The following is a 55,610-nucleotide window of genomic DNA, read 5'->3' on the forward strand; positions in this document are numbered from 1 at the left end:
GTTCTGTTTGTTTCGCAAACGAACGCGTTATCAGACCATAAAGAGTAGTTCTTCAATCGGCTTTTATGGTTTTGAAAAATTTTACAACTAAAAGATCCTCTATATTAATTCATTCTTTATACAATTGTCACATTACTGACAAAAACTATTGACAGAACATTCACGGTTATCGTATTCTTAACCCAGTAACAACAGTAACATAAACAAATCAGAGAAAGTAATTGGGGGTCACTAAAATGAACAAAAAGATGATCGCAACACTGGCACTGTCCTCTGTTGTTGCGGCTGCGTTCACGATGAACGCTGGCGCTGCAGTGGACACGAAAGTCCTGAAAGACAACAAGGGCGAAGTTCACAACGTTGTCGGCAAGCTTGGCAAAGTAAGCGGTGCAACCGCAGAAGAGCGCGCGCTGAACGCACTCGACAAAGTGAAAGACAACTTCGGCTTCGCAAAAGCGAAGGGCAACTTCAAAGTGAAGAAGTCGCACAAAGACGAAAACGGCACCACCCACACCAGACTCGACCAAACGATCGACGGTGTGAAAGTGTTCGGCTCCGAAGTGATCGTTCACGAAGCGAATGGTGACGTAGAAGGTGTTACCGGTTCCTTCAAGAACCTCGCAGCAACTGCGAAGAGCGCTAGCCTCTCCTCCGCAGCTGCGATCGACAAAGCGGTAGCACACACCGGCTTCACCGGCGAGCTGTCTCAACCGGCAAACGCTGAGCTGATCTACTATCCGGTCGGCGATCAAGCGGTTCTCTCCTACCAAGTGAAAGTCAGCTACCTCGGCGACACCCCGGGCAACTGGTCTGTGTTTGTCAACGCGACTGACGGCTCGATCGTCCACGCGTCCAACCACACCGAGAATGTTGTCGGCACCGGTACTGGCGTTCTCGGCGGCACCAAGTCGATCAACACCACCCTCCGCTCCGGCAAGTACTACCTGGAAGACACCACCAAAGCGATGACCGGCATGATCCGCACCCGCGACATGAGAAACGGTACGAGCTTCATCTACGACATGACCAACACGACCAACTCTTGGACCACTACCACCTACCGCGCTGGTGTTGATGCGCACTACTATGCTGGCGTTGTGTACGACTGGTACAAAAACAACGTTAACCGCAACTCGATCAACGGCAGCGGCATGAACATCGAGTCGCTCGTTCACTACGGCAAAAAATACAACAACGCGTTCTGGAACGGCACGTACATGGTTTATGGCGATGGTGACGGCGTAAACTTCCGTGAGTTCTCCGCTGCGCTCGACGTAATCGCGCACGAACTGACGCACGGTGTGACCGAACACACCTCCGGCCTGATCTACGAAAACCAACCGGGCGCGCTCAACGAGTCTTGGTCTGATGCGATGGCTGCTGCGATCGAAGGAAGCAACTGGATCTTGGGTGAAGACCTGACGCTGCCAGGCTTTGGCTACACTGGCTTCCGTTCGATGTCCGACCCGACCGCTTTTGGTGACCCGGCTCACATGAACAACTACAAAAACCTGCCGAACACGCAACAAGGCGACTGGGGCGGCGTTCACACCAACTCCGGTATTCCGAACAAAGCGTTCTACAACTTCGCAACTTCGATCGGTTCCCGTACGATCGCTGCGAAGATCTGGTACACCGCTTCTCGCGACTACATGACCAGCACGACCAACTTCTCCGGTGCACGCGCAGCTACCCTGTCGGCGACCGCCGCTCTGTACGGCTCCGGCTCCTCGTACTATTCCGCGCTGCAAAGCGCTTGGAGCGCAGTTGGCGTATACTAATCCTACAAGTTACAACCCCTGTCGATCGACAGGGGTTTTTTATGTCGAGGCACAGCTCGCCTGCGCGCTCACCGCACCTCATGCAGCCCATCTTTTCGATAGATCAGCCTGATCGTCTCACCATCCATCTTGGCGATGAACAGATCGTCCTCGCGCTGAAAGATCACCTCTTTCGCTCGCAACTGCCGGTTGATGTCTGCCACTTCAAACTGTCCGTTCGACAACTCCCTGTACAACCAGGTCTTTCCCCCATCGTGGGTGGCGATGATCTCCTTGCGCCCATCTCCGTCGAGGTCCGCCTCTGCCACGTTGCCATCGACGCGCAGATAGGGCTTGATCGCTTCTCCGGTAAACTGATAGTAGTTCGATTGGATCGCCTGAGGCTGATACACGCCGTCGATGCGCAAAATCTGATGACCGTTCAGCTGATAGAGGTGCACGTATGATTCGTTCGCATAGGGCACCATGCCGATCGATCCGAGGTCGTACAGCTTGCCCTCATGCACCCAAGCGGCGTACAGGTAATCGTCCAGCTCATACGGTCGGGAGAAGAGAATCACCTTGCCGACGGGCAACGCTTTTTCCACGTAGACTTTTTTCACTTCCTGCGGCTTGATCAGGAGCACCTCTTGGCGATTGTTCTCCAGCTTGAACACCACTGGGTGCACCGCCGTTTGGCTCGTCGCATCTGCCGACCCGCCGCTTAGCAGCAGGCAGGCGAACCACAAGGCTAGCAACCACTTTTTCACTGTCATCACCTCGCTCGCTTCTAGTGTGGCTTCTGAGCGATCGACCGATGCAAAAAGAGGCAGACTCGCACGAACGAGTCTGCCCCTTGCTCTTATCTGCTCTTGACGAGCAGTTCCACCGCTTCTTTGATCACTTGGTCTGGCGAGTTGCCCCGCTCTAACTCGTCGCGGACGCACGCTTCCAGGTTGCTTGCTACGATCAGCCCGATGGTGCGGTCGACAGCGGAACGAACTGCCGAGAGCTGCGTGACCACATCACGGCAGTCCCGCTGCTCTTCCATCATGTCGAGCACACCGCGAATCTGACCTTCGATCCGCTTCAAGCGGTTTCTCATCGAGTCGTTGTATTCCATCGTCTGACCCACCTCCGCTTTGTCGTACAGTTTATCATACCCTCGCCGTGGGAAAATGTGCAACCGTCCGATCTCGTCCGATCGCTACACGTCAGATGGTCAGATGAAGAGATTGTGATTGCTCCCATCTGTCGCCGCCAGATAGGTGGCCACCCCCGCATATTCGATGCCATCGATCAGCTCTTCCTCGCGAATGCCGAGCACATCCATCGACATCGCGCAGGCGATGATCTTCACATCCAGCTCTTTGGCCGTCTCCATCAGCTCTTTGAGCGTGGCGATGTTTTTCTGCTTCATCACCTTTTTCATCATCCAGCCGCCCAAGCCCCCATAGTTCATCTTGGAGACGCCCAGCTTTTCCGGCCCGCGCGGCATCATCTTCCCGAAGAGGCGCTCGATCAGGCTTTTCTCCGTCTTCACATACTGCTCTTTCCGCAGGACGTTCAGCCCCCAGAAGGTGAAGAACATCGTGACTTCCTTCCCCATAGCAGCCGCTCCCGTCGCAATGATGAAGCTCGCCATCGCCTTGTCAAGATCGCCGCTGAACATCACCAACGTCGAGCTGTTATTCTCCATGATCTCTCCTCGTCCTCCCTCTATTTCTGCACGAAGAAACGGTACAAGCCCTCCGCTTCCTCCGTCTTGATCAGCTGATAGTTCATCCGGTTGACCCAGCTGGGGAAATCGCTCGCCGACCCTTTGTCTGTCGTCTCGATCAGCATGATCTGCCCCGCGCTCAGGCTTTCCATGCCCTTTTTCGCTTTGACGATCGGCATCGGGCAAGCAAGCCCTGTCGCATCTACTTTCAAATTGATCTCCATCTCAGTTCCTCCTCTGTTGTTCGATCGGTTAAGAATGATGAACCGCACAGCGATTCGGGCCGGTTTCCAGTTCGGTCGCTTGCCCGGCATCCACATGGGTGATGCCGCGGTTGATGCTGACGATCTGCTCATAGTTGGGCGGCGTGGCGCCAGACGCGCCTGCCACCTTGTCGGTAAACTGCTCTCTGTCTTCGGTGCGCATGATCTCGTTGTTTTGACGGATCGCCCCGAGCGTCGCGCCCACATATCCGTCCGCGTTGATCTCCGCGATGTCTGCAAAATGGGTGGGCAACACCAGCACCTCGTCGCTCAGGTTGGCGATCGTTTGAAAGACCGTCTCATAGAGCGATTGCGCCCATTCGCGCGCTTTGCCACCCAAGTCGGGACGGCCGAGCCCGCCGACGAAGATCGTGTCTCCAGAGAGCAGATAGCGTCCGTCCACCAACACCGAAACGGAGCCAGGCGTATGACCAGGGGTCGGCAAGGCGAGGATCTGCACCTGCACGGAGCCCACCTGCAGGTTGCGGTTCTCCTCCAGCGCCTGATAGGAGAGCGTGGAGCCGTCCATCTCGCTTCTGGAAATGAAATAGTCAGCTTCTGCCGCCTGCGCCAACTGCGCGCCACCGGAGATGTGATCCGCATGAAGGTGCGTATCGAGCACATGCGTGATCTTCACACCCTCCCGCTCCGCCGCCAGCAGATACTCCCGCACATGGCGGCCTGGATCGACCACCAGCGCCTGACCTTCGGAGATCACCAGGTAGGAGAGGCACCCTTTGCCCAAGCGGTTGAACTGGATCAGCTTCAAGCCCGCCGACTCGACGACTTCGACCGCGTGGTAGAACTGCGACCACGCTTCCATCCCGCCATCGAGCACCTGCACCGAAAACCCTTTGTTCGTCAGCGCTTCGGCGACCATTTTTGCCGAGTTGCCGCGGTTGCAGACGATGATGATCTCCGTGTTCTGCGGCAGGTCGGCGGAGACGACCTCCCCCTCTTCCAGAAACTCAAAGTAAGGGATGTTCACCGAGCGCAAGGCGTTGCCTTGAATGCGCCAATCTTTGTATGCTTGCTCGCTGCGCACATCGAGCACCAAAAGGTCTTGCCCGCGATCGATCATTTCGTGAAGCGCTTTTGCTGTGATCAGACGATGTTCCATTTATCTCACCTCTTCTATAGGATTTCCAACCATATTTTCATTGCCGTGCCGAGAATCAACACGGCGAGCAATGCTTGCAACAGTTTCGTATTCATCCGCGTGCTGAGCTTTGCTCCAAGCGGAGCTGCGATGACGCTCGCGATGACCATCACGATCGAGGGCCACAGCAGCACATCCCCTGCTAACAGTTTACCCGTCGCCGAGCCGATCGACGACAAAAAGGTGATGGCCAGCGAGGAGGCGATCGTCACCCGCGTCGGAACCTTCAGCACAGACAGCATGATCGGCACCAGAATGAACGCGCCTGCCGCCCCGACGATTCCCGATGCGATCCCGACGAGGAAGGCGGACAGGGTGGCGAGCCAGCGGTTGAATGTCACCTCTTCGAGCTTGCGGTCATCGAGCCCCTTCTTCGGGAGAAACATCATCACCGCAGCCACCGTGGCGAGCAGTCCGTAGACCAGATTGACCACATCGCCCGAGAGATACCTCCCCCCGTATGCGCCAAGAAAGCTCCCGACCACCACCGCTGAGCCCATATAGAGCACCAGACGAACGTGTACGAGGTTGTCTTTGCGCAGGGCGATCACCCCGGCCAGCGTGGCAAAAAACACTTGCACAGCTGAGATGCCAGACACTTCGTGCGCCGTGAATGCGGCCATCCCGAGCAGCGGCGGCACGTACAGCAACAGCGGATACTTGATGATCGAGCCGCCGATGCCGACCAGACCTGACAGGAATGAGCCCAGAAAACCGATTACAAACAATACGAGAATGCTTTCCACCGTCATCTTCCTTCACCTCCCTCGAATACCCCTCGGGGTATACTTTATACCCTGTGGGGTATTCGTGTCAAGCACAAAAAAACGGCCGCCCGATTTCTCGGCAGCCGTTTTTCAACGTCAGCATGATTCCGTATCGCTCGATCTACCTCGCTCGCAATGCGCCAGCCAGCGCCCCTTCTCGATCAAGTCCGGTCTGTCGCGAGCGGCACGACGGAGATGCGAAGCTCCATCCTGCTCTTTTCCCCGGAAAGCCGCAAGTTGTACAGCGCTTCGATCTGGCCGCCCGTCTCCTTGAGATTCCAATAGAGGCGCGAGGTGCGGGTGATCAGCTCAAACGTGCCAAATGGCGTCTTGTAGGAACCGCGCTGCTCAATGCCTTTGGTCAGCACTTGGCGCATCACCGTCTCCCCTTGGCGAATCAGCGTCATCTCTTCACCCTCTAGGCGAATCGTCGTCAGCGTCGAGCCGAGCCCTGATGCTTCCGACTCTCGATAGTTGATATAGAATGCATCGCCCTTCTGATACAGCTTACCATCTGCAGTCACTTCAAACGTATGTCGGTCTCCATCCTTCTGCCGCTGCTGGGACCAGACGGTGACACGAACGGCCACTTCCATCTTCCCATCACTCCTCAGGTGGACAAAAGCAACCCCTGCTGTCAGGAGTTGCTTCTGTCAAGATGCGTTATTTTGTAGGAGAAACCAAGCCGAGCAACACTTCGCGCACGATCTTAGATGCTAGGATCTGCGTCTTCTCGGACGGGTCATAAACCGGCGCGATCTCCACCAGGTCGAACGCCACGATGTTCAGCCCTGCGTCGCGCATCAGGTACAGCGCTTTGAACAGCTCGCGAGCGGTGATGCCGCCCGCATCGAGCGTGCCCGTGCCGGGCGCTTCTGCCGGATCGACAACGTCGATATCGATCGTCAGGTAGATCGGACGGCCTTTCAGCTCGTCGATCACGCCTTGCAGCGGTTCCAACACATCGAACGGGTAGAAGTTGGTGTTCTCGCGTCCGTATTTGAACTCTTCGCGCGTGCCGGAGCGAATGCCGAACTGATAGACATTGTTCGGGCCGACCACGTCACACACTTTGCGGAGCACCGTCGCGTGCGAGTACGGCTCTCCCTCATAGTCTTCGCGCAGGTCTGCATGTGCGTCAAACTGCACGACGACCAGGTCGGGATACTTTTCCTGGACAGCGCGAACCGGTCCCCAAGAGACCAGATGCTCGCCACCGATGCCGAGCGGGAACTTGCCGTCTGCGAGCAGTTGCTTCACATAATCGTACAGCTGCTCGACGGAGCGCGCCGGATTACCGAAGGAAAGCGGCACATCTCCCGCGTCGAAGTAGGCGACTTCTTCAAGGTGCTTGTCCAGATAGGGCGAGTATTCTTCCAGCAGGATCGACACTTCGCGCACGCGCTGCGGCCCGAGGCGAGTGCCCGCGCGGAAGGAGACCGTCCAGTCCATCGGCATGCCGTAGATGACGGCGGTCGCTTCCTCGTAGTTCTGCGTGGCGCCGATAAACTCGCGGCCCGAGTAGGCCGGATCGTGCTTCATCGGGTGGTTCGCCATTATTTCAACAGCTCCCCGACGAATTTCGGCACGTTGAAGACCGACTTGTGCAAGCCTTTGTGGTAGTATTTCGTGCCTTCTGGCTCGATCAGCTTGCTCTCATCCACTTGGAGCGGATCGTGTTTTTTCGAGCCCATCGTGAACGACCAGAGGCCGGACGGATAGGTCGGGATCGCCGCTGTGTAGTAGCGGGTGATCGGGTAGATCGCCGCGATGTCCTTGTACACGCGGGTGATCAGGTCGGCGTTGAGGAACGGAGACTCGGTCTGTGCGACCATGATGCCGTCCTCTTTCAGCGCTTCGTAGATGCCTTGGTAGAAATCTTTCGCGAACAGGCCGACAGCCGGACCTACCGGCTCGGTCGAGTCGACGAGGATGACGTCAAACGAGTCTTTGTTGTCGTGGATGTACTGAATGCCATCGACCACTTGCACGTCGACGCGCGGATCGTCAAGCTTGCCGGCGATCTCCGGCAGATACTGTTTCGACACCTCGATGACGCGACCGTCGATCTCCGCCAACACCGCCTTTTCGATCGACGGGTATTTGAGGATCTCGCGGATGGCGCCGCCATCCCCGCCGCCGACCACCAGCGCGGTCTTCGGGTTGGGATGCGTGTTCATCGCTAGGTGGGTGATCATCTCATGGTAGACAAATTCATCCTTGTCGGTGGTCATGACCATGCCGTCGAGGACGAGCATCTTGCCCCATTGCAAAGTCTCGATCATTGCCAATTCCTGAAACGGGGTCGTTTCGGTGTGCAGCGTGTTGGTGATCTTCGCGGTGATGCCGTAATTTTCCGTTTGTTTCTCGGTGTACCAGAGTTCCATGTCTCCAGAACCTCCTCCATAATCTATCGCAATTGCCCGATTGCTTTTCAATGCATAACGGTAGGTATTATACCAAACATATTGGAAAAATAAACTGTTTTTCTGACAGATTCTACGACTTTTTCTGTATGATTCTGCTTCGCTAGGTTCATACTGGTTGGATAGACTGACGCAAAGTGGGGGAACGCCCATGAAATCATCTCATCTCGATCACGGAACGGAGCCGGACGCGGAGCTGCTGCCCGCCCGAAGCGCCGCCAAAAAAAGCAGACCTAAACGGATGTGGCTGTGGAGAGCGATCTCCGTCTTTTTGATGTCCACCGTCGCCTTCAGCGCCTTTTTTGCCCTCTACCTGCGCTATGCGGAGCTGCCGCCGAGCGACATCGCCAACCTGTCCAAGCTGTTGGCACAGGATGAGACGGTGCTGACCGATCTGGTCGGCGGTGGAGAAAATCGCCTGCAGGTGGCGCTGAAAGACATCCCGCAGACGGTGATTGACGCCACCATCTCCGTCGAAGATCAGCAGTTCTGGAACCACGGCGGCTTCAATCCGATCGGCATCGCCCGCGCCCTCTGGGTCGACCTCAAGTCGGGAGAGGCGCTGGAGGGCGGTTCGACGATCACCCAACAGCTCGCCAAAAACCTCTACCTGACCCAAGACAAGACATTGAAGCGAAAACTGCAAGAGGCGATGCACACCTTGCAGTTGGAGATGAACTTTTCCAAAGAGGAGATCTTAGAGCAATATTTGAACGTCATCTATTACGGGCAAGGCGCGTACGGCATCGAGATGGCGTCGCAAACCTATTTTGGCAAGCCGAGCAAAGATCTGACGCTCGCCGAGGCGTCGATGCTCGCCGGCATTCCCAAAGGCCCCAACCTCTACAACCCGCTGATCGATCTCTCGGCGGCAAAAAACCGCCAGCGCACCGTGCTCAACCTGATGGTACAAGAGGGAAAAGTCGAGCAGAAAGAGGCGGATCTCGCCTTCGCAGAAGAGCTCACCTTCGCTCCGCAAAAGGCACCGAAAGGGCGCGCGCCCTACTTTACCGACTATGTGACCTATCAGCTCAAGCAGGTCTACGACGTGTCAGAAGCAGACTTTTACCGCGGGGGGCTGAAGATCAGAAGCACGCTCGACCCGCAGATGCAAAAGGCGGCCGAAGCTGCGATCGACGCCCATCTGAAAGAGCATCCTGACCTGCAGGTCTCGCTGATCAGCATCGACCCGACCAGCGGGGAGATCAAAGCGATGGTCGGGGGCAGAAACTATGCGGAGAGCTCTTTCAACCGCACGCTCGCCAAGCGCCAGCCAGGCTCTGCCTTCAAGCCGTTCGTCTACCTGACCGCGCTGAACAACCACTACACGGCTGCCACGCGCATCAAGTCGGAGCAGACGACGTTCAACTACGAAGATGACAACGGCGATGCGAAAGAATATCTCGTCCACAACTTTAACGACCAATATTTTCACGACTATCTGCCGTTCCGCGATGCGATCGCCCGCTCCGACAACGTGTTTGCGGTGACGACCAACATGGACGTCGGGCCGGAGAAAGTGATCACGACAGCCAAAGCGCTCGGCATCACCTCGCCGCTCAAGCCGTACCCGTCGCTTGCGCTCGGCGTCTTCCCCACATCGCCGCTGGAGCTGGTGCGCGCCTTCGCCCCATTTGCCAACGGCGGCCAGAAGATCGAGCCGTACGCGATCTCCTCGATCGAGGACACGTTTCGCGGCGAGATCAAAACGTTTGAGCCGCAAAAGGAGCAGGTGATCGACCCGGGCGCCGCCTTCATCCTGACCGACATGATGCGGTCGGTGTTCACCGATCCACAGGGGACCGGCTATCGCGTCCACCAGTCGTTCGATCGCCCGGCGGCAGGCAAGTCGGGGACGACCGACACAGACGCTTGGATGGTCGGGTACACGCCCCAGCTGCTCACCGCCGTCTGGGTCGGCTATGACAAAGACCGCCTGCTCTCGGCGACCGAGTCCCATCTGGCGGCGCCGATCTGGGCCGATTTTATGCGCGTGGCGCACGAGAGCATGCCGGAGGAGGATTTCCAAGTGCCGGAAAACGTGGTCGAATCCTACATCGATCCATCGACCGGAGAGATGGCCACACCTGACTGCCCGGTGCAGCGCCGTGAATACTTTCTGGTCGGCACCGAACCGACCGAGTGGTGCTCCACTCATCCATCGGCGAAGACCGAGCTGGAAAGCAAAGCGCAAGGCGAGGAAAAGTCGAGCGTGCGCACGTTCTGGGATTGGCTGACACGGAGAGGAAATGGAGAGTAGTTTTTGAGAAAGCGAGTCTGCGAGAGCGGGCTCGCTTTTTGGAGTTGTTAGAGAAAAGAGATTTGGGAAAGGCGGGCCTGCTGCAAGCGGCTCCCAATTGATTTTTTGTTCATGAGAATGGGAATTGAGCAAAATGCTGGGGTTTTTTATGGGGCGAGTGCTTGATGTAAAAAAAACAATACGACCTCAGCCTTCGAGAAGCGCACACCGAGGTCGCTGACGAAACAGACAAGCGGTTTCTTCTGTCTTTATGACGATGCACTTTCAATTCTACAACCGCCAATCTTCACCGCTCATTCGATGGCGCGAAGCGCTTCTGCCGCAAAGTGAAGGCACTCCTTTACCCCCGCAGTCCGCGCACCCTCCCACATCGTGCCTGTCGCCCTGATGATGATCTCCGTCGCCTTTTGGGTCGGGGTGCCAAGATCAGTTGTGATCGGCAGCCCCACTTCCCGCCGCAGTGCATTGGCCGCGTAGTTGCAGGCGACGGTGATCTCGTCACTCGATGTTTGGGTGATCGAGCCGTAGAGGGCGATGACTAGCTTTGCAGAAAGCGGGTCGAGAGCTGTCTTTTCGGCGGGGATCGGTTGGGGCTCTGAGGAAGTGGCCTTTTCCGGTACATAGGCGACTCCTACCGCTTCGCAGATCCCGCGCGCGGACGCCTCGCACATCTCCGTCATGAACGAGCGGTTGGCGAGCAGCAGCGCGTCTGCAGGATGGTTGATGAACAGCACCTCAAACAGCGCCGCATCCATCGCCGTCTCCCGCGTCACCGCCAGATCGCCCGACTTGCACCCGCGATCGTGGAGCCCATACCTTGCGGCGACCTCCGCCATCTGGCGGTGTACGATCTTCCGCTTGCGGTCAGTCTCCCCGCCTGTGCATCCGAGCTGGACGTAGGACTCAAAGCCCGTCCCCGGCGCACCCGCGTTCGAGTTGAGGTGGAATGACGTGAAGTAGTCTGCCCGCAGACGGTTGGCAAACGCCGCCCGCTCGCTCAGCCCGACGAACGCGTCTGTGGTGCGCGTATATTCCACTCGCAATCCGGAGCGCGTGAGATGAGCGCCGACCATCCGGGAGAAGGCGAGCGTCGCGTCCTTCTCCTTTTGCCCATTGCCTACAGCGCCGGGGTCGGTGCCGCCATGTCCGGGGTCGATGACGATCAGTTTTGTCATTGCTCTTTCTCCTTTCTGTCGGCTTGCTCCGGCATTCTCTCAGCCTCCCCAGGCAGATCCGGCTGTTGGCGCTGCGCGGCGCGCGCCATCTTGGCCTTCAGCTCGCTTTCGACCAAGCCGAGCGCCCATGTCGGAATCCAACGCTCCCAGCCTGCCCGAATCGAGTTGGCGGTGAAGCTCTGCCACGTGTGGTAGGAGAGGGCGATGATCAATCCATAAAAGACCACGCCCGGCGAGCCAAAGGCGTGGTCGATCAGATTCCCCAGTGCGGGCAGCGCCATCACGACGAGCGTGCGAAACGCCCCGTCGATGCCATATGCGCTCGCATAGGTCTTGTCTTTTTTCGCCGCCCGAATCCCCGCGATCCAATCGAAGGCGATCATCGCCCAGAAGAGGATCACGAGATAGAAGCGTTCCGGCCCATACAACACATCCACGACTGCGCCAACCGCCCCTCCTGCTGCTGCGATGATCCCTTTATCTGTGGTTAGTAAGTTCCCAAAGCTCAATGTTTTTAGCAAACGCATCATCCTTTCAAGAGCAAAATAAATAGCCCACTCGCTTGGAGTTGGGCCTAGAGCAGTGCTCGAAGTACTTGATCTTTTACCTGTGCGTCCACTGCTTGCTCCACCATGCTATCTACCTGCTTCTCAGCATGTGCGAGCGCCTGTTCACGGGTCATTGGCGCGAAACCGAGTTGCTCGGGGTCGTGCTTTTGCAGGATGACCGTCCGCCCGTCGACAGAGACCGTGTAAATCTCCCCGTCCTGCGGGGCATCTGCCAAGATCAAGTGCGGAGCAATGGCGTTGATGGGCGACACCTTATCCCAGACCATCCATTCATACCGCACCTTCTCACTCGCACGGAGCGAGTCATAATTGTGTTTAGCGATCTCCTGATCAACCTGTGCCAATGTTGCTGTGCTACCAAGATCACGAGCTTGCTTGAGAATTTCCAAAGCGTTCAACATCTTGCATTCCCCCTTTTTTAGTTCGCCGCAAGCCAAGCCAGCAGCTCATCCAAACCTGATAAATATGATGCCTCAAACCTTGCTGCAGAATTGTATGGAGTTACGTTGACACCACCACCACAAACATAAAATGAGTGGCCAATCACAAAAGATGACGCGTCAGAACGAGAAGAAAAAACACCTTGTCCTCGTACTGGATCCCATGTGTTGCTCATGGGATCGTAAATGTCTGTGGACCCTAAAAAATTTCCATCATTGTCTCTTCCATAAGTGGTGTATAATTTGCCCCCAACAGCTTCCATCACATGACCTTGTCTAGTCCATAGACCATACGCCTTCAGTGAAAACGTCTCCGTAGTAGGATCAAAACACAGCAATGATGCTACCAAACCAGATCCGTTAATGGTTCCTCCAAATACATACGCTTTCCCATCCAAGACTGCACTGGCTGCGCTATAACGTGGATAAGAGGCATTGGGTAGTTTTGTCCACGTATTCGTCGCGTCATCGTACCATTCGATTTGCTGGGATCCATCACTTGCAGGTGTCACACCACCATAGACATACCCCTTCTCGTTTACCGCCCACGCCATGTGCTCTCTCCGGGCAAGTGTCAGATTGGCTTTTTGAGCGTAGGTATTTGTCGCCGGATCGTAACAGTAGACCCTCGTAGAATAAGTCTCACTCAATAGGTCATATAATCCACCACAAATATACGCTTTCCCATTTAGGACAAATGCAGCGGCACGTCTGACGTAAAACGGGAAATTAGCTTTTTCTGACCAAGAATTTGATTCCTGATTGTACTGCTCCGTCTTAACTGATGTCGATGAGTTGCTTCCATTGTACCCTCCAACAACGAACCCTTTTCCACTAATCGTAAATCCTACACCTTGATCGTGATAGTAAATCGTGTTTGGAATCGACCCAGTGCCTGACTGGGGATACCAACCGCCTCGCCCCTTTACTTTGAGCTGGGATGCCAATGCATAAGCTACAGCGTCCATCACGACACCGCCTTTGTGACGCCAGCGAGTGTGCCGTCAGCATTGTAGTTAAGTGTCTCGGTGATTGTCTTCCCCCCCGCAGTCTCTTTGACAGAGGACAGTTTGCCATTTGTGTACGTGAGCTCTGTGGTCTTGACGATCGCGTTGCCGTCCTTTTCATCCACTTTGGTCAGCAGACCGTTGGTATAGATCAGGTTGATTGAACGAGTATCGATCGGTTGCAAGACAGCTGTGTACATGCTCACCGAAGAATTGTTTGCACCTTTCGCAATAGCTCCAATCTGGTCTGCCGTCACTGCGTGTGGATTGTCTTTGCGGTTGGCATGTGCATCAACCTTTGCCTGTGCCCCAGTAGTAGTTTCTGCGCCAATCTGAGTGGGTGTGACGCCGTGTGGATTGTCTTTCCGATTCACGTGCGCATCAACCTTCGTCTGTGTCTCAACGATTCCGCCCTCAATGCGATTCAAATCCTGTTCGGATACTACGTCCTCATATTTCCAGTCTGTTTTGCTTTCGTACGTCATGCAACCTTCACCTCCTTAATGGTTTTCGTTTCTCACATTTGATCGGTCGTAACCGAGCGTCGCTCCCCTTTCTTCATCGACTTGGAAGTTTAGAAGAAAGCATCAAGCTCATCACATCGATGGAAACCTCGATCAAAATTCCCATTTGATTGTGCTTCAGCCATCCCCGAGAGGATCGCTTACATGGACTTCCTTGTTATCATATTACCTTGTCAAGGAAGCCCGAAACTCCGTGAGAACTCCTGTTTTTCTCCAAAGAAACTCTAACCTAGACAAGAGATTGTAGTGATATCCCACTAGCCTGTACAAACAAAAAAAGAACGCCACTTGCGCTCTCGTTCGGTTGCACAGGCATGGAATACAGCCTCGTGCTCGTATGAAGTTAGCCACCATACCCCGTCGATTGAATAAGGTTGCACTCGATGTTCCGGTGCACATCTCCGCAGAGTGAACGAGGGCCCGATCAGCCTATCAATCGACCAGATGATCACCAGCTCACCTCTTTGCGAGACCCGCGCTACTCGTCAATTCGCTTGGCAATATGAGGATGCAAGTGTTAAGCCCAGGTGATCGCGACTACCCGCTGCCACGTGGTAGCAGCTTTGACCTGCTCTTTCAACTTCCAGCAACGAGTGATGGTGTCATACTTATGTCTCTTTCCTTCCGCGACAACAGCAAAGAACTCGTCTCGCGTATGTGCAACGTGACCAGCATCTTCCGTCTTCCAGATGATCTCAGATATTGTTGGATCGCTCGTCAAGTCATCCTTTTGCTCAAGAAAGTTGATCTGATCATCATGAGCCATGCTGTATCGATGACCGGTTGTCGGCGAAATGAACCCAGACAGGATAACCCTTTCGCACTGTTCGTTAAGTTGCGCAATCTTCGCAATTTGGAGCTGATCGAGCGGTATGTTCGCCGGATCAAGTTCCTCGTACCTTTGGTCGGCAGTTTTCAACTGCTCCTCCAGCTGCAATAGTCGTTCTAACTCCACTTGTAAAGCGTGCAGCCGATCCTCGAAAGTGAGTGGCTGAGGTAGGGGATTATGCAGCTGTTGCAGCAGATCTGCCTCGATCTGCTCCGCATTCGCTTGCGCAGTGATCGGACCGCCACCATTTAGGTAGTCGATCGTTTGGTGCATAACAGGTTGATCATTGTCGTCATAGATGGTGACGATGTAGGTCCCGTTTTCGGCAACTTGCTCGATGGTAGAAGTAAACATTGATTCTCCCTCCTAAAGTTTGGCGTACTTGTCAAAGTTGTTTTCATACAGGTGAAGTTCACCGTACCATTTATCCCGATAGTAAGGATACATGTGGACAAATGTTTTCCCGTCCTCTGTAAGACCAATGCAGTTCCCAGCAGAGGCTGTGGAGTAAAACCCGCCTATCGCTCGCCGAGCACCATTTTTGAGCATTTTATGCAAAGTTCCGTTTTGATCGGTTTGAACAGCGCTGTGAACCGGGTTGCCGTCAACAAAACGACCGATCCAACGATCACAGTTACCTCCTCGCAGATGCTCACCTGTTGCCGGGTTGTATATGTAGGCGGTTCGATTGTAGAAGGTGCCTTTGGATGTAGGCGCGGTGTCGTAATAGGTGGTGCTCGTGCTATAGTCTACAAACCATCCCATACAGTTGTCCCAGCAGGGCATCAGCCCATAGACTCGCCCTGAAGTATTGATTCCTAGAGCTTTTGTCAGAGTTTGTGTTTCCAGATGATACATCCAATGCCCATCCACCCCGTCAGCGTTGTCCCGGATGATAAGGTAGATATACTTTCCATCGTTTGTGACGGCTGCGCCTCGCATCGTCGGGTTTGTAAGCCCGATTCCGTTAAAGCTCCGAATGTGGTAATCGGCGGTCACGGTACGGTTTTTCAGATGGTAGCTTCGAATTTTCAAGGAACCGTCGCCGGGGAATGTGTAGAAAAATGCATCGTATCCATGAATGCTCCCGCGACCGTCCCCATTTTTTGTTTCGAAGAAAGAGTATGTCTCAGAATTCGGAAGGAAGGTCTTCACGTTTTCTGGCGCTTTCGCCAAGTCGTTCAAATCCTGCCACCAGATGTGTCCTCCTGTGATCTGCATGACGAGAGCATCATCACTCGCCTGCATAGATTGCACATAAGCGTCAAGATTTGAAGGTATTGTAGTCATGCTTCTGATCCGAATTGAAGGTTTTATCCCAACCTTAGCCTTCACTCTCAGGGCTCCCACATCCCAAAAATGTACAGAACCGCTGTACGGTGCTGCCTCCCCCACTTCGCTGATCATGAGCATATTTTTTCGAACTCGGCCGATAGAACCTGTGACAGAAAAAGTGGAGGAATCTACCCACTGGCTCCAGTAGTAATCGTAGCCCTCATCTCTCGTTTGGGACTTCGAAATAAAAGCTTCATTGATCGGCGTGTCTTTAAAATGGGTCCGATAGTACATATTCCAAACTGGCCGATCCCCCCAAGCTTCGCTTGTTACGAGCACATCGCTCTCAAAGGAATATGTCTTGGGAGCAATTGTTGGGCGTACTCCCCAATTGTAATACATGCTTGAAAATGCTAGATCCGAGGAGTTTACGCCAGTTTGAATTGTGACCACACCTGACTTTGTGGCCAAGTATGCCCCGTCCCATGAAAATTCGAACGCGGTTGCATGTTGATTGCCTAGAGAAGTACGAGTGCTATTTATCGGATCTTCGATATACAAATTTGTATCCGAATTAGCCGAAAAAAGCAGTTTTTGATTATCCCCATTAGACGCGATTGGAATTCCCATGTAGGATGTTTCGCCCAACTTGTTCCCAGTTGTAGCATCGATCGCGTATGCAAAGTTATAGTAAGAAGAGTCAGACTTGTACTCACATCGAACTACCGTGGCCAGTTGGTTGCCTACCACCATCATGTTTTTAAAACTACCGCTCGCAATACTCGAATAACTGTTGTGTAATGTGATCGTTGCCAGCTTTTCAACTGCGCCACCAGCTTTGTAATTGTAGCGGTAAATCCCCGTTCCGTTCAGCCAGTACAAATACGTGTTGTCCACAGTTTGTGGATAGGCACCACTGTATCCCGCTACTGGCGCAGCGAAAGGAATAAACGTTCCTGTTAGCAAATCCACCACATATAGCGTTGCTGGTGACTGTTGGAAAACGAGCAACTTCTGCACTTCTTTTGCGTACTTGAAGTAGCTGTTCGAGTAAAAGTCAAATGACGCTATGAGCGTTTCGATCCCCGTCGTCACATCAAGTTTATAGATTTTGGTGTACGCAGGAATGTTGTTAGTCACAAGATAGTACATCGTTTTTCCATCCATCAGAAAACCAGCATCTGCGATCACAGTTCCACCGACATACTCCCGCTGCCCTTCCACTCCTACGTTCACAACGCGTTTCTCATATGCCGTCTTGTTGCGATAGGCGCGGGCCACCCGGCCTGGAACCTGACCGATCCCATGCGTTGCAAGCATGTCCAGTCCCATTCGACAAACTCCCCTTTCTACAGGTATTTGAACGGTTCTCCATCTGCATCATAGCTGATCGTATGCTGTTCAATCCGGTCAACTGTCACACCGTCCGCCTTGTAGTAGGTCAGCGTGTGCGTTTGGTAGTTTCCATTCGCATCCGGATTGGAAAGGGCCATGCGCATGTAGAGAGAGTTGTCCTCTGCACGACTGTATTCGACCGTCGTGTAGTACCCATTCCGATCTTTGTTGAACTTCTCAAGATTCTTCGTACTGAGCCGATCATTGAAAGCGGTGAAAAGTTCAGCCAGCGCATCTTCCACGTTTTCAGCGATGAAGTTGTACGAGATATCGTCAAGAGCGATCGCGCTCGCTTTATGTGCGCTTAAAGCGGCGTTCCTGTGCTCGTCCACCTTGAGCTGCGCTCCAGATGGCGTTTCCGCGCCGATTTGTTCCGGTGTGACCGCGTGCGGATTGTCTTTTCGGCTCTCGTGCGCGTCTACCCTCGCCTGTGTCTCCACAATGCCGCTTTCGATACGATTCATGTCCTGCTCAGTCACCGTGTCACCATACTGCCAATTCAATTTCCCTTGGTATCCCAAATCTTTGTGCACCTCCTTAGACTTCATTCCGCTCACGATCATGTGATTGATGTGAGTCAGCGATCTTGAAGTCGATCTTCTCTCGCTCGCTGTTTGTCAGATACGTTTGTTACTCGACCTTGTTTACTAGCTTTTCGATTGGAAAAACTCGGGACTATTTCGTTCCCCACAGCTTTGCAATAAAGCGTGAGATCTTCCCGACCTCTGTTTCACCATCAACCTGCTCCCCAACTTGACCCTGTACGAAGTTGGGAACGCTCGTCCTCCAAACAGTCGCGTCCACTTGCTGCCAAGTGCTAGCTGCTTCAACCTCTTCCTTGAGCAGCCAATACCACCCGATTTGCGCGCGCTTGTGCTGCTCCGCTTCTCTGCAAACTGCTAGGAATTGCTCTCGTGTATGCCCGATCACGCCAGCATCTTCCGTCTTCCATGTCACTTCTGTGAGAGACGGATCGGCGATGAGCAACAGCATCTGTTGAGTGAAGTTCGACTGATCGTTCGACCCGAAGGCATAAAAATGACCAGTTGTCGCCGAGGTGAAGCCTTGCAAGATGGCAGCTTCGCACGCCTCGTTCAACTGGTCGATTTTTGCTTTTTTGAGTTGGTCGAGAGATGTAGCAGTCGGGTTCAACTCTCGGTATCGCTGATCTGGGGTTTTGTTCTTCTCCAGTTCCTCTTCCAGCCGTCTATAAAGTTTTTCCGTTTCAGTTAATGATCGATCCACCGACTTCCACTCTAATGCCTTCGTCTCCAAGTTGATAAACAGCACGTTGCTTTTGTATTTCTCTTCAGTTGGCTCTTCTGGAATATTGTCAACCTCAAATCCCTCTGCACTCCCACTATCAAGTGCGAGACATTTAGCACCCGCAAACCTGCTGCTTTCGCTTACTCTCTCGTGTTGATAATCGTTGTACCACCCACCCACTTTCGCTTCCGTTTCTGTACCCGTATCAAAATCTACCACCAGAAATACCATAAACATTACTCCCCCTTAGCTAGTAATAGTTAACGATTGAACAAGGCGCGTCATTTCGACGGAGTTGTTGTATCCGTATGGGTTAAAAAGGTACACAGTATCACCTACCACAGTGTTTCTTGAACTGGAATAGATGGTACGAATAGAAGTTTCCACCCATAATACTACGCCCTCGGGACTTAGTTTTGCGAAGCCTGAGTTACTTGATTGTGATACATAGACATTCCCTTCATGGTCTGTGCCCAAAATAAAGCAACTACCCGAGCCCGCAAATGGCGTTCTAGACCAAATTGCCTCGCCTGTGTCCGGATTCACTCGTAGAATGGTAGTACCCGTCTTAACGTATAGTCGGTGGTTCGTCCTGTCTACATGTACGTAGGGGGATGAAATTTGCGCTGCATAAGTCCACGCAATCGCACCATCTGATTTCCGTTTCCGAAGGTTTCCAGCTTCAGTGGAAAGATAAGTGTAGTAGACAGATCCCTCTCCATCAACGCCTATTGAATACACTGAATTGCCTATGACTGAGTCGAAGGAGTAAGACCACGCAGTAGTGATTGTATTCGAAGTCACGACCTGCTTAGTTATGGTCCTTCCTGTGGTTCCAATATACAGATGGCCGTTGTAATACTCCATTACATTCGGCGAGCCAATCCCTTGTCCAGATAATTGCGTACTAACTCCACTGCTAGAGATAAAATATACAGCCCCCTCCCCGCTACTACCTGCTGCTATTATTGCGTATGTGCCCTCTCCTTCGGTTACAACGAAATCGGCAATCGTACTATTCCCAGATACTTGTTTAGCCCATTTTTGTGTCCCAGTTGCATCGTAGGCAAAAACGTTAATTGATGATCTTGTCCGAAAGCTGTTTGGATTTATCAAGCGCATACCGTTTACACCTTGGATATATTCGATCTGGAGGTCGATCAACACATTCTTGCCGAGTGCAGTGACTGGGATTGTGTCTCCTACACTGTAATCCCCATCTTTAATGCTCGAAACGCCATCTGCGAGTTCTTGAAAACTATACGGCGCACTCCCCGGAACCGCTCCCCCTTTGGCGTTGATCGCCGAAGCTACCTGAGCTTTGCCATCAACGCCATGCGTAAAAACCTCAGCCAGCGCTCCCTCCACATCGGTCGACGTAAAATGCCCGCCCGCATCCTCAAGTCGAATCGCACTGGCCTTGTGCGCACCAGACGCTTGACCAGCGTGCGCGTCCACCTTCGCCTGAGCAGCCGAGGGCGTTTCCGCCCCGATCTGCTCAGGAGTCAGCGCATCCAACCGCTGATGCGCTTCCCCGATTCCACTCTCGATGCGATTCATGTCCAGCTCGGTCACCACGTCTTCATGTTTCCAATCGGTTTTGCCTTGGTACGACATGAAGCGCTACACCTCCTTGATCTCGATCGTCTGCAGCATCAGGTGATCGGTCGTGATCGGCACGTATACAGCGTTGGTGCTGATCACGTTGTCCTCCGCATCGCGCAGATCGACCTTCGTAATCGCCGCCACAGAGCCAAACGGGACGAGATAGCGAATCGCCAGCTCGTCGTCCGCGACCGTCTTGCTGTCAAACTGCGTGATCTCGTACGAATCGTTCAATACGACTTTCGCCACGCGATCGCTCGTATATTGCGCCACATCGCGCAGATAGCTTGTCGGGATCATTTCAGTACCACCTCCGGTCCGGCAGTCCCAAGCGGTGTGACACCAAGGCGCCAAGTTGTGGACAACCTCGCGTTGCGGGTCAGCGCTTGCGTGCGGATATGCTCCTCGATGCCGAAGCGGTCACCGAGTGCTGTGTCTTGCTGGTAGATCAGATTGGCAGGAATCGTGCTCTTCACCGTATGCTCGACCTCGCGAAATAGCAAGGCGTCGTCGATGCTGGTGGTGATCACCAGCCGATGCTGCTCAGGGTCGACGTTCACCACCGTGCGACCTGTACCGACCAGATAATCGAGCCGACTTTGCAAGAATCGGGTGGTAAAAGGCGGCTTGGTCGAATAGCGGTTGATCAGCCGACGGCGGCGGAAGTCTAGCGTCTCCGTCGCCGGGTCTGATTGGATGCCGATCATCGCTTCCCTGCGCTTGATCGCCCGCTCGCTGGCCGTCATGACGAACTGGTCTTTCAGCAGTCGGTCGATCGCCGCCTGTTCTGCGTCCAGTTCGACCTGCTCCGTGCGCATGATCTCTTCAAACTCGCGAACCCCTTGATAGAGATCTGGCAAATAGGCCATCAGCTTAGACATGGATGGTCACCGTCCCTGACACCGGGATTTGCTCCGCCTCGAGTTCCAAGTTGGACGCGGTTCCGTTCAGCGTCGTTCCGTTGATGTCCACCACGCCGCTCACGTTGAGCAGGCGCGCCTCGATCTGGCTGATGCGCACCGTAAGCGCAATCTGATCCTTCCACGTCGTGCGCAGGGAGAGCAGATACGCTTCGACAGCCGCCTCCACCTCGCTTTGCACCATGCCTGGCGTGATGCCCTGCGCCAGCGTCAACGTTGTGGTCACATTCACCTCAACATTTGTTACGCCATTGATCGTAACCACATGACCGATCGGAGCGAGCCCAAGCCCCTGCCCCTGATTGACCTGCGGGTCGATCACAGCCTGCACCTCGTCGATCAGCGTCGCCGATGGGGCGCTGTAGTCGCTGGCGATGATCGTGCACTTGACCGTTCCGCCGCCTGCCCAAGCGGGAACCACCTTCGTACCGCCGATGCCCGGAATCGCGCTGATCTTCGCCTTGTAGTCGGCGAGATTGCCGCCGAACGGCTGCTCGTTGATCGTCGTCAGGTAGCGCTTGCGCAGCTCATCGTCGCTCTCCTCATCTTCGCCCGGCACCAGCACTTCCATCAGCTCTACGCTGACCAGACCGTCGATGTAATCGATGGGAAGCATCTCACCATAATGTTGGTTGCCGACCACGCCCACCGTCTCGCTTTCCAGCACGAACGAACCTGTCGCCACTTTGCTTACCGTGACATAGGTCAGTTCCCCGATCGAAAATCGGCTTCCGATCGGAACGTTCACCGGCACATCTTCCTTGCCGCGGAAAAGTCCTTTGCGCCGCGCTTTGGTCGCGGGGCGACGGTGTACGCCGAACTCAGAAGTTCTCCTTTCCAGATACTCATCGCTCGACGTGTCCGCGTACGACAGATCGTTATTGATCTCGATCTCCGCATACATCTGCGCCAGCTCTGCCGCAGCTGGAGCCAGCGCATCGAAGATGATGCTCCCCTCCCGCTTGTCTACATCATCTGGCACGCGGGCGAGCATGCGGCCTAGAATCGCTTCATAGGTTTGATGTTCATACACGTTCTCCCACCTCCTTCTTGATTAGCAGATCGCCATAGTTCGATTCCACCGTGAACTCGACCAGCGCCGATCCCCGACCGAATGTAAAGCGCATCGCTTCAACCGCTGTGATTCGGTCGTCTTGCAAGAGCGCCTCCTCGATGCGGCGGCGAAGCTCCGATTGCAATAAACCTTGCTCCGCACCTGCCAACCCACCGTATTCGGTGCCGTAGTCGGCGCTGTAGATCAAGTGATCGAAGCGATCGGTCTGCAGGATTTTGTAGACCGCTTGCTCGATCGCTTCAATCCCGTTCACCGTGCCGATCACCCGCTTCTGGCGCAGATCGAGCCGATAAGTACGGCTGGCCGGCTCGACAGACTCGCTTATCTCTTCCTTTTTCAAAACACCGCCCTGCGGAATCATGTGATCGCCACCTTCTCCAATACGACATACTCCTGCCCGCCTTGTACGCGCAACAGGATCACTTTGTCACCCGCGACCAGATACTTTGTGCGCTCCGTTCGCACCAAAAAGTCCTCCGACAGGTCAAATCGCTGATCGACGTTGACTGTGAGAGGACTTGTTTTGGTGACGGTCGCATACAGGACAGCCACAGGGTCGCCCGCCACGTGTGCGCTGGTCGCAATCGTTTTTAATTGATCGATCAGTGCCATCTAAATCACCCTCAAATCAAGAGTCATTGTGTGATCCTCACCGTCGAGATCGTGCGTGCATTCCTCGACTAAAAAGTAGTGCTGGAGGCCCAGCTCTTCAATGATGACCGGTACGTAGCAACCTGCGCGAATGCGGAGATCGCCGATCGCATTCAGCTTGATCGTTCTCCGCTCCCGATTGTTGATCGTCAACAGGTTGGTCAGCATCTCGGTGATCTGCGCAGCGTTCTGCTTCTCATCCGCTTTCTGGAGAAGTTGAAGCCGTCCCCACTTGGCAATGTTTGCACTGTCCTGTGCGATGTAGACATCGCGTCGCCCCGTCTCTTTGTTCTCCTTGACGATTTTGATGCGATTGTAGGTTTCGTTGTCGATCGACCGCTTGTACTCGTAGTCATAGAGCAGGCTCCCCCCACCGATCGCAACATCCACTTTCATCTCCTCGATGTTGCGGAGGGTGAGCTTGCCGAAATCGTCGTAGAACATGTAATTTCGCCCGGTGGAGAACAGCGTCAGGTCGAGCGCCTTGCAGATGATGTCGAGCAATTTTTTGTTGTCCTCCACCAGGGTTGGGATCTTGTATCCGGTGTCGGCCATTCCGCCGAGCTTCAGGCCAAAATCACCCGCGATCTTCTGCACGACTTGCGTGGCGGTTGCAGCTTTAAACACGTAGGTATCGTTCGACATCAGATAGCGGATCTGATCATAGGCGGTCAGCTTGACCTGCTCATCCCTTCCGCTGTCAATGGAGAAGATGTAGCCATAAAACACGTTGGCTCCATCTTTTCGCACGCGCACGATGTCCCCGTTGTTGTATTTGAACGTCTTGTTTTCGTAGATGCCGCCTTTCACAAAACTGATCTCCGCGCTCGACGCTTTCCCGATCCGTCCTGTCTTCCAGGTCACGCTCTGGGTCAGCTCCGAGATGTCCCACACATTGCCGTCTTTGTTGTCAATCAAGACTTCCAGCATCTCGATCACCTCCTACGGCAGTTTGAGCACTTTGCCCACCGGCAGGCGCTTGAGGTCCGCATCCGACAGGTTGTTGAGCTTCTGAATCTCTTTGTAGCGCGCCCCATCGCCAAAATGCTTTTGCGCGACCGACCAGAGGGTATCACCTGAGCGCAACGTGTACGTCTTTGCCGTTGGTCGCTCATCGGGACGCGGTGGGCTCTGTTTGGCCAGCGCAGGTGTTGAGTTTTGTGCCGTGACCGGAACCGCCTTCTTGGCCGCATAAAAAACGTACTTTTTCAGGTGGATCTTGTATTCGATGTCGCCTGGCGATCCGCCAACCTCTTTCCACTCGAACGACTCGATGCTCGCCGGCGTGTTGATGCCAAAATTGCTCCCGGCAAAGACGAAGCGGATCGGTCGCTTTGTTCCCATCCACTCCGTGATCAACTTGACATAGTAGTTCACCGGTTCCAGCAAACCGCCGCTGACGTTTGGGATCACGAGCGGATGATCTTGGGCGGGAAAGATGCCTTCGAACCGGTACTCGGTCAGCTTGGGCGCCTTGATCACGTTGATCTCCCCCAAGCCGGACACATCATACATCTTTCCGCTCCCCCCTTCCGCCATCTCGATCGAAGAAGGGTTGATCGGGATCTGAAACCCTTGCTCTTGGTTGTTAAAACTTAGCCAAATCCCATACTTGCTCATGCGTACACCCCCGCTGCAGACGTTGCGATCTGCTCTTCCAGCGACTTTTCAATGCGCCGCACGATCGTATCGATGTCGTAGCCGTTGGTGATGTCTCCCGTCTGTACACTGACGGTCGGCTGCAAGGAGACGAAGTTCTGGATGTTTTTCATCTCAGCCAACTCGCGCATGATCTTGAGATCTTCGCTCGCGATGTCTACCGTGCCACCGATCTGGCCGACTTTGCCCACTTCGTCGATTTTGCTCGGTATTGTGAACGCCGTACCTGCCCCGCTGCCAATGCCGCCAATTCCACCAGCGCCAAAATCCCATTTTAATAACTCATCTTTGTAATCCTTTGGCTCGCTTTCGTCCTTGAAGGTCAGCTTGTTCTTCAGATCTTCCAAAGAAAAATTCTCGATAAATTCTTGGCCCGCTTCTTTCGCTTTTGAAAAATCGGCCTTGAACTCAATATTGCTGATCATCTTGGCATCTACACCGAGTAAATCCCCGAAGAATTTGGCCACCTTATTTATCCCGTTGATCGCACCATTGATCAGGCTGACGATCGCGTTGACCGCCCACTCTGCTGAATCGACGATAAAGCCAAACGCAGCGCTAAACACCTTGCGAACACCGTTTGTCACCACTTCGAATGACAGCAAGGCGGTGATGATACCGATGATCAGAGAGATGATAAACATGATTGGATTGGCCTTCATCGCCATAAACAGTGCCTTCACGCCACTTGTTAAAGCCATCACAGCCGCTTTCGCAGCGCTCATCACCGTTGTCATCACATAATGTGCGGTCGTGTACAGCCATACTCCGATGGTCAGCGAGTTCATCATCAGATAATAGGCGCCCCAGGCTGCCGCGACGCCGAGAATGTATGGCGCCAGCGCCCAGAGAAACATGAGGAGGTTCTGAATGACGATCAACACTCCTCCAATCGCTGACTGGATCACTTCCCAAACGGGCGGGACAATCGAAATCAGCCAGAGAAAGGCTGATGCTACCCCTTGTAAAACGGTGGCCCAGACAGACATAAAGACTTGGAACGCTTCACCATCGAGAGCATTCGTCAGGAAATCGACCAAGGGAAGCAGCGCCGTCATAGCTCCAGTGCCTGCCTCGGCAAAGAGCGTCTGGAACTTATTTATCAGCGTGTCCAGTTTTTGTTGAGGAGCGTCCGACATCTTCTGCATCGCCTCTTCGCTTTTGCCCGCCATTTCCAAAAGCTTATCAAACGCTTTGATAAATCCGTCCACGTCACCTTGTTTCCCGAGGTCAGCGATCTTCAAATCTTTCACGTGCGCCGAGTTGAACTGTTTCGAGAGAGAGAGCACCTCTCCGTTCATCGCTTCCCTAAGAGTCGTAAATGCACCTGCGAGACCAGTTCCTGTCGTATCGAATGTGGCGATCTGCCGTGCAAGTCGGTTCATCTCATTCAGTTGGTCGATGTTTTTGCTAAAGGAGAGGTTTCCGAGAGCACCATTCATGTATGTCGACAAATCAACGCCATTTTGAATCGCATCTTTTTTTACCTGCTCAAAAACCTTTGAACCGAGATCATCATTTTCGAGTCGCGCCTTAAACAGATACTCCATCTGCATGAAATTCTTTGCCGTGCCAAATGACACTTCTGCCAGCATATTAAGAGTTTTCACAGCCCCGCTGACCGCGTTTGTGAAACCATTAATATTGTCTAGAAAGTCTTTTATCGTCGCCATTTCCTTCACCTCCTTCAATAAACTTCTCAGCCAAAAAGCTCCGCAGGTTGACAGCCCTCTCGCTGTTTCTGTCAAAAGATTGCCTTCGCTTCTTGCCTTGCCACTCTGCCTGCTACGCGCTGTTGGGGACGCGGGGACACAGCTGCTGTATCCCCGGGGTTGCCCCAACCGACAGGAGCTGCCTTGACAGAATCGCTGGCGGCAGCTACTTCTTCGCCTTTTTCGCCGCCCGCTTCTCCGCCTCGATCCGCACATCGATCAGTGCGAAGATCGCCGCTTTTTTTCGCAGCGACATCTCCGCCAGATCATGAGGAAGTATGTTTAGTTCATGGAGGGCGTAGTAAGCGTAGTTCCACTCGCCATCGCCCTCTTTGATCAGTTTTTTACTTCGTCAATCAGCGTGCCGAGGTCTTTGTCAAAGCCGTTGATCTCCTGTACTTTTTCGATCAGCCGTGCGTATTCGCCAGGCAGCAGCATCTTGCGGAGCAGGTTGTCGGCGCCTACAGCGCCGTAAGAGTTTTGCAGAGCCGCATTTTTCAGATCGGGGAAGACGACGCTTGAGACGACCAGCTTGGCCATATAGTCTTCTGGCGAAGTTTCCTGCACGTACTGCCCTTTGACCTTCACCCGCTTGGTGGCCGACTTGCGGATCTCTTCGTTCTCCGCCTCGGTCATCCAGCGCAACTTCCAGGGAATCGGCTTTCCATCGCTATCCTTGAATCGTTCCGACACCACCAGCTCTTCAATGCCGTCGGCCAATACGTTCTCTGCAAAAAACATGCTCAATTCGCTCATCTGCTTACCTCCAAGTTTGTTTTAATTATCCTTGTGCCGGGGCGACGAAGTTTTCGAGAAGCTCCACACCATCGAACGTGAACTCGATTTCTTCATCCAAGACTTCGCTCTCCGTGTCCACCTTCGCGATGATCACGCTGTCGAGGTTGACGTTTTTCAGGACAACCGTTTGGCGCCCGATCGAAGAGGTCGGGTCTTCGTTGACGATCTGGATGTCAAAGTACACGTCCTTGCCCGTCTTGATGTAATCCAACATCATTTGACGGAACATCGTCGTCGCGTAGTAAATCGTCATGCTGCCCGTTCCCGACCAACCGATCGCCTTGTGCTGCACACCACGACGACCGAGTGTCTTGATCTCCGCCTTCTGCTTTTCTACCGTCGCTTCGAGTGTTTTGACGTAAAACATCTCCTCCACTCGACCGTTGATCGTCGCATATGCGCGACCTTCTTGCCCTGAAATTGCGTCTTGTGCTCTGAAGAATGCCATCTATCGCACCTGCACTTTCATGTAGATTTTTTCGATCGCATCCACCGGTTGGATGCTGACTTCCACGTACACGCTATCGGTTTCCGCACCCGCCTGCACGACCACATCGGACTGTGCGTCAAAGTTTTGGACCGCGCCCAAGCCTTGCAGCGATTCGAGATACTTGTTGCATTCGTTGCGAAGCAGGTTGCGCCCATCCTGGTTGTTGCCCACCTTGCCGACAAACGCCAGCTCGAAAACGCGTTTCAGATCGTTGTTGATGCTGTCGAGCACGCGGAGTGCACGGTTCTTCGAGAATTCGCGACCTTTGGTCGGGGTGTAGGTGGTCAAGGTGTTGATGTCCTGCTCGACGACGATCCGACCGTTGTTGCGGGTGAAGACGATCTCGCCATTGCGCAGAGCGGTCTCGATCTGCGAGTTGGTGTAGCGCGGCGAAGCGTCGACCGCCCCGTCATACGGAAGATAGGTCAGCGATTCGTTGACCTGCGCAGCAGCTGTCGCAGCTGCCACCCATGCGGTCGCCTGCGCAGCCGTCAGCGTTTTGCCATCGGTCAGCACCACGCCGTTCTTGACGCTGATCACGCCCTCGTAGTCGGCAGCCGGATAATTTTCCATGACCGCCTGCACTTTCTTGCCCTCTGTCTCCCGCATGCGGCGGACGTAAGCGGCATAGAGCCCCTTCAGAGACGCATCGGTGGAGGCGAGCGCGATCGTCTGGTATTCCACCACTTCAAGCGCGGTCAGATAATCGACGTGATCCTGATTGGTCACCGCTCCATCTGCACCGCCTGTGAGCGGCAGTGCAGCGGTCGCTTCCAAAGCACCGGTGCCGGAGAATTTTACCCAGCCGTTTTGCTTCAGCTCACCGATCGCCTTCACAGACTGCACGTCCACAGCAATGCCGGAGATCAGCGTGCGCACGATATACAGCGACTCGTCGTCGATGTCCTGCTGAATCACCACCGAAAGATCGTTGCCGCGCACACCGCCATGAATCGCCGTGACGCTCAGACCGGACAGCGCAGCTGTTGCTTTGGTACCGGTGTTCAGACGGTAGATGAGCGCAGTCTTCGCGCGCTTCAGCGCTTCGCGAACGAGCAGCATCTGCGGAGCTGTGATGTCATACCCAAGCAGTGTGCTGGTGTCATCCCCCGCGTTGATCGCGATCACCGCGTGCGACTCCCCCCAAGAAAGCGGCAGGGCCATCGTCACGATCCCGCGATCGCCAAGCCCCCCCATCGATTTCGGAATGCTTTCAAAATTGACGTACACCCCCGGGCGCACTTTGTTTTGGACGGTCCAAGTTCCTCCAGCCATCTAACATACCTCCTTTTGCAAAAATTCTGTTGCCAGCGATTTCACTTGCTCCGTCGTATAGGTCTCCTCATCGGAGAGCAAAGCGTTCAACACATCTTTTTGAGCAAGTGTGAATTGTTTCGATGCAAGGAACTGCTCTTTTGTGTAGCGCATCGAGTCCTCTTTGTTACTCATCCTTGATGTCCCCTCTCTGTTCCAATCTGCTCATCAGCGGCACCTCTTCCGCCTGACGAACCATGTGGATGTCGTAGTTAATAAAGAAGTGAAGCACTCCGTCGATGATCTCGTACCGCAGCTTGCTGCCTCGGATCAGCCCATCGTCGAGCGCGACATAGTCCAAGCAGTCGTAGAGCTGTTCTGCCACAGCATGCATCTCCGCGACCCGTGTGTCCGCTTCACCCTCTTTAGGCTCATTCGGAAAGTACTGCACATCGAACGGGTAGGTTCGCTTGTAGCGGCGACCGCCCATCCGATCATAGGTGGGAGCGACTAGGCGAACAAAAAAACAGGGTGCTGTCTGCCCCTGTCCCATCGATTCCCCATAGATCGCCAGTTCGGGGAATTTCCCCTCCAGCGCCGCAAGAACGGCGTTTACTACATCGTTATTCGTCATCGCGATACGCCTCCATCACCGCCTGCGTCACTTTCACCTGCAAGTGTGCGATCAGCTCTTGGCGAGTGTACGGGTCTGCGTTGTGGTGCCCGGTCAACACGGTGCCATCTTTCGATTTTGCCGCGAAGACGACCTGTCGGATCTCTCCATCTTTCGCGAGCACCAGGAGGTGCTCAAGCCCCGCGATGGCATCTTGTTGCGGATGTTTAAAGCGTACAACTTTTGCCAGCAGAACCCCTCCTCAACTTGACGGTCGGCCGTTGAGTACCTGCTCGATCAGCTCGAACTTCTTGTTCATCAGATCGCTCGCCAATCTTCATTCGATCTCCTGCCTAGAGATCGTCATCACCAATCGTCCGCCGACCCATTCGGTGTTGTTCAGTTCCCCTCTGTAGCGAAATTCGATCTCGCGCACATAGGGAGTGTTGTTAAAATCTCAATTGCATATTTGTTGCCTCGTCGTTGCCCATTTCCGATCGGTTAGGTTCATCCAGCTGTCCTGAGCGAACCTGTGTCCGACCTTTGATCCTCTCCAGCGTTTCGAGCGAGTCCCGAATGGTATCGAGTGGGAAGTGCTCCTCCATCCGATGCTCGTTGGTACGCTGAAGCCGATCTGCCATCTCATCACGTCTTTCGATCATCCATGGATGGCAACGCGATTCGTCACACCTGCAAAATGCAGATCGATCCGAGCGCTACTGCTGATGCAAGCGCTCCTCGGGTGCAACGCTCTGAGAGCCCCCTCGACCCGCTACATGATCCTCACCCCTTTCACCGCTTGCTAGGAAGAGCGATCGCAAACAAAAAAGCTCATCACCTGTGTGAAGAGCTTCAAGTTGTTGCAGATGCGCTTTCGCTTCAGCCATCCTCTTGAGGATCACTGCCTGAACTTCCTTGATACCATATTATCTTGTCAAGGGAGGTCAAAACTCCGCACAAACTCCTGTTTTTCTCCAAAAAAACTCCAACTCGTTTGGGCATAAGCCCACTGCCACAAAATCACCCAGTGGAAAATGAAAAAGACACGACCCCATCGGCCGTGTCTCCTCTGTTCCTCTGTTCCTCTGTTCCTCTGTTCCTCTGTTCCTCTGTTCCTCTGTTCCTCTGTTCCTCTGTTCCTCTGTTCCTCTGTTCCTCTGTTCCTCTGTTCCTCTGTTCCTCTGTTCCTCTGTTCCTCAATTCCTCTGCCCTGCTTCCACTCAGCAGAGTCCAACCAATCTGCCAAACTCGCGCAGTGCGCCTTTGCGCCAGTAGTGATAGGTCGATTCTGCCAAGCCCTCTTCCGCATCTCCATCATCGGTCAACTTCATCATCACGGCGACGACCGACTTTCCTTCTACGTATTGCAGCCGCAAGATCGAGGCGCCTTTCTCATCGTAGCTGGCCAGATCATCGAGCGCTTCGTCGATCAGGTTCATCTCCTCGCGCAAGCTCTGCGCCTCTTTGGCAGCGAGCTCTGCCGCTTTTTCAAAGGTGTGGACGACCCCATCGACCGCCACGCCTTCCGCTCCCCACGCTTCTGACCCGATCATCATCCCGGTGATCTCGTCGAGCGCGATCTGATCTTGCTCATTTGCTCCCCGCATGTGACCGAACAGGTTTTCCGCCTTTTGCACATGCATCGAATCTGCCACATGCTGTGTGTAGGTGCGGCCGACGACGGCCAGTTCTACCTCTCGCTGCGAGAGCCTCGTCCGGCGCGAGAGCATCGACGTCCTCAGTCCTCTGCCCTCCGCTTGCCGCTCTTTTGCTTTGATTCTGTTTGGAAGCTTCTTGCGATCTTTTAACATCTGTTTGGCAATCTGTTCTACCTCTTTATTCGTCAGCATGATAACGCCTCCCCTGATCGAACTGGAATGCGGCTGATATCTTCGAGGCTCAAAATATGTTTTGTCTGCATGCTCTCACATCCTCCGATATCGCAACGTCATATTCCGTATATTACAATATCAGGAATGTAATTACATCAATTATTAATAAATGCGAAACTTACAAATTTCTTATTTCACTTGAAAAGGAAAAAGAAAAACAGAGGCGCAAGCGCCCCTGTACCAGCAGTGCTATCGTTGCGACACCCCGTACGGGATCGGCGGTGGTTCACCTGCTGTGCGGTTTCCATTCGACGGCTCCATAAAAGTCAATGCGGTAAATGTCAGAGCGATCGCTGCCAGGACGGCAATCGTTTTTTTCTTCATCATTCGTTCTCACCTCCTTTCAAGTCAGACTCGATCAAGCTTCCAATAAGGAGATCGCCTCTTCGAGACAGCTGCTTGCTTCCTCCAGCAGCTGCAACCGTTTGGCAACTTGTCCTAAAAGTTTAAACATCTCGCTGTGATACGAACTTGAGAGTCCGTTTTCCCGCAAGTGCTGCAAGATCTCCTTCATCCGCACGTAATCAACTTCGCTCGGCTGACTGCAGCTGCGTCGATAAAATTCCAGTCTCAGCGCATCCGCCTCCCGCTGCAAGTCGGCAGCTCGACGGCCGGCGATCTCAAACCAGCTTTGCGCCGACTCGCAGTCGCCACATTCGAGCAAAACTTCGCCCATCGACTCATGGGCAAACAGCGAAGAAACATGGTCACCCGCCCGCTCGGACAGTTCGATCGCCCGCCTTAGATTGTCGATCGCCAAGTCGCTCTTCTTCCACTTCCGATACATCGACCCCAGCAGCGAGTAGATTCTCGCTTGCAGGTGATCGTCCCGATATGACTTGCCAAAATGGTCGAGCGCTCGAAAAGCGCAAGTTTCCGCCTCTTGCCAATTGCGCAGCCGAACATAGCAGCTGGCCAAGATGTAAAAATTCTTCACGCTCTTGTCGGGAGATGAGACTTCCTTGTCGTTTAAGTCGTCGATGATCATCTCGATCACCTTCAGATAGGCGCCCGATTCGAGGTGCGCGATCGCCAAATCGTGCTTCACCTGATGGATCATCAGCGTGTCTTTCGAGCGAATGGCGAGCTCCAGCGCGTAGTCCAGCCAGCAGACTGACGGCTTGTAAATGCCGCGGTGCATATAGGAGGCAGACTTCCGAAGCAAGGTGAGGATGCACTCGCGAGGCGCGCGCAGCTTTCGCTCAATCTTCCCCGCCGCGTCAAATGCGAACGTGATCCTCATCAGTTCCTCGATCCGCAACAGCGTATCTTCACTCACATCGAATCTTCTATATCTTTCGTCAATTTCTCCGAGCAGAGAATTGTACCGTTCGTCCGTCTCACTGATCGCAACAGGTGCGATGTTAAAAAAGCTGGCCAGAGCGTCGAGCTTATCCTGCTCCACATCACCGATGTACCCCTCGCTCTCGATCCGATACAAAGTCGAGCGGCTGAGACCATACCCTTTGCACAACTCTGCAAATCGATTGATCCCCGCGATGCCTCTGTCAAAGCGCAACGCCTTCACATTTCGCGCGACCACTTCGTTATACGTTTCCACAGCAACTGTATCCAAAGCAACACCTCCGAACATATGTTCTGTTTTCATTGTACACAATTTCCCCTTTACAATCAAGTCATGTTTTAACCTCCGCTGTACTTGACCGATTTTTCAACGTCATAAGCCTTGGTGAACGCGCCCGAAACGTCCTCCCAGCAAGCGATCCGATCGTTTCAAATTCAGGGAAGGAACTGCCGCTTACAGTCGCGGCCTCTTTTTTCCCGCATCGTTAAGATCTGCTTTGTTCGGACAAACTTCCTGCTGTATGCTCAATGCGCACGCTCGCTCGCGAAGCGGAGAGCGGACGCTTTTGCACTCGGCTGACTCGCGGGGATCGACCTGCTGCACCCGCCCTGACGAGATTCGGAAATTCTGTGGAAAAAGATCAAAGCTGGAGCTGAAAAGTTTGGTACAATGAGCATGTCGGTCGCTGGTGAGACATTTTTCAACAAAATGTTTCCCCAAGCGTGCCCCTGCAGAGACAACTTGCATCATCAAGTGTTGATCTGCGAGTATTACAGTATAGGTAAAGCTATCATGGTTCTTATGGAGGGACTGTAACATGGCAATCGGACTTTCTGACCGAGTCAAAAGCATTGCACCTTCGCCGACTCTTTCGATCGACGCCAAGACGAAACAGATGATCGCAGAGGGAATCGACGTGATCAACTTGAGCGTGGGCGAACCAGACTTCGGCACGCCGGAGGTGGCCTGCGCTGCTGGCAAGGCTGCGATCGATGAGCAATTTACCAAATACACGGCTGTGCCCGGCATCGTGGAGCTGCGCAAGAAGATCGCCGCTCAGTTGAAAGAGCGCCTCAACCTCGACTACACGGCGGACGACATCCTCGTCTCCTCCGGTGCGAAACACTCGCTCTACAACGCGTTCATGGCGCTGTGCAACAAGGGTGATGAGGTGATTCTGCCCGCTCCGTACTGGGTGTCCTATCCGGAGATGATCCGCCTGGCAGAGGCGACGCCTGTGGTGATCGAGACGGACGAATCGACCGGGTTTAAGATCACCCCCGAGCAGTTGGAGCAGGCGATCACGCCGAAGACCAAAGTGCTGTTGCTCAACTCGCCGAGCAACCCGACCGGAGCGGTCTACACGAAAGAAGAGCTGGCAGCGCTCGCCGATGTGATCAGCAAGCACGAGTTCTACGTGATCTCCGACGAGATCTACGACCAGCTCGTCTATGGGGTCGAACAGGTCAGCATCGCCACCTTTGGCGAGGAGATCAAAAAGCGCACCCTGCTGATCAACGGGTTTTCCAAAGCGTACTCGATGACCGGCTGGCGCGTCGGCTACATGGCAGGTGAGCGAGCGCTGATCAAGGCGATGACATCCTTTCAGAGCCATACGACCGCCAACCCGTCCTCCATCTCGCAAAAGGCGGCGGTGGGCGCGCTCGATCACAAAGACGAGCTGATGGTGCCCGAGTTCCGCTGGCGTCGCGACTATGTGCTCGATCGAATCGCCAAGATGCCCATGCTGAGCTGCGATACGCCGAGCGGTGCTTTTTACGTCTTCCCGAACTGCTCCGCCTGTTACGGCAAGTCGTTCCAGGGCCATCCGATCAACTCCTGCGACGATTTTGCCAGCCTGTTGCTGGAGCATGCGAAGATCGCTTTGGTCCCTGGCTCTGGCTTCGGTGCGCCGAACAACTTCCGCATCTCCTATGCCACTTCGCGCGACAATCTGAAGAAGGCGATGGATCGCTTGGAAGCGTTTATGCTAAGCGTTCAATAGGTGCTGATCAGGCCCGCTAGGTCCCGCTTTTCCCATAAGTTCCATCTCGATACAAACGAACCCCCCAAGGCCGCGAAACGTGCGAGCTTGAGGGGTTCGTTTTTCCTATCGGCTGAATCCGAATCGGGGGCTGACAGCAAACGCTCTCTGCGCCGCCCCCGCTCGACATCATTCACTTCTCGTCTTCGTAACAGCCGGTCGTTCCGTGCAGGTTGCCGTGCGGGTCGGAAAACTGGCCGTCGTTCTTGATCTGGATCAGGCCCGCTTGGTTCAGCTCGTCCAGCACTTCAAACAGGCTGTCGCGCTTCTGCTCGGGCAGTCGTCTCACAAACTGGTTGATCTGCTCGGTGCTCGCCTGCTGGGTAAAATGCACCCCGCCCAGGCGAGCGTGCCAATCTTGCTCCTTCTCTGCTGCCATCGGTCATTCCCTCCCCAAAGTCTCATGTCACGCATAGTATTTTCCACGCCCAATCTCCATATCCGCCCACACGCCACCTTCTGCTTTTCCATATGTTGATATTGAAACTGGAGGTGTGAATCGTGGCTGGAAAATCGAAAACATCTGGCGCACTTCGCAAGCGCGTGCGCAAACTTGAGGCAAAGCTGACAGATTTACAGCCGGGCCATCCTTCGTATACTCATAAAAAACGACTGCTGCAGCAGGAGATTCAGCTTGCCAAAGCACAGATAAATCAGAGGCGCAGCAAGAGGGGCGGACGAAGCGCCGCAAGCTCCTCTGCGGCAACAACTGCCGCCCAGAAAAAGCCGCCGTTGCCGGGGGGCGCATCGTTCCCCAGCTTCCAACTGCCGAGCCCGAAGAGCCCGACCTTCTATGAGGATTCGATCAAATCGCTCGGGCAGTTGCGCTCGCTCTGCAAGCAGTGCGTCACCTACATGCAGCGGGCCGATCAGATGATGGACTCCCTGCACGGAGTCGGTTCGAACCTCCATTCGGCTGGCGTCCTGCCCAAGCTGATGAAAGGAAACGTCAAAGAGCTGACGACAGGAGATTGGGCCTCGCTGTTGATGGCCTTCCTCAACTCCCCGATCTCCGGAGCGATCTTTGGCGGTGGCGGTGGTGGTGCAAGCGGCGAAAGTGAAAGTGCTGCAGAAAAGCCGGCGCAAGACGGGGAAGCGAGCTGATCGCACCCCGTCATTTTTTGTGCGGAGGAGCATGTTGTGACCTGCTCGATTCGGGTGAGGGAGCGTGAGGATCTAAGGGCTATCATTGAAACTCCGCCTGACAAGCAACAAGGAACTGCTCTCGTCCCTGCGAGCAGTTCCTTGTTGGAGTGGCGATCAGTCTTTCGGCTTGATGAACTTTTTCATCTCTTTGAGCGTGGCGTCGTCCACTTTGCCGTTGCCGTATTTTTTTACGAGATCTTCGACGTTGGCAGTAGGCTTCCCGCCTTTCGTCGCATCCTTGTACGCTTTCATAAACATGTTCAGTCTTTCCTCGTTTACCGGAATCTTCAGCTGGTCGGCAAAGCGTTTCGCCATATTCTTGACATTTTCCGCATCTTGCCACTGATCGGGCGTTGTCTTGTGCACCTCGTTGAGCATGCCGAGCAGACCGCCTTTGTTCACCGTCTTCAGCCGATCTTTCAGTTGGTCCCCGAGACTTGGAGGCTTCGCTTGCGGCTGCGCAGCGCCAGACTTCTGTCCTTCGCTCCGAGTTTTCTTCCCCTTTTTCGCCAAGTTCTACACCCTCCCGTTCTCTTGTGAAATCACTACTATAGTATGGTAGAGCCCTGCTGAACGAAACGGATGCCTCCGCCCATTTTTGCTCAGATACTGCCTGTAGGGCGCAGGCGGGCATGGAACCTCACCGCTTGGAAAGGCTATGGGGTGGGAGGTGTGGCAAGCGATGAACAGATTTTGGACATTTGTCGAGCGCATGAACCTGATGCTGTGGATCGCGGTGATCTTCTTCTTTCACCTGATCCTCTATCTGACGCTGGGGACGGCTGGCTGGCTTTTCGCTACCCTGCTGGCGACGGCAACCTACACGGCCGCTCTGTTGCTGTTAAAAGCGTATGTGCGCAGATCGAGCAAGCGGGGGTGATGAACCCCCGGTTTGTTTGAAATGATTAAACTTCCTCAATCCCCACAGAGTAGACGCTCCTTCTTACCTTCAGCCACCAACGATGCACCTCCTCGGTCAATTCGTTACTTCAATACTCCCAATTCCGCATGCTGATCCCTAAAGATGAAGATGAGTTCCTCACCAGTTCCGCTTTCTGAAAATCTATTGAAAATACTAACTTATTCAGGGACAATAGAAGAAAACAATTGATCGGACGAGGAGCACAATCGATGTACGATATCATTGATGTTACGCAATGGAAACGTTCAGAAGAAAGTGCGTCAGGTTCCAAAGATAAAGAATGGCGAATTTGCCCTTCGACGGGCAGATATGGGCTGGTCAAAAAACCCGGTCTCCTGTTTGGAGGAAAACAGAGATCCGCAAAAGCCTCATACTGGGGAAGCTTGGTCGGAAAAAATAGCCTCGAATGAGGTGAGAAAGTGAGATCATCGACCGATCGCTTGATTTTGATGTGGAGCAACCCGGTAACAAAGGCGAACTGTAAAATCGGTTTATTGAGCAAATCGGATGCTGGCTATCAATTCAAATATCTAAAAGAGGATGTTCGAGCCGCCTATGATTTTGGATTTACCAATCTAGCTGGCTTCCCTGATCTGGATGAGGTTTATCGTTCCCCAAAATTATTTTCGGTGTTCGAACGCCGAATCCCAAGTGCTAGCCGTAAAGAGTTTAAAAACGTAGTTAAGAGCTTTCATCTGACCGAGTATCATGATCTTCAGTGGGAGTACCTGCGGGTTACCAAAGGGAGGCTAGCCACAGATCGGCTGTTCTTCTTGGAGCCGATAAAAATCGAGAAAAACGTTATCAATCTGGTGTTTGAAATCGCAGGATGGAAACCATTGAATCAAGAGCAAGATCTAATCCCGAAGGTTTTTCCGGACCAGACATTAGACTTGCGATTTGAGCCTGACAACCCGAGTGACCAGAAGGCAATTCGGTTGATGACACAAGAGGAAGTACCTGTTCGCATTGGGTATGTGCCAAAGCCTTACAACGATGCAATTCATTTTTGGATTCAAAAAAATATCAAATTCAACGCCAAAATTCAAACCTTCTTGACGAGAAGCAAGGCTTTAGACCTGTTGTGGCCTTAACAGGAAAACTTCCGATGGATCGCAATTTGAAAAGCTTTCTTCCCAAGATGGATGAGTTTATTCAAAAAGCTGATCTCCCAGCAGAATCAGGCTTTTAAAAAGTGGAGTGGTATCTACCAACTCCCTTTTTTGTTCATCGTTTCATAAAAGGCCGAACAGAAAAAGCGAAAGACGGTTCACATTCTTCATCATCTGCGAGCCGTCTTTTCTTCTACTCTCCTCCTTCATCAACCGATCAAGTCATAATATCGCCATCATCACTCCTCGAGCCTTTGTTCGTAAAGATCCTTCAGGAATTTTGTTTCTTCTTCCCTGGCAATCGAAACAAGATGAAAACTAGCATCCAAAAGATCGCACCGTTGATCGTTTGCGACATATCGCCTGTCAGCAATAGACTTGAAAACAACCCGAGCAAGATACTGATCACAACTTCAAACAATCTTGCCATCTGATCTCCTCCTTTTCGTCCGAAACGGGCGGCATGTTTTGAATTAGATGCACCTTTATGACGATACCGCTCTTACTCACACATATCCACCATTAGATGTATAAATAACAAAATAACCATTACAATATATTAAAAATAAACCAACAGCATTTATTATGCTTCCATCAAACTTAACGTGATGATGGGTTTTTATTTTGATATATTTTCTTTGTGTGATATTATTATCATAAATATACAAAATAGAAAGGCTGTGCATTATGTCAAATCAGTATAAGTCTATTCTGAGCATTCTTATGGTAGGAGTGTTCACTTTATCTTTTACACTAGAAGCATCGGCATACGAGTTAATCGGCCACAAGTTAACACAAGCTCCATATAATAGGTACTACTGGAACGACACTGTTACCACAAATCTTGGTGGATTCAATGCAAAGAATAACTGCGACCTTGCTGTATCAGCGTGGAGCAGCTCACCAAATACGAAGATCTATCTTCACAAAACTACATCTCAGGTAGAGTCAATCATGGATTTCCATTCAATTTTCAAAGCTGATGCAAATGAGCTGGGTTGGATTGTGTTCTTTAATGGGAGCACTCAGATACAACCCTCCGTTTCAGATTACAGTTGGGTCAAAATGCACATTAACACGAATGGAAACATCAATTGGATGCAGGATCCTACTAGCTATAAGTACGTTGAGGCGAATGGAAAACAACAACATGTTTGGGCTCATGAAGCAGGTCATGGTTTTGGATTAGATCACGTGTGGGCTGCAAGTTGGAACGCGAATGTCCTTATGACCCCTACTCCTAGCTCCTATTATAATTATGGAACTAAAGGACCTAAAGATGATGAGGTAGCCGGCGTCCAAGCAATTTATGGGAAACTATATTGAATAGAAAGGATGTGTTTTATTTGAAAAAAAAGATATGGTTTCCTATTGCATTTGCTCTCATTGTAACAACTCTAGCACTCGTCATAACTTCAAACGATCAGTTCATTGATCAGCCAGAGTTTGTCACTGAAGCGACCCATCCCACCCTGAGTTCCCACGGTAACTACGAACGGCTTTTTAAAAATGTTGAAGAAATCTACCAATTCTCCGATCTAGTGGCCGAGATCACAGTAACAGACCAGGAATCACTTGAAGGAGATGTGCCGACAGCTGTTCAAACCCGCTCGGCCGTTCAAGTTAATAAGGTATACAAAGGTTCGCCTGACCTGAAATCGATCGTGATCACAGAGTCGGGAGGCATCACCGACCTGAGCAAAATCAAGAAAAGTTTTGACACGAGCAACCAGAATCAAGGTTTGGTTGAAATCACTCCGGAAGGCTCCCCAGTGATCAAACCACAGAACACTTACCTTGTCTTTTTAAAAGATACAAAAGATGCATACTGGGGCTACACAATTTCTGGCTCAATACAAGGCAAGATCCGTTTGAATGAATCCAACATGAAAGGCGTCATCACCGTTCAAAAGGACGAGTATGAGAAATCGAAAGACCTGTTCTTTCTACAACGCGATTACGCGGGAAAGGACAAAACAGAATTGGAATCGAAACTCAGCAAGTTAAAACAATAACCCCACAATTCCCCACTCAAAAAGACCGTTCACAGCGCTTCTCCACTGCGAACGGTCTTTTCCACTCACTTTCTTAGTCAGCCCTTATGCAGCCGATCGCCTACTATCGGACGACCTCGCTCGCTTACTTCTTCGCCTTCAGCCCCGCATAGGCGAGCAGCGCCCAGCCGATCAGGAAGCAGACACCGCCGAGCGGCGTGATCGCGCCCAACCAGCCGATGCCGGTGACCGCGAGCAGGTACAGGCTAGCGGAGAACAGCACGATCCCCGCTTGGAACAGATAGCCCGCCGCTTTTACCGCCTTTTGGCTTCCTAAAAACTGCGAGAGCACGGCGACGATCAAAATGGCCGTACCGTGCAGCATGTGATACTGAACGCCCGTCTTCCAAACATCAAGATAATGGTCGGTGATCTTGCCCTCCAAACCGTGTGCGCCAAACGCGCCGAGCGCGACCGAGAGGAGCACGTTGATCGCGCCGATCATCACAAACAGTCGTAACATGGGTGAGTCCCTCGTTTCTTCGTTCTGTCCTGCCGCTCACAGCAACAGATCCTCTTTGATTTCAAAATGAGCTTTCGCCAACACCTCGATCAGATATTCGGTCGGGGTGGTCGCCACCTCTCTGTACATCTTGCGGGTGTACAGATGGCGAGCGTTGGGAAGCTCCCGTTTCAGTTGGGAACGCATCTTGTTGCCAGCATCATCCGCGTCGACCAGAATAAAGACTTCTTCTTCGGCTTGCAGAGGCAAGATCAATTCCTCGATCTTCTCTTCAGAGAGCGTTCCGTAGGTGCAGATCACTTCTACAGGTTCTGCGAGCAGTTCCAAAATCCGTCGTTTGTCAGTCTTTCCTTCGACGATGATCACTTTTCGGACAACATGCATAGTCTACCCTTCTTCCTCTGAAGTGGCAATCGGGCTCTCTTCGCAGGAACACCAATCGCTCCAGCTTCTTATCCCCCGCGAACAGTGAGGCTCGGAGGGGTTACCATACAAAAAGGTGACGATTCGAAACAGCGCGTCAGAAGCTTCCCAGAGGAGGCCCTCCCTCATGCAACAGACTCCCCTTGCTACACCCAGCAGCAAGCCCGGATCAGAACACCGTAAGCGATGAAGCCCTAACGTCGTTGCTTGCTGTTTGTTGGCAGTCGTATGGAAATATCAAGTTATTCATGAGAAGCTCGTCTTGGTTATGATCTGCCTTTCACAAATTGACCAGCCTGTTGCCGATCTCGAACTACAGCTCCCGAATTGTTTGCCCCTATCAGCATGAAAATATCATATTTATAGCTTCTCATCCACAACTGGTGCCGGCTTCTTGTGAACACTTTCCCAACATCTCGCTCACATCCTGTTGCACCGTATCCCTAAATGACCGCGACAACCTCCCCACCGGCAATCTGTCACAGCTCTCACTCTCAGGCACCGCAGAGCCGCTTGCTCCTGCTTTCCGCTCGTCGGGATCGGGCTCTTTCCGCAAGAACGCCGATCCCTGCACCTACCGCTCCTCCACGCGCCGACAAACCTGCATGTTCAACCGATTCCAAAACAAAAAAAGGGGATTTCGACCAACGCAAGCGGAATGCCTCAAAGGACATGCCGCTTGGTGTGAACCCCCCCCCCCCCCAAATGTTATGTGCTTACCCTCTGAGTTGCTTCGCCAACTCCGAAAGTTTTTTGCTTGCGAGGAACTGCTCCATCTGCCGTTCAGCATCGATCACCACCTGTTGGATCAGACACTCGTTGCCATGATTGAAACTGCATTCAAACAGCGAGGCTGTGCCTTCGATCGCATGGATGACATCCAGAAAGGAGATCTCCTCCTGATTGCGTTTCAGCCGATATCCACCATTTGCGCCCGATACGGAGTGGATCAATCCCGCCTTGACCAATTTGGTCAGCATCTTGGACAGATAGGTTTGAGAAACGCGAAGCTTTTCCGCTAAAAACTGGACGCTTACAGGTTTATCCGATGCCTCTGTGACCAAGTACAGCATGACATGAAGCGCATAGTCGGTTGCCTGTGAAAACTTCATCGTACACCTCTATTACGGATTTTGATTACCCATAATAAAGCTGATTGACGCAAAAAGCAAGTGCGTGCGCTATTTTCTGTGATCGGCGATGAATCGCTTCAACTCCTCGATCCGAACCACTCCGTTAATCGTAGCGATCGGTTCCCCATCTTTGAACAGAATGGTCGTCGGAATGCTCATGATTCCAAAGCGGGCGGCAGTATCTGCATTCTCATCAACATTTACTTTGAGCGTCCGCACCTCAGCACTGTATTCCTGATCAAACGCTTCGAGGATCGGTCCAAACATGCGGCATGGCCCACACCAAGTTGCCCAAAAGTTGACCAGAGTAAGCCCTTCGCTCACCAGATCCTGTGCAAAGGTAGTATCTTTAGTGTGACAAATCGTCATCTGCATCTTCCTCCTATTCATAATCTCTTTCTCGTCAGTCCCACGCCACGCAATGTCGCTTCACAGTTTCCTGAAGCTACAGCTCGCACCGTATGGAAAGCTAACTTTTTCCGGATGAAGCTTCCCAAACGGCATTCCTTCGCGATCGCACTTCCTGTAACGGCCTACTGCGAGGAAAAATCCTCTTCGAACAAATCGGCGCAGACGGCCATCGCCGCTTTGCTGCCAGAGGCGGCAGCATAGATCACCTGGGAAGGCCCCACATACGCGGCGTCTCCTGCTGCATAGAGACCAGGAACGCTGCTCCTGCCCATCTCATCGGCAACGATCCCGCCATGATTTGTGGTCTCATACCCCAATCGGTTGGCGAAGGCAGCTTTGGCAACCCATTTCGGCCCGATAAATCCTCCGCTTCGCAAAATCGAAGTACCATCAGCAAACCGCACCTGTTCCAACAGACCATCCTGACCCTCGAACGCTTCGACAGGTGTTTCGATCAATTGAATCCCCTTCGACTCCAGCAGATTTTTTTGTTCTTCGGTAAAGGGTGCGTGACCGTTCGTACACACGATCAAATCTTTGCTCCAGTTGTAGAGCATTTTTGTCAGATGGAAAACCCGTGCGTCCTCCGAAACGATCACCAGCGGCTGATCCCGCAGTTCCCACCCATCGCAGAACGGACAATTGAACAGGCTTTTTCCGTAAAAATCATGCAGCCCCTCGATGTCGGGGAAAATTTCCTTCAATCCGGCAGCCACGATCAATTTTCGCGCCTGAGCAGATTCTCCGGCCAGCGTCTTGATCTCAAAACCATTTTCCAGTTTGCGAATGTCTGTCACTTCGTCCTCGCGCTGGGTGACGGACGGATATCTCATCACCTCCTCATAAGCGATTCGCCTGAACTCGGCCGGTTGAATACCGTCTCTGGTGATAAATCCGTGCGAAGCGTGCGTCACTCCATTTCTCGGCTGGTTATTATCGAACAACGCTACCGTTCGTCCCGCCCTGCCAAGTACCAGCGCAGCATTTAGCCCCGCCGGACCACCACCGACAATTGCGCAATCGTACATCATCATCTCCACCTTTCATAAGAAGATTTTATAGACTCTTTATATCCATAATTAAAACAAAGAACGACTTGAGAGCCTACGATTTGTTGTGGCACTTCGAGAGAAGCATAGTGGTCGCTTGCTTCAAGCGTTCGATGTCATTTCGATCTTATTATGGATCTATAATGTCTATAATATCCACGAACTAAATACATGTCAAGTATTGCTCCTCAGCCCGATTTTCCAACTGCCATTCAACTATTGATCGACGTGGCTGACACAGCTTGAGAGTTACGAAGCTGGTGGAAAGCCATATCCAACATCCTCTGAAGAATGGTAGGTGCTAAAGTGAAAGGGAATTGAGAAAGATAATTGTAGGAAAATCATTCCATTTTGTAGAATTATGTTAGCGTAAATTTATTTTTATTCATCAATCAGATAGATAGCTTCGACGTTAGATAATTCGTACCCACCTGCGGAAGAAGAGACATAAAGAAAATCAAACAAGAAGGCGGTTTTAGATATGAAGTTAATGCGAGGACAAAAGGTATTTGTAAGCAAAAATCGATCTCTGAGCAACGTAAACTTGTATTTGGGATGGTCAGCCGGATCCCAGATGGACATTGATGGTGCCGCATTCCTGCTCACAGATCAAGGAGTGTGCAAGCGGGATGAAGACTTTATTTTCTACGGCAACCCAGCGAGTGTCGATCGAGCGGTCGTGCATGTAAAGCAAGAGGGTACTGATAAGGAGCGAATCGATCTATCGCTTCGTGAGTTACCTAGTGAGATCGTAAGGATCGCCTTCACCTTGACGATTCATGAGGGAGAAAAACTTGGACATTCCTTCAAAGACGTTTCCAATATATATATCCGACTGGTCGATCCAACAACCAACGAACAGCTGCTCTGTTACGAGTTCGGCGAAGATCTGCTGCAAGAAGCTGCAATCGTCGTTGGGGAGCTCTATCTGTATAACGGCGAATGGAAGTTTAGCACTATTGGTAGCGGCTTCAATGGTGGACTGGCAGCGCTGTGCACCCATTTCGGACTCGAAGTGGAGGAAGAGCAGGAAGCCAACACAAAAATTGTGAACCCCGCACTGTCTGAACAACCGTCTACAACAATTCCGATCACATTGGACAAACTAACTCTAACAAAAAAGGAGATAGTGTCCATTGCAAAACCATCTAAAGTGACGGCCAAGTTGCGTTGGGACAACGACAAAAAAGATCTTGATTTATATTGCTTGTATGTGACGAAAAATGGAACGAACGATAAAGTTTACTATCGGAAGTTAGGAGATGCAGCTACCCCTCCTTACATCACCTTGGATGGAGATTCTCGCCGCGCAGGGACGGAGACGATCACGATTCATTCGACCGCCGACCTTAAATATGTACTCTTTTGCGCATACAGTGCGTTATCCAATGGGTTTGGCAGTTTTAAAGCGATGAAAGCCCGCGCAGAAGTGGACAACCATGCTGGTCAAACAATTGTGGCGCCGCTTCTTGAGAAAAATAAGTTTTCCTATTGGGTAGCGATCGCTCATATCGATTTCACCGACAGTCAGCAAATGAAGATCAGCCACGTCGAAAGCTATTCGAAGTCATTCACAGAAAGATCTCCAAAATTGAACGATGACGGTACGTTTCAGATGGATGCAGGGCCCATCGAGTTCAAAAAGGTCAAGAAGTTTAAAAGTTAACATTGCATAACCCTTTCGATAACTCGCTCTTTTTACGTAGTTTCATGACAAAATGTTAAACGAGATTCGCAAAGAGGGCTGTGACAACCTGCCCACTGGCAGCAAGTCACAGCCCTCAAACTTCTCGCCCGTTCGAATTCTTGTACTTCCCCCATCGTTTTAAACCGCAGCGAGATATCCACCTGTGGTGGGCTACACAATTGGACGATCAACCTTCCTCCCTTTACCTTCTATACTCAAGGTGAAGCAGAGGAAAGGGTCGCCCTGAGCCGTCTACTTCTGACCGCCCCGTTTGTACAAAGCCAAACCGTTTATAAAACTCGCATGCCCCATCGTTCTGCTCATTGACATCGACTTGGAGATTGCTTCCCTTTAGGTCTTGGGCATGTTTGATCAATCGACTGCCAATACCTTTTCCGTGGTATTGGGGGGCTACGAAAAGCATCTCGATTTTCGTTCCATCAAGCCCAATAAACCCTGTCGGTTCTTGATCTCCGTTCAATTCCACCCAGATCTCAACTTCTCGTAATGCCCCATTTTGAACCAAGTTTCGGTAGAACTGAATATCCTCATCCGTCAAAAATGTATGGGTTTGGCACACAGCTTGATACCAAATCTCCACCAACCTATCGTGATCCTTTTCTTGAAAAGGGACGATTTCGCCCAACATACCTCATCCTCCAATCGTTTAAGTGTACGTTAGATAAATGCACTCCCAAACGGGTGACACCCGTTGCACCGTGAATGCCACGTAGGATAGACCAGCGCCCATACGCAACCACCTCACTTGGCTATGCTTGGGAGCATTTTGGGAGCGAGAAGCCCGCAGACGACGGTGCTCGCCCAACCATACTCGAGCCAAGGTGAATCCTCCACCTGTAGCTGAGCCAAGCCGAACACCATTTTGTACGATCATTTGCCTGCCAGCCAGCTCTTACAACCCACCGCCAATTCCTGAAGCTCATTAAATAACACGCCGGCATGGTAACCGTCACAAACTGCATGATGGAATTGTACCGATAGAGGCAGCAGTATCTTTTTGCCCTGCCCATGGTATTTTCCTAACGTAAATATGGGCAGTAAATAGGTTCCCTCAGTGTAGACATTCAGGTTAAATCCAGTAAAGCTAACCCAAGGGATGCTGGAAATCGGGAACGTGTTCGGCGGTTCGTTCGTGTCCGGGAATAACTGCTTCGCATTCTTGTACGTTTCTGTCTTCTGAAGGTAATGATCGTAAAACGTTTGAAATTCCTCGCTGAACGGAGTCCAAATACTTGAGAAATTCTTTTCATCCTCATGAAAGATGGTGAAGCTGGGAGACATACGATCCCAAACGCCCAATCGCCCCTCCGAATCAAAGCAAGTTCGGAATTCGCAGTGGCGATTCACCACCTTCGTAATCATATGGATCAAGGCTGGATATAACTTAATCCCCATGCACTTTAGTTCTGCTCGCAACAGGGTGATGTCAAGATCGGCCGTCATGCTGTAGGTACATCTGACATCGTGTAAATAATGTTCGTAATACGGTTTTCTGCTCCAACTATCAAGATCGATCGGATTGAAATTCATTTTTCGCCCTCCTAAAATTTTTTTATTTTTCAGGAGGGATCATCCACTGTTTTAACCATATCCGCATTCACATTCCTCGTCTATATTTGTACTGGCCGTTGATAGCTTCCGAAATTCCCCATCAAAGGCGAATTGAACTGTTGCACAAGTCACCTCGTATTGCTCTTGCCATAATAACATATTCCTTCTCACTGCATGTTATTGTCTGGAATATCTTGTATCCTCTGTTGTTTGCAACTGTTGAACGGAAAGCCCAAAAAGGGCCGCAACAGGTCGCTTGCCCATAGCCTACCGCAGCCCCTAAACCCGCGTCCGGCGCGGCTTCTGAGACTTTATTCTTCTCCCGTCGCAATGCACCCCCATGAGTCTTGGCGCCCTGCTAGTGTGCTTATCTGGCGGAGCTGTCTTCCACAATGGCAAAATTGTTGCTCTAATCCGATAAGGGTGCGTAACGTTTATAAATTCGCCATTTTTACCCCGTCCACCCCATTGCCACACTTACCCATTTTTATTATCCTCAAATTAAACCGACCATTCGGTTTAATTCATCCAAGGGGCCAAAGCGCATGAACAAGAGACTCTACGACGCGACACAGACCCGCAAGAAGCTGATCGACAGCGCGATGGCGCTATTCGCCCAGAAGGGTTACGCGGCTACTTCCATCGGCGACATCTGTGCGCATTCGGACTGCAGCAAGGGAAGCCTGTATTACCATTTCCACAGCAAGGAGCAGCTCTTTCTCGAATTGGCCGAGCATGCCTTCAAAGAGTCCTGGAACGTTTGGAACGAACTGTCCGCCCAGATCCCCTCCGTTCGAGAGAAGCTGTACGTTTATGCCGACTACTTCGTCGACCATCACAACAAGCCGCTCAACAAAGCTGGTGAGGAGTTCATCGCCAAGGTCGGGCCTCAGTCTGAGATCGGGATGAAGTTCTTCGCGATCGTCATGGGTGTTGTTGACGATTTTGAGAAGCTGGTCGCTGAAGGGATCGCCTCAGGAGAGTTCAAGAACGAGAACCCTAAGGAGCTGGCGTTTATAATCCTCAGCTATTATTCGGGTCTAAGCGACAGCCGCTCGTTCCTGGACCGGGAAGGCATGAAGAATCTGTTCCGCAAAGCCACCTCCCTGCTGTTGGAAGGCATTAGCCATACGTCACCCACCTAATCCGAAGGAGTGTATCCAAATGACCTTGTCGCCAACACAAACCGCATCCGCATCTCCGTCTCTCGGGCTTTTTGTCACCGCCGATTGTGAGGGTCCTGTCAAATTCTCCGTCCTCATTCCCGCTCACAACGAGGAGCAGTATCTCCGTGCCTGCTTGGATTCAATCGCCGCCGCGGCAGCCGCCTACCCGCAACAGGTCGAAGTCATCGTCATCCTCAATCGCTGTACGGACGCCACCGAGGCAATCGCCAACGAGTTCGGCTGTGTGACTCTGAAGAACGACAGTAAGAACTTGTCGCAAATACGCAACGCTGGCGCACGTATCGCCAGAGGGGAATATCTGGTCACCATCGATGCGGACAGCCGGATGACGGACGCGATGCTGACAGAGATCGATAAGAACCTCGCTTCCGGAATCTATATTGGCGGAGGCGTCGCCGGTAAATTCGAGCGCATGTCGCTGGGTATTATCGTCTCTGCCGCAATGCTCATCATCCCCCTGTTGTTCAAATACGGAGCCGTGTCTGTCGGCATTTTCTGGTGCCGCAAGAGCGATTTCGACGCGATCGGGGGCTTTGACGAGAATCGGCTGATGGCGGAGGATGCGGAGTTCGCCTACCGGCTGAAACAATGGGGCAAGCACCAAGGCAAGCGTTACGGCACCATCCGCAAAGCGCAGATGATTACGTCCTGCCGCAAGTTTGATAAGCTCGGCGACTGGGCGCTCGTACGCCACCCTTCCGTTATTCGCGCATATCTTCGCGGAACGGATCGAGCTTATGCCGACCAGACGTACTACGAGAATCAAGGGCGTTAGGCGAGCGTTACTTACAGGTATTCCAAATGCAATGCAAACTTTAATCTTGCTCAAGGGCCAGAGTCGGTCGCCTAGTAGCGGGCGGGTCGTCCCCGCCCTCTGCAACGGCGCTCCCAAGTGTCGCCAAGGAGATCGTTGCACATGGGGCTGGCATATCCTCGGAGGCGTTCCCGCCGTGTTGATCGGAACCCCTCCCCTGAGCCGCTCGCTGTTGAACAGAAAACCCAAAGAGGGCCGCAACAGGTCACTTGCCCATAACCTGTCACAGCCCCCTAGCCCGCGTCCGACGCGACCTCTCGTTTCTTACACTTCCCCCTTCGCGATCGGATTAGCCGGGGCAAGTCATCCACCTGTGGCTGGCTCAAGCCGAACGGAACGCCAACAAAAGGCCAAGTGAAGCAAGGTAGCACCCAGAAAGGTGGATGGGCTGGGTTGTGGACGGATAGAGCGCTGCAACGCTGTTGTTTGCAGCCTGTTGGCGGTTGTTTGCGTCTACCCTAATGTCGATTCAAAACGAGTTAAGTTATGAAACCAATTATAAGGTTAAATTGTCAATACAAACTCCATGGCTAATCGTTCTTTCTCCGCAATGTCGACGAGAAGCTCGGATGCAAGTCTTAGCTCCTGTTGATTTCCGGTTCTTCCCGCATGATCAATCGATGCCGAAACACCGTTCCACATCGGCGCGATTTCCGTAAACAGAAAGTATGCCTGCTCTAATTTAGAATCACCGAACAAATCCACGCATTCTTTTAGAAAATCTCTATACAGGTTTCGAAATAAGGCGCCGCCGGTCCCCGCTCTTTCCATCAATAAAGCGGTCAAACACAGATCTTTCTCTAAATCCTTGCTTCTAGAAGGCCAATTCAGGATTTCACCGCTCATTTTTTTGATTCCTTTATTGCCCATATTGCGGATAGGCGGATTCAAATAGTCATAAGCATTGTTGATAAGGGATGATCGTATGGCGGGTGCAAGCGGCGGAAGGGTATCCGTTTGCTCGATCGTAAAGGAGCGATTCCTGGAGCTCATGGGCCCCTTTGCGCTTCTTGCCATAGTTAAATTCGACAATCGCGTTGTCACGAGTCCGCCTTGTTGGCTTGTGTCTGCCATATAGGCATATTCGTCATCCATGCCATATATCACCGCATAGTGGGCTGCAAAGTGTATTTTGTTCGTAAAGTAATCTAAATAATACGAATCTAATTTAAGTCCCACAGGAATTCCACGGTCTATGCAGCTTTGCACGTTCTGCCATGCTTTTGTAACAGACGAGGTTTCTTGCACCCTGATATTCAAATTGAGCTGGGATGCTATGCAAGCAGACAGTTCATCAGGCTTTACTCTACCCCCAATAAAAGGAAAGTCCATTCTCTTCGAATCCCAATAAATGAATCCCAAACCTTGCCCTATACCGAATAACATCGGCTCCGATAATCGAACACCTTTATGTTGAAGGAGATTGCCCATCGCTGTCGTCTCGCAGTGTTCTCCCTGAAAAGGAGCAAAACCTTCAATCAACATGGGCATGTCCCTCCAGTTCCCCTGTTAGTTCACTGATCAGATTTGCGACAAATGTCTTTTCAGTCTCGATGAGACTCATCGGGTGAAAGAAAAGAGCCCTAACGTGCAATGGCAATCGATAGCCGCCTTGCGATTCATATTTCTGACCTAAGTTCCTCAATGTCTCCTCTAGAAAGTTCTGCCGTTTCCGCAAAGCTTCCACGGCTTCATTTTTCCCTATAAAAGGGAGAGCCGCAAGTCCGAGATCGAAACGGTTATCCCGTTCCCGTGCAGAAGCTAGGCTTACGATGATTTCATTCCTTAATGTTTCTATCCCCGCTTCCATCATGACATACGTAGACGGCACAGGTCCTTTGCCAGACTTATGGACGGACTCTTCGGATCGGATCAGTCGTTTGTCTTTCAGTTTCTGCAATCCGACGTAAATAGAAGTAGTACCTATATTCGCCCATTCCCTGTAGCCTCTAAGCTCTATTAACTTATTGATTTGGTACCCCGACGCTTGTTTGGATTCCGCAATAATTTGCAGCAACATAAATTCCACGTTGGAAAGAGAATTCATTGTTTATCTCCTTTTTATATTCCATACGCGTAATATAACACTAGTGAAATATAAAATCAAGAAGAGCTACCCTAGTAGGACGGTCGGACTCTTGCTCCCAAGCCAAAGACACCGCGCACGTTTGTGGATGGATAGACTGGACGAGCTTTTCAACAGTAACCTGTCCCAATTGTTGAACCGTGGCTAGCTCTGGGCCTGCTGCAACTGCTTTCTCCTGCTTCTTGTTTGCAAGCTGTTTGCAAACAAGCCCAAAGAGGGCCGCAACAGTCCGCCTCATGGCAACCTGTCGCAGCCCTCCAACCCGCGTCGGACACGGCCTCTCAGTTCTTACTCTTCCCCTGTCGCGATCGGATTCTCCTTGTACGACACCCAATCGCTCCACGAGCCGGCGTACAGCTTCACCTTGCGATGACCCGCTTCATGCAGAGCGAGGACGTTCGGGCAGGCGGTGACACCCGAGCCGCAGTAGACGATCACGTCCCGCTCCGGATCGAGCGCTTGGAAGCGCAGCTTCTGCTCGGCGGCAGACTTCCACGTTCCATCCTCGTTCAGCGACTCTTTCCAGAAGTGATTGACCGCCCCTGGGATATGTCCGGCCACCGGGTCGATCGGCTCTTGCAGCCCGAGGTAGCGCACGCCCTCCCGCGAATCGATCAGCAAGGTCTCCCCGTTGCCGAGCTTCGTTCGCACTTCCTCCATCTGCACCAGCATGTCAGACTGGCTCTGCACGGTAAACGAGGTCGCCGAAACGGGCGCGATCTCTGATGTCGTCGGCAAGCCCGCTGCTTTCCACGCGGTGAAGGAGCCCTCTAACACGGCGACTTTGTCATGCCCCATGTATTTGAGCAACCACCAGAAACGCGAGGCCATCGCGCCGCCTTGGTCATCATAGGCGACGATCTGGTCGTCGTTACCGATGCCGTGCTGACCGAGCTTGCGCGCAAGCTCCTCAAGGTCTGGCAAGGGATGGCGCCCCCCGTGTTCGCCGATCGGAGCGGATAGATCGCGCTCAAGGTCGAAGTAGACCGCAGCCGGCAGATGCTCCGCTTGATAGGCGCTTGCGCCCACATCCGGCTGTCCGAGCACAAAGCGGCAATCGACGAGGCGCACCGCTTTGTCATCCAATCGTTTCGAAAGCCACTCAAAGGATACCAAGTTGGAAGTCACAGCTCATCACATCCTCATTCTTCATCTTATTCCCATTGTCGCACACGGGAAAACCACCCGCAAGACGGGTGGTCTCCTGTTCGAAATGTATTAACGCTTCGGACGGATGACGACCTGGTCGCGCAGCAGGTCTGCCACATGCGGTTTCAGGCCGATCGCCTCCACAAACTCCTCGACCGATCCGAACCCGCCTTTCGTCTCGCGGATTGAAACCGCCTTCATCGCAAGCACGGCGCCAACCTTGGGCAACCTGGCGATCCGCTCTCGCGGATCGTGGTTGATGTCGACCGGGCCTTCTGCCGATCGCTCCGCAGCTGTTAGCGCAGGTGTTTGCGCCGGCCGGGTCACCTCCGCCAGCTCTTCCTCTAGCGTCGGCGTCATCAGCGCATCGCCCTTCGCCGCCTTTGTCGCAGCCCGTGCCTGCTCCCCAGCTGCGACCGCCTTGCGCGAAGCTTCCTCCGCGTCGACGTCGCTTGGCTCGGCAGAGACGGGAGGCTGTCCCGAAGCTGTTGACCGGCCTTCACCCTGCTGCGCCGATCTGCTCTCCTCCTGCAAACTGCCCTCCGCTGTCTGTAAAGGCTTCTGCTCAACACCTTTCTGTGGTGGCTGAACGCCCGCCTGCGACCGCTCGATCGCTGCGAGGCGCAGCAGATAGTCTTTGCGCGCGATCCACGCGTGCAGCATGCCGCCCACCCAGGTGCCCAGAATCACATACAGCCAGATCTCCCCTAAAAATGTATGACGCTCCTTCGGATCGAAATAGCTCATCCCGTAGAGGAAGATCGCAAAGTACAGCAACCCCCACACCGCCCAGCCGACCCGCTTGCCACGCAAGGCGATGTACAGAAAGGAGATCCAGGTGAACATTCCGAAAAAAATGGTCCAGATCATCCAAATCGAACGGCTCCACTCCCAAGTGCTACCCTTCGTCGTGATGGAAGACATATGATGATACCCCACTTCATATTCATTAGTTTATTGATTATTCTCGCATAAAGTCGCAAGGGGAGAGAAGCGTCCAAAGTACTGGAAATCATAGAGAAACCCGGCTCCTCGGAGCCGGGCTTCAGAACTATATGGCACTATACGGCGGTCGTTTCGACCGACCCTTGTTGAAGCAGGTACATCTTATGGTACAGACCTTGCTTGGCGAGCAGTTCCTGATGCGTCCCGCGCTCCACGATCTCACCGCGGTGCAGGACGAGGATCAGGTCAGCATCCTGGATGGTGGACAGGCGGTGGGCGATCGCGATGGTGGTGCGCCCGCGACGCATTTTTTCCAGCGCCGCTTGGATCAGCTCTTCCGTCTCCGTATCGACGCTCGCCGTCGCCTCATCGAGCACGAGGATCTTCGGGTTGAGCGCCATCGTGCGCGCGAAGGACAGGAGTTGCCGCTGACCGCTGGAGAAGGTAGCGCCCCGCTCCCCGATCGGCTCGTCATAGCCGTGGGGCAGCTTCTGAATGAACGCGTCCGCTTGCACAAACTTTGCCGCCTCGTAGATCGCCTTGTCGGAGATCTTCTCGTTGTGCAGCCTGATGTTTTGCTTCACATCGCCGACAAAGAGGAATGGATCTTGCAACACCAACCCCAACCGGCTGCGCAACTCCTCGTCGGAGAAGGAGCGGAGCGGCGCCCCGTCGATGGTGATCTCCCCTTGCTCAATCGAGTAAAAGCGCATCAGCAGGTTGATGATCGTGCTCTTCCCGCTGCCCGTGTGTCCGACCAGCGCCACCGTCTGGCCCGGCTTGGCGACAAACGAGATGTTCTTCAACACCGGCTTGCTGCCATCGTAGGAGAAGGTCACATCTTTAAACTCGATCAAGCCCTCGCCGACCGCAGGGTCGTCATTCCCCTCTTGCGTCGGCGCATAGCGATCTTGGTCGAGCAGCGCGAACACGCGCTCCGATGCGACCAGCGCTTCTTGCAGCTGCGCCAGTCGGAACATCATCTGGTTGACCGGCTCGAAGAAGCGGTCGAGATAGTTGAGGAACGCGTAGACCACGCCGACCTGCACATAGGTGGTCAACGACTCCACCCCGAAGAACGAGAGGATCAGCATCAGCCCGAAGATGTAGAGCAGGTCGACCATCGGGCGCAGGAGCAGGCCGTTGATCTTCAGCCGCTTCATGCCCGCCTGGTAGTGCTCTTCGTTCGTCTGGCCAAACTCTTTGCGCATCCGCTTTTCCTGATGGAACGCTTGGATGATCGTCATCCCCTGAATCGACTCGTTGAGCCGCGCGTTCAACTGGCTGAGCTTCTCGCGGCTCAGGTGGAACACTTTTGAGCTCACCTTGCGATAGAACCACATCAGGCCGAAGATCACCGGCGCTAAGATCATGTAGAGCGCCGCCAATCGCGCATCGAGGATGAACAGGCCGACCAAGATCCCGATCATCAGCACGATGTTCTGCACGAAGGTGGAGAGCACCGAGACGAACAGCTCTTTCACCGCCTCGGTGTCGTTGGTGATCCGCGAGACCAGCGATCCGCCCGGCGTGCGGTCAAAAAACTCTAAGCCGAGATGCTGTACTTTGCCAAACACGTCGATCCGCAGTTGGCGGACGATCCATTGGGCGATCTTGTGAAACGATAGGAGTTGAAAATAGTTGATCAACACAGCCGCGATGTGCAGCACCAGATAGCCTGCACCGAGCAGGACCATCATCTGCATGTCAAACTGCCGCGGGGTGAGATAGTCGTCGATAAAGATCCGCACCAGCTGCGGACCTGCCACATCGGCTGCCGTCGCCAGCGCGAGCATCGCGAAGGCGATGATCAGCGCCTTACGATGTGGGATCAGATAGCGGAGCAGTCTTCGCATGAGCATTGTTGGATACACCTCCTTGTTCGACGAGCGATTCGAGCTGTTGGTGCTGGTACATCATCGCGTACCATCCCGCTTTGCCCATCAGCTCGTCGTGCGTGCCGCGTTCGGCGATCTTGCCGTCCTCAAGCACGATGATCCCTTCCGCGTGTTCGATCGCGGAGAGGCGATGCGCGGAGATCAGGGTGGTCTTATTCTGTCGGTGCGCTTTCAGCGCATCGAGGATCGCTTTTTCAGTCTTCGCATCGACGGCGGAGAGCGAGTCGTCAAGAATCAGGATCTCCGGATTCATCAGCAGTGCGCGCGCGATCGAGATGCGCTGTTTCTGCCCGCCGGAGAGCGTGACCCCGCGCTCGCCGACCACCGTCTTGTAACCGTGCTCAAAGCGCAGGATGTCTTCGTGGATGCAGGCGAGTCGGGCTGCCTGCTCGACCTCCTCCATCGTCGCACCCGGTTTGCCAAACGCGATGTTTTCCGCCACCGTCGCCGAGAAGAGGAAATGATCTTGCGGCACATAGCCGATCGCCGAGCGCAACGAGCCCAGCTTGTAGTCATAGATTGAGGTTGCACCGATCTTCATGTCGCCATGCGTCACATCGAACTCGCGCAGCAGCAGGCGGAGGAAGGTCGACTTGCCAGCGCCCGTCTTGCCGACGATGCCGAGCGTCTCGCCCTGGCGCACATTGACGCGGATGTCCTGCAAGGCGGGGATCGTCTTTTCCGGATAGAGGAAAGAGTCGATCT

The 55,610-nt window shown here is 52.9% G+C and carries 64 protein-coding genes (1 of these 64 cut by a window edge); 12 read left to right on the top strand and 52 right to left on the bottom strand.

Features of this window, described 5'->3' with window-relative positions; all coding sequences use genetic code 11:
• The first annotated feature begins 236 nt into the window (after positions 1-236).
• Positions 237-1,781: a M4 family metallopeptidase gene (locus ACFSOY_RS09765; protein WP_386046096.1), complete on the top strand. Its 1,545-nt coding sequence runs from the start codon at positions 237-239 to the stop codon at positions 1,779-1,781.
• Positions 1,782-1,849: 68 nt separating this feature from the next.
• On the opposite strand, the gene ACFSOY_RS09770 is transcribed toward ACFSOY_RS09765, so the two are convergent.
• The 9 genes from ACFSOY_RS09770 to speE form a co-directional block, all read right to left on the bottom strand.
• Positions 1,850-2,530, bottom strand: coding sequence for an FG-GAP repeat domain-containing protein (locus tag ACFSOY_RS09770; RefSeq protein WP_386046098.1), 681 nt, complete (start codon positions 2,528-2,530; stop codon positions 1,850-1,852).
• A 92-nt stretch (positions 2,531-2,622) separates the two neighbouring features.
• Entirely contained in the window at positions 2,623-2,883 is a 261-nt protein-coding gene (locus ACFSOY_RS09775; RefSeq protein ID WP_386046100.1) for a metal-sensitive transcriptional regulator, read from the bottom strand.
• Between the two features lie 99 nt (positions 2,884-2,982).
• Complete coding sequence (locus ACFSOY_RS09780; RefSeq protein ID WP_386046101.1) at positions 2,983-3,459, bottom strand: DsrE/DsrF/DrsH-like family protein; 477 nt, start codon at positions 3,457-3,459, stop codon at positions 2,983-2,985.
• Between the two features lie 20 nt (positions 3,460-3,479).
• Positions 3,480-3,704 (bottom strand): sulfurtransferase TusA family protein, encoded by a 225-nt coding sequence (locus tag ACFSOY_RS09785; protein ID WP_386046103.1) that lies wholly within the window; start codon positions 3,702-3,704, stop codon positions 3,480-3,482.
• A gap of 28 nt (positions 3,705-3,732) precedes the next feature.
• Entirely contained in the window at positions 3,733-4,863 is a 1,131-nt protein-coding gene (locus tag ACFSOY_RS09790) for an MBL fold metallo-hydrolase (protein WP_386046105.1), read from the bottom strand.
• A 14-nt stretch (positions 4,864-4,877) separates the two neighbouring features.
• A complete protein-coding gene (locus ACFSOY_RS09795; RefSeq protein WP_386046107.1) occupies positions 4,878-5,654 on the bottom strand; it encodes a sulfite exporter TauE/SafE family protein in 777 nt (258 codons plus the stop codon).
• A 176-nt stretch (positions 5,655-5,830) separates the two neighbouring features.
• Entirely contained in the window at positions 5,831-6,265 is a 435-nt protein-coding gene (locus ACFSOY_RS09800; protein WP_386046109.1) for a YwiB family protein, read from the bottom strand.
• A 67-nt stretch (positions 6,266-6,332) separates the two neighbouring features.
• Positions 6,333-7,211: an agmatinase gene (speB, locus tag ACFSOY_RS09805; RefSeq protein WP_386046802.1), complete on the bottom strand. Its 879-nt coding sequence runs from the start codon at positions 7,209-7,211 to the stop codon at positions 6,333-6,335.
• Between the two features lie 14 nt (positions 7,212-7,225).
• The gene (speE, locus tag ACFSOY_RS09810; protein ID WP_386046111.1) at positions 7,226-8,056 is read right to left on the bottom strand and encodes a polyamine aminopropyltransferase; all 831 of its coding nucleotides are present in this window, start codon (positions 8,054-8,056) and stop codon (positions 7,226-7,228) included.
• Between the two features lie 190 nt (positions 8,057-8,246).
• Between speE and ACFSOY_RS09815 the strand changes: the two genes are divergently transcribed.
• A complete protein-coding gene (locus ACFSOY_RS09815; RefSeq protein WP_386046113.1) occupies positions 8,247-10,355 on the top strand; it encodes a transglycosylase domain-containing protein in 2,109 nt (702 codons plus the stop codon).
• A 293-nt stretch (positions 10,356-10,648) separates the two neighbouring features.
• Here the strand turns inward: ACFSOY_RS09815 and ACFSOY_RS09820 are convergent, their stop codons facing one another.
• The 27 genes from ACFSOY_RS09820 to ACFSOY_RS09950 form a co-directional block, all read right to left on the bottom strand.
• Positions 10,649-11,530, bottom strand: a complete 882-nt coding sequence (locus tag ACFSOY_RS09820; RefSeq protein WP_386046115.1) for an N-acetylmuramoyl-L-alanine amidase family protein — start codon at positions 11,528-11,530, stop codon at positions 10,649-10,651.
• On the bottom strand, positions 11,527-12,051 hold the full coding sequence (locus ACFSOY_RS09825) for a phage holin family protein (RefSeq protein ID WP_386046117.1): 525 nt from the start codon (positions 12,049-12,051) through the stop codon (positions 11,527-11,529). The genes ACFSOY_RS09820 and ACFSOY_RS09825 overlap by 4 nt, the downstream gene beginning before the upstream one ends.
• A gap of 53 nt (positions 12,052-12,104) precedes the next feature.
• On the bottom strand, positions 12,105-12,500 hold the full coding sequence (locus tag ACFSOY_RS09830; RefSeq protein WP_386046120.1) for a hypothetical protein: 396 nt from the start codon (positions 12,498-12,500) through the stop codon (positions 12,105-12,107).
• A gap of 17 nt (positions 12,501-12,517) precedes the next feature.
• Positions 12,518-13,507 carry a Kelch repeat-containing protein gene (locus ACFSOY_RS09835; RefSeq protein WP_386046122.1) on the bottom strand — a complete coding sequence of 330 codons (990 nt, stop codon included), beginning with the start codon at positions 13,505-13,507 and terminating at the stop codon, positions 12,518-12,520.
• Positions 13,507-14,031 (bottom strand): hypothetical protein, encoded by a 525-nt coding sequence (locus ACFSOY_RS09840; protein WP_386046124.1) that lies wholly within the window; start codon positions 14,029-14,031, stop codon positions 13,507-13,509. Before ACFSOY_RS09840 ends, ACFSOY_RS09835 begins: the two co-directional genes overlap by 1 nt.
• Positions 14,032-14,587: 556 nt before the next feature.
• Positions 14,588-15,253, bottom strand: a complete 666-nt coding sequence (locus ACFSOY_RS09845) for a DUF4376 domain-containing protein (RefSeq protein WP_386046126.1) — start codon at positions 15,251-15,253, stop codon at positions 14,588-14,590.
• Positions 15,254-15,265: 12 nt separating this feature from the next.
• Positions 15,266-17,506, bottom strand: a complete 2,241-nt coding sequence (locus tag ACFSOY_RS09850; protein WP_386046128.1) for a hypothetical protein — start codon at positions 17,504-17,506, stop codon at positions 15,266-15,268.
• Positions 17,507-17,523: 17 nt separating this feature from the next.
• The gene (locus ACFSOY_RS09855; RefSeq protein ID WP_386046129.1) at positions 17,524-18,090 is read right to left on the bottom strand and encodes a hypothetical protein; all 567 of its coding nucleotides are present in this window, start codon (positions 18,088-18,090) and stop codon (positions 17,524-17,526) included.
• A gap of 154 nt (positions 18,091-18,244) precedes the next feature.
• Positions 18,245-19,066, bottom strand: a complete 822-nt coding sequence (locus ACFSOY_RS09860; RefSeq protein WP_386046131.1) for a DUF4376 domain-containing protein — start codon at positions 19,064-19,066, stop codon at positions 18,245-18,247.
• Between the two features lie 15 nt (positions 19,067-19,081).
• Entirely contained in the window at positions 19,082-20,452 is a 1,371-nt protein-coding gene (locus tag ACFSOY_RS09865; RefSeq protein WP_386046133.1) for an outer membrane protein assembly factor BamB family protein, read from the bottom strand.
• Between the two features lie 6 nt (positions 20,453-20,458).
• Complete coding sequence (locus ACFSOY_RS09870) at positions 20,459-20,740, bottom strand: ketopantoate hydroxymethyltransferase (protein ID WP_386046135.1); 282 nt, start codon at positions 20,738-20,740, stop codon at positions 20,459-20,461.
• Positions 20,737-21,321 carry a putative phage tail protein gene (locus ACFSOY_RS09875; protein WP_386046137.1) on the bottom strand — a complete coding sequence of 195 codons (585 nt, stop codon included), beginning with the start codon at positions 21,319-21,321 and terminating at the stop codon, positions 20,737-20,739. Before ACFSOY_RS09875 ends, ACFSOY_RS09870 begins: the two co-directional genes overlap by 4 nt.
• On the bottom strand, positions 21,314-22,393 hold the full coding sequence (locus tag ACFSOY_RS09880; protein WP_386046139.1) for a baseplate J/gp47 family protein: 1,080 nt from the start codon (positions 22,391-22,393) through the stop codon (positions 21,314-21,316). Before ACFSOY_RS09880 ends, ACFSOY_RS09875 begins: the two co-directional genes overlap by 8 nt.
• Entirely contained in the window at positions 22,386-22,796 is a 411-nt protein-coding gene (locus ACFSOY_RS09885) for a DUF2634 domain-containing protein (protein WP_386046141.1), read from the bottom strand. Before ACFSOY_RS09885 ends, ACFSOY_RS09880 begins: the two co-directional genes overlap by 8 nt.
• Positions 22,793-23,047 carry a DUF2577 family protein gene (locus ACFSOY_RS09890; protein WP_386046143.1) on the bottom strand — a complete coding sequence of 85 codons (255 nt, stop codon included), beginning with the start codon at positions 23,045-23,047 and terminating at the stop codon, positions 22,793-22,795. The genes ACFSOY_RS09885 and ACFSOY_RS09890 overlap by 4 nt, the downstream gene beginning before the upstream one ends.
• Entirely contained in the window at positions 23,048-24,016 is a 969-nt protein-coding gene (locus ACFSOY_RS09895; RefSeq protein ID WP_386046145.1) for an XkdQ/YqbQ family protein, read from the bottom strand.
• 12 nt (positions 24,017-24,028) lie between these two features.
• Positions 24,029-24,706, bottom strand: a complete 678-nt coding sequence (locus ACFSOY_RS09900) for a LysM peptidoglycan-binding domain-containing protein (protein WP_386046147.1) — start codon at positions 24,704-24,706, stop codon at positions 24,029-24,031.
• Positions 24,703-26,418, bottom strand: a complete 1,716-nt coding sequence (locus ACFSOY_RS09905) for a nucleoid-associated protein (protein WP_386046149.1) — start codon at positions 26,416-26,418, stop codon at positions 24,703-24,705. The genes ACFSOY_RS09900 and ACFSOY_RS09905 overlap by 4 nt, the downstream gene beginning before the upstream one ends.
• Positions 26,419-26,793: 375 nt before the next feature.
• Complete coding sequence (locus ACFSOY_RS09910) at positions 26,794-27,213, bottom strand: phage tail assembly chaperone (protein WP_386046151.1); 420 nt, start codon at positions 27,211-27,213, stop codon at positions 26,794-26,796.
• Positions 27,214-27,238: 25 nt separating this feature from the next.
• Entirely contained in the window at positions 27,239-27,703 is a 465-nt protein-coding gene (locus ACFSOY_RS09915) for a phage tail tube protein (RefSeq protein ID WP_386046153.1), read from the bottom strand.
• Positions 27,704-29,020 (bottom strand): phage tail sheath family protein, encoded by a 1,317-nt coding sequence (locus ACFSOY_RS09920; protein ID WP_386046155.1) that lies wholly within the window; start codon positions 29,018-29,020, stop codon positions 27,704-27,706. It lies immediately after the preceding gene.
• A complete protein-coding gene (locus ACFSOY_RS09925; RefSeq protein WP_386046157.1) occupies positions 29,021-29,194 on the bottom strand; it encodes a hypothetical protein in 174 nt (57 codons plus the stop codon).
• Positions 29,187-29,633: a phage tail terminator family protein gene (locus tag ACFSOY_RS09930; protein WP_386046159.1), complete on the bottom strand. Its 447-nt coding sequence runs from the start codon at positions 29,631-29,633 to the stop codon at positions 29,187-29,189. Before ACFSOY_RS09930 ends, ACFSOY_RS09925 begins: the two co-directional genes overlap by 8 nt.
• Entirely contained in the window at positions 29,623-29,796 is a 174-nt protein-coding gene (locus ACFSOY_RS09935) for a hypothetical protein (protein ID WP_386046161.1), read from the bottom strand. The genes ACFSOY_RS09930 and ACFSOY_RS09935 overlap by 11 nt, the downstream gene beginning before the upstream one ends.
• Before the next feature lie 1,036 nt (positions 29,797-30,832).
• Positions 30,833-31,462 (bottom strand): hypothetical protein, encoded by a 630-nt coding sequence (locus ACFSOY_RS09940; RefSeq protein ID WP_386046163.1) that lies wholly within the window; start codon positions 31,460-31,462, stop codon positions 30,833-30,835.
• A gap of 231 nt (positions 31,463-31,693) precedes the next feature.
• Positions 31,694-31,831: a hypothetical protein gene (locus tag ACFSOY_RS09945; protein ID WP_386046165.1), complete on the bottom strand. Its 138-nt coding sequence runs from the start codon at positions 31,829-31,831 to the stop codon at positions 31,694-31,696.
• 31 nt (positions 31,832-31,862) lie between these two features.
• A complete protein-coding gene (locus tag ACFSOY_RS09950) occupies positions 31,863-33,080 on the bottom strand; it encodes a tetratricopeptide repeat protein (protein ID WP_386046167.1) in 1,218 nt (405 codons plus the stop codon).
• 547 nt (positions 33,081-33,627) lie between these two features.
• On the opposite strand from ACFSOY_RS09950, the gene ACFSOY_RS09955 reads away from it, so the two are divergent.
• Complete coding sequence (locus tag ACFSOY_RS09955; protein WP_386046169.1) at positions 33,628-34,815, top strand: pyridoxal phosphate-dependent aminotransferase; 1,188 nt, start codon at positions 33,628-33,630, stop codon at positions 34,813-34,815.
• A 172-nt stretch (positions 34,816-34,987) separates the two neighbouring features.
• Here ACFSOY_RS09955 and ACFSOY_RS09960 read toward each other — a convergent pair whose 3' ends face one another.
• Positions 34,988-35,233 (bottom strand): hypothetical protein, encoded by a 246-nt coding sequence (locus tag ACFSOY_RS09960; RefSeq protein ID WP_386046171.1) that lies wholly within the window; start codon positions 35,231-35,233, stop codon positions 34,988-34,990.
• 122 nt (positions 35,234-35,355) lie between these two features.
• On the opposite strand from ACFSOY_RS09960, the gene ACFSOY_RS09965 reads away from it, so the two are divergent.
• Complete coding sequence (locus ACFSOY_RS09965; protein WP_386046173.1) at positions 35,356-35,958, top strand: hypothetical protein; 603 nt, start codon at positions 35,356-35,358, stop codon at positions 35,956-35,958.
• A gap of 156 nt (positions 35,959-36,114) precedes the next feature.
• Here ACFSOY_RS09965 and ACFSOY_RS09970 read toward each other — a convergent pair whose 3' ends face one another.
• Positions 36,115-36,513, bottom strand: a complete 399-nt coding sequence (locus ACFSOY_RS09970; RefSeq protein WP_386046175.1) for a hypothetical protein — start codon at positions 36,511-36,513, stop codon at positions 36,115-36,117.
• A 169-nt stretch (positions 36,514-36,682) separates the two neighbouring features.
• Here ACFSOY_RS09970 and ACFSOY_RS09975 point away from each other — a divergent pair, with 169 nt between their 5' ends.
• The 3 genes from ACFSOY_RS09975 (at position 36,683) to ACFSOY_RS09985 (ending at position 38,016) form a co-directional block, all read left to right on the top strand.
• Positions 36,683-36,880, top strand: a complete 198-nt coding sequence (locus ACFSOY_RS09975) for a hypothetical protein (protein WP_386046177.1) — start codon at positions 36,683-36,685, stop codon at positions 36,878-36,880.
• A 251-nt stretch (positions 36,881-37,131) separates the two neighbouring features.
• Positions 37,132-37,332: a hypothetical protein gene (locus ACFSOY_RS09980; RefSeq protein WP_386046179.1), complete on the top strand. Its 201-nt coding sequence runs from the start codon at positions 37,132-37,134 to the stop codon at positions 37,330-37,332.
• 9 nt (positions 37,333-37,341) lie between these two features.
• Positions 37,342-38,016: an HIRAN domain-containing protein gene (locus tag ACFSOY_RS09985; protein ID WP_386046181.1), complete on the top strand. Its 675-nt coding sequence runs from the start codon at positions 37,342-37,344 to the stop codon at positions 38,014-38,016.
• 289 nt (positions 38,017-38,305) lie between these two features.
• On the opposite strand, the gene ACFSOY_RS09990 is transcribed toward ACFSOY_RS09985, so the two are convergent.
• Positions 38,306-38,464 (bottom strand): hypothetical protein, encoded by a 159-nt coding sequence (locus ACFSOY_RS09990; protein WP_386046183.1) that lies wholly within the window; start codon positions 38,462-38,464, stop codon positions 38,306-38,308.
• Positions 38,465-38,721: 257 nt separating this feature from the next.
• On the opposite strand from ACFSOY_RS09990, the gene ACFSOY_RS09995 reads away from it, so the two are divergent.
• Both ACFSOY_RS09995 and ACFSOY_RS10000 read left to right on the top strand, forming a co-directional pair.
• Positions 38,722-39,360, top strand: coding sequence for a matrixin family metalloprotease (locus ACFSOY_RS09995; protein WP_386046185.1), 639 nt, complete (start codon positions 38,722-38,724; stop codon positions 39,358-39,360).
• A 20-nt stretch (positions 39,361-39,380) separates the two neighbouring features.
• Positions 39,381-40,049 (top strand): hypothetical protein, encoded by a 669-nt coding sequence (locus tag ACFSOY_RS10000; protein ID WP_386046186.1) that lies wholly within the window; start codon positions 39,381-39,383, stop codon positions 40,047-40,049.
• A 124-nt stretch (positions 40,050-40,173) separates the two neighbouring features.
• Here ACFSOY_RS10000 and ACFSOY_RS10005 read toward each other — a convergent pair whose 3' ends face one another.
• The 5 genes from ACFSOY_RS10005 to ACFSOY_RS10025 form a co-directional block, all read right to left on the bottom strand.
• Positions 40,174-40,551 carry a DUF423 domain-containing protein gene (locus ACFSOY_RS10005; RefSeq protein WP_386046188.1) on the bottom strand — a complete coding sequence of 126 codons (378 nt, stop codon included), beginning with the start codon at positions 40,549-40,551 and terminating at the stop codon, positions 40,174-40,176.
• A gap of 36 nt (positions 40,552-40,587) precedes the next feature.
• Positions 40,588-40,935, bottom strand: a complete 348-nt coding sequence (locus ACFSOY_RS10010) for a toprim domain-containing protein (protein ID WP_386046190.1) — start codon at positions 40,933-40,935, stop codon at positions 40,588-40,590.
• A 755-nt stretch (positions 40,936-41,690) separates the two neighbouring features.
• Positions 41,691-42,086: an RrF2 family transcriptional regulator gene (locus ACFSOY_RS10015; RefSeq protein WP_386046193.1), complete on the bottom strand. Its 396-nt coding sequence runs from the start codon at positions 42,084-42,086 to the stop codon at positions 41,691-41,693.
• Between the two features lie 69 nt (positions 42,087-42,155).
• Positions 42,156-42,497, bottom strand: coding sequence for a thioredoxin (gene trxA / locus ACFSOY_RS10020; RefSeq protein WP_386046195.1), 342 nt, complete (start codon positions 42,495-42,497; stop codon positions 42,156-42,158).
• 143 nt (positions 42,498-42,640) lie between these two features.
• The gene (locus ACFSOY_RS10025) at positions 42,641-43,549 is read right to left on the bottom strand and encodes an NAD(P)/FAD-dependent oxidoreductase (RefSeq protein WP_386046197.1); all 909 of its coding nucleotides are present in this window, start codon (positions 43,547-43,549) and stop codon (positions 42,641-42,643) included.
• A gap of 499 nt (positions 43,550-44,048) precedes the next feature.
• On the opposite strand from ACFSOY_RS10025, the gene ACFSOY_RS10030 reads away from it, so the two are divergent.
• On the top strand, positions 44,049-45,233 hold the full coding sequence (locus ACFSOY_RS10030; RefSeq protein ID WP_386046199.1) for a TerD family protein: 1,185 nt from the start codon (positions 44,049-44,051) through the stop codon (positions 45,231-45,233).
• A gap of 223 nt (positions 45,234-45,456) precedes the next feature.
• Here ACFSOY_RS10030 and ACFSOY_RS10035 read toward each other — a convergent pair whose 3' ends face one another.
• Positions 45,457-45,903, bottom strand: a complete 447-nt coding sequence (locus ACFSOY_RS10035; RefSeq protein WP_386046200.1) for an acetyltransferase — start codon at positions 45,901-45,903, stop codon at positions 45,457-45,459.
• Between the two features lie 242 nt (positions 45,904-46,145).
• A complete protein-coding gene (gene catA, locus ACFSOY_RS10040; protein ID WP_386046202.1) occupies positions 46,146-46,805 on the bottom strand; it encodes a type A chloramphenicol O-acetyltransferase in 660 nt (219 codons plus the stop codon).
• A 566-nt stretch (positions 46,806-47,371) separates the two neighbouring features.
• Here catA and ACFSOY_RS10045 point away from each other — a divergent pair.
• Both ACFSOY_RS10045 and ACFSOY_RS10050 read left to right on the top strand, forming a co-directional pair.
• On the top strand, positions 47,372-47,971 hold the full coding sequence (locus ACFSOY_RS10045; RefSeq protein WP_386046204.1) for a TetR/AcrR family transcriptional regulator: 600 nt from the start codon (positions 47,372-47,374) through the stop codon (positions 47,969-47,971).
• Positions 47,972-47,990: 19 nt separating this feature from the next.
• The gene (locus tag ACFSOY_RS10050) at positions 47,991-48,788 is read left to right on the top strand and encodes a glycosyltransferase (protein WP_386046206.1); all 798 of its coding nucleotides are present in this window, start codon (positions 47,991-47,993) and stop codon (positions 48,786-48,788) included.
• A gap of 543 nt (positions 48,789-49,331) precedes the next feature.
• Here ACFSOY_RS10050 and ACFSOY_RS10055 read toward each other — a convergent pair.
• The 6 genes from ACFSOY_RS10055 to ACFSOY_RS10080 all read right to left on the bottom strand — a co-directional run.
• Positions 49,332-50,318 (bottom strand): BtrH N-terminal domain-containing protein, encoded by a 987-nt coding sequence (locus tag ACFSOY_RS10055; protein WP_386046208.1) that lies wholly within the window; start codon positions 50,316-50,318, stop codon positions 49,332-49,334.
• On the bottom strand, positions 50,302-50,874 hold the full coding sequence (locus ACFSOY_RS10060; protein ID WP_386046210.1) for a PadR family transcriptional regulator: 573 nt from the start codon (positions 50,872-50,874) through the stop codon (positions 50,302-50,304). Before ACFSOY_RS10060 ends, ACFSOY_RS10055 begins: the two co-directional genes overlap by 17 nt.
• Positions 50,875-51,201: 327 nt before the next feature.
• On the bottom strand, positions 51,202-52,041 hold the full coding sequence (locus ACFSOY_RS10065) for a sulfurtransferase (protein ID WP_386046212.1): 840 nt from the start codon (positions 52,039-52,041) through the stop codon (positions 51,202-51,204).
• 90 nt (positions 52,042-52,131) lie between these two features.
• On the bottom strand, positions 52,132-52,932 hold the full coding sequence (locus ACFSOY_RS10070) for a ComEA family DNA-binding protein (protein WP_386046214.1): 801 nt from the start codon (positions 52,930-52,932) through the stop codon (positions 52,132-52,134).
• A 191-nt stretch (positions 52,933-53,123) separates the two neighbouring features.
• Positions 53,124-54,869 (bottom strand): ABC transporter ATP-binding protein, encoded by a 1,746-nt coding sequence (locus ACFSOY_RS10075; protein WP_386046216.1) that lies wholly within the window; start codon positions 54,867-54,869, stop codon positions 53,124-53,126.
• Positions 54,826-55,610, bottom strand: the 3' end of a protein-coding gene (locus tag ACFSOY_RS10080) for an ABC transporter transmembrane domain-containing protein (protein ID WP_386046218.1). It continues 1,015 nt past the right edge of the window; only the last 785 of its 1,800 coding nucleotides appear in the window; the start codon falls outside the window, past its right edge — the gene reads right to left on this strand; the stop codon is at positions 54,826-54,828. Before ACFSOY_RS10080 ends, ACFSOY_RS10075 begins: the two co-directional genes overlap by 44 nt.

Source organism: Tumebacillus lipolyticus (assembly GCF_042682745.1).
In the GTDB taxonomy this organism is placed as follows: Bacteria; Bacillota; Bacilli; order Tumebacillales; family Tumebacillaceae; genus Tumebacillus_A; species Tumebacillus_A lipolyticus.

What these genes read in the sequence shown, in the direction of transcription:
- ACFSOY_RS09830 (WP_386046120.1), bottom strand. Translation starts at nt 12,500, where the DNA reads ATGTTGAACGCTTTGGAAATTCTCAAGCAAGCTCGTGATCTTGGTAGC.
- ACFSOY_RS10035 (WP_386046200.1), bottom strand. Translation starts at nt 45,903, where the DNA reads ATGTTGGGCGAAATCGTCCCTTTTCAAGAAAAGGATCACGATAGGTTG.
- ACFSOY_RS10015 (WP_386046193.1), bottom strand. Translation starts at nt 42,086, where the DNA reads ATGAAGTTTTCACAGGCAACCGACTATGCGCTTCATGTCATGCTGTAC.
- ACFSOY_RS09980 (WP_386046179.1), top strand. Translation starts at nt 37,132, where the DNA reads ATGTACGATATCATTGATGTTACGCAATGGAAACGTTCAGAAGAAAGT.
- ACFSOY_RS09915 (WP_386046153.1), bottom strand. Translation starts at nt 27,703, where the DNA reads ATGGCATTCTTCAGAGCACAAGACGCAATTTCAGGGCAAGAAGGTCGC.
- ACFSOY_RS09835 (WP_386046122.1), bottom strand. Translation starts at nt 13,507, where the DNA reads ATGGACGCTGTAGCTTATGCATTGGCATCCCAGCTCAAAGTAAAGGGG.
- ACFSOY_RS09885 (WP_386046141.1), bottom strand. Translation starts at nt 22,796, where the DNA reads ATGATTCCGCAGGGCGGTGTTTTGAAAAAGGAAGAGATAAGCGAGTCT.
- ACFSOY_RS09815 (WP_386046113.1), top strand. Translation starts at nt 8,247, where the DNA reads ATGAAATCATCTCATCTCGATCACGGAACGGAGCCGGACGCGGAGCTG.
- ACFSOY_RS09775 (WP_386046100.1), bottom strand. Translation starts at nt 2,883, where the DNA reads ATGGAATACAACGACTCGATGAGAAACCGCTTGAAGCGGATCGAAGGT.
- ACFSOY_RS09930 (WP_386046159.1), bottom strand. Translation starts at nt 29,633, where the DNA reads ATGACGAATAACGATGTAGTAAACGCCGTTCTTGCGGCGCTGGAGGGG.
- ACFSOY_RS10030 (WP_386046199.1), top strand. Translation starts at nt 44,049, where the DNA reads ATGAAGTTAATGCGAGGACAAAAGGTATTTGTAAGCAAAAATCGATCT.
- ACFSOY_RS09790 (WP_386046105.1), bottom strand. Translation starts at nt 4,863, where the DNA reads ATGGAACATCGTCTGATCACAGCAAAAGCGCTTCACGAAATGATCGAT.
- ACFSOY_RS10025 (WP_386046197.1), bottom strand. Translation starts at nt 43,549, where the DNA reads ATGATGTACGATTGCGCAATTGTCGGTGGTGGTCCGGCGGGGCTAAAT.
- ACFSOY_RS09895 (WP_386046145.1), bottom strand. Translation starts at nt 24,016, where the DNA reads ATGCTGGAAGTCTTGATTGACAACAAAGACGGCAATGTGTGGGACATC.
- ACFSOY_RS09875 (WP_386046137.1), bottom strand. Translation starts at nt 21,321, where the DNA reads ATGTCTAAGCTGATGGCCTATTTGCCAGATCTCTATCAAGGGGTTCGC.
- speE (WP_386046111.1), bottom strand. Translation starts at nt 8,056, where the DNA reads ATGGAACTCTGGTACACCGAGAAACAAACGGAAAATTACGGCATCACC.
- ACFSOY_RS10055 (WP_386046208.1), bottom strand. Translation starts at nt 50,318, where the DNA reads ATGCCCATGTTGATTGAAGGTTTTGCTCCTTTTCAGGGAGAACACTGC.
- ACFSOY_RS09910 (WP_386046151.1), bottom strand. Translation starts at nt 27,213, where the DNA reads ATGAGCGAATTGAGCATGTTTTTTGCAGAGAACGTATTGGCCGACGGC.
- ACFSOY_RS09960 (WP_386046171.1), bottom strand. Translation starts at nt 35,233, where the DNA reads ATGGCAGCAGAGAAGGAGCAAGATTGGCACGCTCGCCTGGGCGGGGTG.
- ACFSOY_RS10005 (WP_386046188.1), bottom strand. Translation starts at nt 40,551, where the DNA reads ATGTTACGACTGTTTGTGATGATCGGCGCGATCAACGTGCTCCTCTCG.
- ACFSOY_RS09765 (WP_386046096.1), top strand. Translation starts at nt 237, where the DNA reads ATGAACAAAAAGATGATCGCAACACTGGCACTGTCCTCTGTTGTTGCG.
- ACFSOY_RS09785 (WP_386046103.1), bottom strand. Translation starts at nt 3,704, where the DNA reads ATGGAGATCAATTTGAAAGTAGATGCGACAGGGCTTGCTTGCCCGATG.
- ACFSOY_RS09920 (WP_386046155.1), bottom strand. Translation starts at nt 29,020, where the DNA reads ATGGCTGGAGGAACTTGGACCGTCCAAAACAAAGTGCGCCCGGGGGTG.
- ACFSOY_RS09940 (WP_386046163.1), bottom strand. Translation starts at nt 31,462, where the DNA reads ATGCTGACGAATAAAGAGGTAGAACAGATTGCCAAACAGATGTTAAAA.
- ACFSOY_RS09890 (WP_386046143.1), bottom strand. Translation starts at nt 23,047, where the DNA reads ATGGCACTGATCGATCAATTAAAAACGATTGCGACCAGCGCACACGTG.
- ACFSOY_RS09995 (WP_386046185.1), top strand. Translation starts at nt 38,722, where the DNA reads ATGTCAAATCAGTATAAGTCTATTCTGAGCATTCTTATGGTAGGAGTG.
- ACFSOY_RS09780 (WP_386046101.1), bottom strand. Translation starts at nt 3,459, where the DNA reads ATGGAGAATAACAGCTCGACGTTGGTGATGTTCAGCGGCGATCTTGAC.
- ACFSOY_RS09800 (WP_386046109.1), bottom strand. Translation starts at nt 6,265, where the DNA reads ATGGAAGTGGCCGTTCGTGTCACCGTCTGGTCCCAGCAGCGGCAGAAG.
- ACFSOY_RS09850 (WP_386046128.1), bottom strand. Translation starts at nt 17,506, where the DNA reads ATGGGACTGGACATGCTTGCAACGCATGGGATCGGTCAGGTTCCAGGC.
- ACFSOY_RS09975 (WP_386046177.1), top strand. Translation starts at nt 36,683, where the DNA reads ATGAACAGATTTTGGACATTTGTCGAGCGCATGAACCTGATGCTGTGG.
- ACFSOY_RS09955 (WP_386046169.1), top strand. Translation starts at nt 33,628, where the DNA reads ATGGCAATCGGACTTTCTGACCGAGTCAAAAGCATTGCACCTTCGCCG.
- ACFSOY_RS09945 (WP_386046165.1), bottom strand. Translation starts at nt 31,831, where the DNA reads ATGATGAAGAAAAAAACGATTGCCGTCCTGGCAGCGATCGCTCTGACA.
- ACFSOY_RS10075 (WP_386046216.1), bottom strand. Translation starts at nt 54,869, where the DNA reads ATGCTCATGCGAAGACTGCTCCGCTATCTGATCCCACATCGTAAGGCG.
- ACFSOY_RS10010 (WP_386046190.1), bottom strand. Translation starts at nt 40,935, where the DNA reads ATGCATGTTGTCCGAAAAGTGATCATCGTCGAAGGAAAGACTGACAAA.
- ACFSOY_RS09905 (WP_386046149.1), bottom strand. Translation starts at nt 26,418, where the DNA reads ATGGCGACGATAAAAGACTTTCTAGACAATATTAATGGTTTCACAAAC.
- ACFSOY_RS10050 (WP_386046206.1), top strand. Translation starts at nt 47,991, where the DNA reads ATGACCTTGTCGCCAACACAAACCGCATCCGCATCTCCGTCTCTCGGG.
- catA (WP_386046202.1), bottom strand. Translation starts at nt 46,805, where the DNA reads ATGAATTTCAATCCGATCGATCTTGATAGTTGGAGCAGAAAACCGTAT.
- ACFSOY_RS10070 (WP_386046214.1), bottom strand. Translation starts at nt 52,932, where the DNA reads ATGATCTGGACCATTTTTTTCGGAATGTTCACCTGGATCTCCTTTCTG.
- ACFSOY_RS09795 (WP_386046107.1), bottom strand. Translation starts at nt 5,654, where the DNA reads ATGACGGTGGAAAGCATTCTCGTATTGTTTGTAATCGGTTTTCTGGGC.
- ACFSOY_RS10045 (WP_386046204.1), top strand. Translation starts at nt 47,372, where the DNA reads ATGAACAAGAGACTCTACGACGCGACACAGACCCGCAAGAAGCTGATC.
- ACFSOY_RS09820 (WP_386046115.1), bottom strand. Translation starts at nt 11,530, where the DNA reads ATGACAAAACTGATCGTCATCGACCCCGGACATGGCGGCACCGACCCC.
- ACFSOY_RS09840 (WP_386046124.1), bottom strand. Translation starts at nt 14,031, where the DNA reads ATGACGTACGAAAGCAAAACAGACTGGAAATATGAGGACGTAGTATCC.
- ACFSOY_RS09925 (WP_386046157.1), bottom strand. Translation starts at nt 29,194, where the DNA reads ATGAGTAACAAAGAGGACTCGATGCGCTACACAAAAGAGCAGTTCCTT.
- ACFSOY_RS09990 (WP_386046183.1), bottom strand. Translation starts at nt 38,464, where the DNA reads ATGGCAAGATTGTTTGAAGTTGTGATCAGTATCTTGCTCGGGTTGTTT.
- speB (WP_386046802.1), bottom strand. Translation starts at nt 7,211, where the DNA reads ATGAAGCACGATCCGGCCTACTCGGGCCGCGAGTTTATCGGCGCCACG.
- ACFSOY_RS09860 (WP_386046131.1), bottom strand. Translation starts at nt 19,066, where the DNA reads ATGGTATTTCTGGTGGTAGATTTTGATACGGGTACAGAAACGGAAGCG.
- ACFSOY_RS09900 (WP_386046147.1), bottom strand. Translation starts at nt 24,706, where the DNA reads ATGAGCAAGTATGGGATTTGGCTAAGTTTTAACAACCAAGAGCAAGGG.
- trxA (WP_386046195.1), bottom strand. Translation starts at nt 42,497, where the DNA reads ATGAATAGGAGGAAGATGCAGATGACGATTTGTCACACTAAAGATACT.
- ACFSOY_RS09870 (WP_386046135.1), bottom strand. Translation starts at nt 20,740, where the DNA reads ATGATCCCGACAAGCTATCTGCGCGATGTGGCGCAATATACGAGCGAT.
- ACFSOY_RS10060 (WP_386046210.1), bottom strand. Translation starts at nt 50,874, where the DNA reads ATGAATTCTCTTTCCAACGTGGAATTTATGTTGCTGCAAATTATTGCG.
- ACFSOY_RS09845 (WP_386046126.1), bottom strand. Translation starts at nt 15,253, where the DNA reads ATGTTTACTTCTACCATCGAGCAAGTTGCCGAAAACGGGACCTACATC.
- ACFSOY_RS09865 (WP_386046133.1), bottom strand. Translation starts at nt 20,452, where the DNA reads ATGTCGTACCAAGGCAAAACCGATTGGAAACATGAAGACGTGGTGACC.